Below are 46,846 nucleotides of genomic sequence, written 5' to 3'. Positions count from 1 at the left end.
GCAAGCTCCCTCGCCACAACGGCCCGCTCCCACAGGGGCTCTCCTAATAACAATAAATAATTCGCAGGTTCCCATGGACATCACCCGCCGCGACTTCCTCAACGGCGTCGCTATCACGATTGCCGCCGGTATGACCCCGCTGCAAATCCTCCAGGCCGCTCCCGATGGCCGCTACTACCCGCCCGCCCTCACCGGCTTGCGCGGCAGCCATGTCGGCTCATTCGAAGTTGCCCACCAGATGGGCTGGGAAAAGAAGGCCTTCGACACCGATAAACTGCCGATCACCGAAGACTACGACCTGGTGGTGGTCGGCGGTGGCTTGAGCGGTTTGTCGGCGGCGTGGTTCTACCGTGAGAAGCACCCGAAGGCGAAGATCCTGATCCTGGAGAACCACGACGACTTCGGCGGCCACGCCAAGCGCAATGAGTTCCAGGCCGGTGGCCGGCTGATCATCGGCTACGGCGGCAGCGAAGCGTTTCAGTCACCGAATCATCTTTACAGCAAGGAAGTAAACGGGCTGTTGAAAAAACTCGGGGTGAACATCAAGCGCTTCGAAACCGCCTTCGACCGCCAGTTCTACCCGGGCCTGGGTTTGTCCCGTGGGGTGTTCTTCGACAAGGAAAACTTTGGCGAAGACAAACTGGTGACCGGCGACCCGACGCCGATGGTCGCCGACGACATCGCCCCGGACCAGTTGCATGCGCGCTCCATCAGCGACTTCATCAATGATTTCCCGCTGCCGGAAACCGACCGTCAGGCGCTGATTGCCTTGCACGTCGCGCCCAAGGATTACCTGCCGGGCAAGACTGCCGAGGAAAAGGCCGAGTACCTCGCGACCACCAGCTACCGCGATTTCCTGCTCAAGAACGTAGGACTCTCGGAAGGCGCGGTGAAGTACTTCCAAAGCCGCACCAACGACTTCATGGCCTTGAGTATCGACGCGGTGGCGTCGGCTGATGCCTATAGCGTGGGTTTCCCTGGCTTCGGCGGAATGAACCTGGCACCGATCAGCGAAGAAGCCGCCGCAGAAATGGAAGAACCCTACATCTACCACTTCCCCGACGGCAACGCCTCGCTGGCACGCTTGCTGGTGCGCAGCCTGATTCCGGCAGTGGCACCGGGGCACACCATGGATGACATCGTGCTGGCGCCGTTTGACTACGCCAGGCTTGATCAGCCCAGGACGCCGGTGCGGGTGCGTTTGAACAGCACTGCGGTCAGTGTGCGTAACGTCGGTGACGGTGTGCACATCGGCTACAGTCGTGGCGGCCAACTCGCACAGGTCCGCGGCAAACGCTGCATCCTGGCCTGCTACAACATGATGATCCCGTACCTGCTGCGCGATCTGCCGGCAGAACAAGCCCAGGCCCTGAGCCAGAACGTGAAGTACCCGCTGGTCTACACCAAAGTGGTGGTACGCAACTGGACGTCGTTCCAGAAGCTGGGGGTGCACGAGATTTATGCAGCGACCCAGCCTTACAGCCGGATCAAGCTGGATTACCCGGTGAGCATGGGCGGCTACGAGCACCCGCGCGACCCGACGCAGCCAATTGGTTTGCACATGGTGTACGTGCCCACCAGCCCCAACAGCGGCATGAACGGCCGCGACCAGGCCCGCGCCGGGCGGGGCAAGTTGTATGGGCAGACATTTGAACAACTGGAAGCGCAACTGCGGGATCAGCTGCAGCGCATGCTCGGCCCGGGTGGCTTCAACCACCAGACCGACATTCTGGCGATCACTGTCAACCGTTGGTCACACGGCTATGCGACCTTCTCCAACAGCTTGTTTGACGATGCCGATGAAAGCGAAAAACTGAAGGACCTGGCGCGCCAGCCGGTGGGACATGTGAGCATCGCCAACTCGGATGCCGCGTGGAGCGCGTATGCCCATGCGGCGATTGATGAGGCATATCGAGCGGTAGGCGAAGTGGGCTGATCCCGGCGTTCCTGAAGAGGTTATTGTGGCGAGGGAGCTTGCTCCCGCTGGGCTGCGCAGCAGCCCCAAACCAGGCGATCGAGATATCCCTGAAGGATCTCGATCGTCTGGTTTGGGGTCGCTTCGCGCCCCAACGGGAGCAAGCTCCCTCGCCACACGGTTTCCACAGAAACGTCTTGTTTCATATGCAGCGCCATCAACCCGCCATCAATCATTTTTCCTTGCGCACCGAACCGCTTAAGCTATTTGGTATCTGTTTAATGTCCGTTGCGTTTGGCCGAAGGCATGTCCGAACCGTTTTCCTTGATCCAGCACGTGCCAGGAACGGCGCGGGATTGTTCACGACAGGTTGTATTTATGCACCGCAGGAATTTGCTCAAAGCGTCCATGGCCATCGCGGCTTACACCGGTCTGTCGGCCAGTGGCCTGCTGGCCGCCCAGGCCTGGGCGGGCAACCGCGCCGCTGATGGCGAGGCCCAGGCCTTCGATTTCGAGGCCCTGAAGATCCAGGCCAAGCAGTTGGCAAGCAATCGCTACCAGGACACCAAGCAGGTATTGCCGCCGACCCTGGCGACCATGACCCCGCAGAATTTCAACGCCATCGGCTACGACGGCAAGCATTCGCTGTGGAAAGAATTGAACGGCCAACTGGACGTGCAGTTCTTCCACGTCGGCATGGGCTTCAAGACGCCGGTGCGCATGTACAGCGTCGACCCGAAAACCCGCCAGGCCCGCGAGGTGCACTTCCGCCCTTCGCTGTTCAACTATGAAAAAACCACGGTAGACACCAAGCAGCTGACCGGTGACCTGGGTTTCTCCGGCTTCAAGCTGTTCAAGGCCCCGGAACTGGACCGCCACGACGTGCTGTCCTTCCTCGGCGCCAGCTACTTCCGTGCGGTGGATTCCACCGGCCAGTACGGCCTTTCTGCACGCGGCCTGGCCATCGACACCTACGCGAAAAAGCGCGAGGAATTCCCGGACTTCACCAAGTTCTGGTTCGAAACCCCGGACAAGGACAGCACCCGCTTCGTGGTCTACGCCCTGCTGGATTCGCCGAGCGCCACTGGTGCCTATCGCTTCGATATCGACTGCCAGGCCAACCAGGTGGTAATGGCCATCGACGCCCATATCAATGCGCGTACCGCCATCGAGCAACTGGGCATCGCACCGATGACCAGCATGTTCAGCTGCGGCACCGTTGAGCGGCGGATGTGCGACACCATTCACCCGCAAATCCACGACTCGGATCGCCTGGCCATGTGGCGCGGCAATGGCGAGTGGATCTGCCGCCCGCTGAACAACCCGGCTACCCTGCAATTCAACGCGTTTGCCGACACCGACCCGAAAGGCTTCGGCCTGGTGCAGACCGATCATGAGTTCGCCAGCTATCAGGACACGGTGGACTGGTACAGCAAACGCCCAAGCCTGTGGGTAGAACCTACAACCGCGTGGGGCGAAGGCTCTATCGATCTGCTGGAAATTCCTACAACCGGCGAGACCCTGGACAACATCGTGGCCTTCTGGACCCCGAAGAAGCCCGTCGCTGCCGGCGAATCCCTGAACTACGGCTACAAGCTCTACTGGAGCGCCCTGCCGCCGGTCAGCACGCCACTGGCGCAGGTCAATGCCACCCGTTCGGGCATGGGCGGTTTCACCGAAGGTTGGGCGCCGGGCGAGCACTACCCCGAAGTCTGGGCGCGGCGCTTTGCCGTGGACTTCAACGGCGGCGGGCTGGATCGTTTGCCTGAAGGCACCGGGATCGAGCCGGTGGTGACCTGCTCCCATGGTGAGGTCAAAGACTTCAGCGTGTTGGTACTGGATGCCATCAAGGGCTATCGAATTCTGTTTGACTGGTACCCGACCAGCGACAGCGTCGAGCCGGTTGAACTGCGGCTGTTCATCCGCACCCAGGACCGCACCTTGAGCGAAACCTGGCTGTACCAATACTTCCCACCTGCACCAGACAAGCGCAAGTACACCTGATACCGAACGTTCCCACGCTCGCGTGGGAACGCCCCTTCGGGATCTTCAGAACCGCGAAATACTCTTCATCGCCCCAATCAAGTACCGCATCGCCACCTGATCACTCTCGGTCAGGGCGCGGTACTGTTCCAGCAATTGCTCTTCGTCCGAACTCAGGCGCCGGCTGCGCAGCGACATCCTGCGGGCCAGAAAAGACGACAACACCCCCGCTACACCATAGGACTTGGCCATGGACTGTCTCCTCGTATCAATCAACTGCTCCTGGTTGCCCATAACCCCATCCCGCGATGCGACCTGCGAGGATCAACAAGCTGATTTCCTGGGCCAGAAATCATGCTTACCTTAAGCGTAGAAACTATCTTGCAGGGCGTGGGACTTTTTTAGAGTAATCACTTAAAAAAACGCTTGCAGGGCAATGACCTACAGCGTTATCCCACAAGCGGCCGGTACAGGTGGATGTCGTGCGGCTCCTGTTGAAACAGCTCGGGATCCGGCTGCTTGAGCAACCGGCAGCCGAGCCGCAGATAGAACTCCACCGTATTGCGCGATTCCGTGGCCGATACGTACAACGCCTCGGCCCCGGCTGCGCGGGCGTGTTCACAGGCCAGGGCAAACAGCTGGCCACCCAGGCCCAGGCCACGGGCCCCATGGCTCACATGCAGGAATTTGAGCTGGCGCATACGCAGGCCCTGGTTGAGGATAACCCGGTTGTCCAGCACCACGGCCGCCAGCAGCTTCTCATCGTCAAACACTCCGTGCAGCCACCCTCCGCGCTTCAGGCACGCCTGCAAGGCCACGGCATCCTGCTCGGCTTCGCCTTCGGGCCAGCCGCGCATGTCGTGGTGCTCGGGGTACAGCAGCAACTCCCCGTGCTCCACGCGATAGCACGCCTCGATCCGTTCGGTACGGTCAATCAGCGCCAGCAACGGCAGGTCCTTTTCGGTCAGGTCACGCTTGATCAACATGCTGTGCTTCCAAGGGTTGATGGTGAACAAGGTTGAAGCCTTCCGCAGGTGTCGGTGCTTCGAAATAGCCGGTGATCAAGTCGAACTGGGCGTCACTGGTTTCGAACGCGTGGGTACCCGCCGCGTTGCGCGCACGCAGGCGTGCCTTGCAGACCTCGTCCGGTACGTCCAGGTAATGCAATTGGTGGTCAGCGCCTGCGCCTTCGAACAGTGAGCGCATCCAGCGGCGACTGGCCAACGTGTTCGCCGGGAAATCCAGCACCACCGACAGGCCGGCCCCGAGCAACGCGATGATATGCGCCGTCAACGCATCACGCAGGTGGCCGGTGCAGCGCACGTAGTCGCCCACGGCGTGAATTTGTCCGGGATAGAGGCGTGACAGCCACTCATCCTCACTGATCAGGATCGCCTGGGAGCCCTGCGACAACTGTTGGGTCAGGGTCGATTTACCGGATGCGATTTTGCCGCAGATCAGGTGCAACATGAGCTTCTCCTTGTGTCGCAGGGCTTGGCCGGTGATCGGCGGGCAATAAAAAACCCGCCGGATCAAGGGCGGGTTTTTCATGCTTTTCCAGCACGCGTCAGCCCACCCTCTCCTGGAGGGTGGGAATAATCGAGGCGTTCAGTAATAGAGTCATAGTTTCGACATTAGCTTCAGGCGTTTTCCTACGCAAGGTTAATCCCGCAAGTCCGACTCATGAATCGGCTGGTCGCGATGCGTAGCCCGCTGATACTGGGCCGGCCAGGTGGCTTTGCGCCCGCCCAGGTCATCGTCGGCATGCAGTGGCCAGTACGGGTCACGCAACAGTTCACGGGCGAGGAAAATGATATCGGCCTGACAGGTACGCAAGATGTGCTCGGCCTGGGCGGGCTCGGTAATCATGCCCACGGTGCCGGTGGCGATTCCCGACTCTTTGCGCACACGCTCGGCAAAGCGGGTCTGGTAGCCGGGCCCGGTAGGAATTTCCGCATTGGCCGCGGTGCCACCCGAGGAGACGTCGATCAGGTCGACGCCCAGGTCTTTCAGGCGGCGCGCCAGTTCGACGGTTTCATCCGGGTTCCAGCCGTCCTCGACCCAATCGGTGGCCGAGACCCGTACAAACAGCGGCAGCTCTTGCGGCCAGGCCTCACGCACCGCCGTGGTCACTTGCAGCACCAGGCGGATGCGGTTTTCGAACGAGCCGCCGTACTGGTCCTGGCGCTGGTTGCTCAGGGGCGAAAGAAATTGATGCAACAGGTAGCCATGGGCGGCATGGATTTCCGCCACTTTGAAACCGGCGGTCAACGCGCGCTTGGCGGCAGCGACGAAGTCAGCGATCACTTGCTGGATCTGCCCTTCATCGAGTTGCTTGGGGGAAGTGTGCTGCGGATCGAAGGCAATCGGCGAGGGGCCCACCGGCACCCAGCCGCCATCTTCCGGCTTGACGCTGCCGTGCTTGCCGATCCATGGCCGGTGCGTGCTGGCTTTGCGCCCGGCGTGGGCCAGTTGAATGCCCGCCACCGCGCCCTGGGCATTGATAAAGCGCGTGATGCGTTGCAGCGGTTCGATCTGTTCGTCGTTCCACAGGCCCAGGTCCTGGGCGGTGATGCGGCCATCGGCAGTCACGGCGGTGGCTTCGGTAAAGATCAGCCCGGCGCCACCGACGGCACGGCTGCCGAGGTGCACCAGGTGCCAGTCATTGGCCAGGCCATCGACGCTGGAATACTGGCACATTGGTGACACGGCGATGCGGTTGAGCAGGGTCAGTTGGCGCAGGGTATAGGGTTCAAGCAGCAGACTCATGGGGCACCTCTTTTATGCAGTGGGCAGGCTCCAGGGTTCTGTTTGAAAGGTCGACGAAAAACCCGTCCCCGGCGGGCTGAAATAAGACAAGGTCACAAGACCGATCACACAGTGCTTAGAGACTAGTCGACAACAGAGGATTGCACAGGGTTCAGCGCGGCTCGATATGCGCGATCATCAGTTGCACGGTTTCCTGGCCACGGAACTCGTTCACGTCGAGCTTGTAGGCCAGTTCCACCCAGCGAATGGTGGGATTGGGCCAGATCTCGCGGTCGATGCCGAAAGCAATGCCATCGAGCTTCACCGATCCACACTCGCTCTTGAGCACCACCTTCAGATGGCGCTCGCCGACGACGCGCTGCTCCACCAGTTGGAACACCCCGTGAAACAACGGCTCTGGGAAATGCTGGCCCCACGGCCCGGCGTTGCGCAGGGCGCGGGCCAGTTCCAGGTGAAACTCTTCAACCGCCAGGGTGCCGTCGGACAGCAGCCGGCCCGTCAGGTCTTCTTCGCGCAGTTGCCGACGCACTTCGGCGTCAAAGGCCTCGGCGAACAGTGGGAAGTTGGCCTCGGGCAAGGTAAGACCCGCCGCCATGGCGTGGCCGCCGTACTTGGCGATCAGCGTTGGGTGCTGGCTGGCCACCACGGCCAGCGCGTCACGGATATGAAAACCCGGCACGGAGCGCCCGGAGCCCTTGAGCAGGCCGTCACCGGCGTCGGCAAAGGCGATGGTCGGGCGGAAGTAACGCTCTTTCATGCGCGAGGCAAGGATGCCGATCACGCCCTGGTGCCATTCCGGGTCGAACAGGCACAAGCCATACGGCATCGACTCCACCGGCAAGTCCTTGAGCTGGGCCAGGGCCTCGCGCTGCATGCCTTGTTCGATGGACTTGCGGTCCTGGTTCATGCCGTCCAGTTGCGCGGCCATTTCCCGGGCGGCGGCGAAATCCGAGGTGAGCAGGCACTCGATACCCAGGCTCATGTCATCCAGGCGCCCGGCGGCGTTCAGGCGCGGGCCGAGGATAAAACCAAGGTCGGTGGAGGTGATGCGGGCGTGATCGCGCTTGGCCACTTCGAGGATCGCCTTGATCCCCGGCCGGGCACGACCGGCGCGAATGCGTTCCAGGCCTTGGTAGACCAGGATGCGATTGTTGGCGTCCAGCGGGACCACGTCGGCCACGCTGCCCAGGGCCACCAGGTCCAGCAGTTCGCCGATATTCGGCTGCGGCTTGTTCTCGTACCAACCCAAGCTGCGCAAGCGCGCACGCAGGGCCATCAGCACGTAGAAGATCACGCCCACACCCGCCAGGGCCTTGCTGGGGAATTCACAGCCCGGCTGGTTCGGGTTGACGATGGCGTCGGCTGCGGGCAGTTCGTCGCCCGGCAAGTGGTGGTCGGTAACCAGCACCTTGAGCCCCGCCGCTTTTGCGGCCGCCACGCCTTCGACGCTGGAGATACCGTTGTCCACGGTGATCAGCAGCTGTGGCTGGCGCTGCAGGGCCACGGCGACGATTTCCGGGGTCAGGCCGTAGCCGTATTCGAAACGGTTGGGCACCAGGTAGTCGACATGGGCGGCGCCCAACAAGCGCAGGCCCAGGGTGCCCACGGTGCTGGCGGTGGCGCCGTCGGCGTCGAAGTCACCCACGATCAGGATCCGCTGGCGCTGCTCCAGGGCCGTCACCAGCAAGTCCACCGCGGCATCGATGCCCTTGAGCTGCTGATACGGGATCAGCCGCGCCAGGCTTTTATCCAGCTCGGCTTCCGATTGCACCCCGCGTGCGGCGTAGAGACGGGTCAACAACGGTGGCAATTCACCGAGGAATGGCAGGACGGCGGGCAACGGGCGAGGATCGATACGCATGGGGTGACGGAAACTTCTCTTTAATGTTGAAAATTAGCGGTGATCCCTTGTAGGAGCTGTCGAGCCCCAGCGAGGCTGCGATGGGATCACCTCGGTGTACCTGTCAGACCGCAGCGCCTGCATCGCAGCCTCGCTGAAGCTCGACAGCTCCCACACTCGACCAGCGTCCAATCAGTTATCGACGTTTCAGCCGCGCTCGCCAGCCAGCCATTCCAGCTGGACTTCGTGCTGGCCACGGTCGTCAGTCACGAAGATCGTGCCTTCGCTGATCATCACGTCCCACTTGATCACCCGGGGCATGTCCTTGGCCAGCACTTCCAGGATCTCCTGGGGGACGGCGGCGATGCTCACGTTTTTCAGGTTCTTCGCCACCGGCACCACTTTGCCTTCCCAGACGCGCAAGCTGCCGTAGGCCAGCAAGGTCGTGCGTTCGGTACGGCGGGAACACCAGGTCAGGCGGTCCGCGTCCGGCTGGCCGACTTCGATCCAGTGCAGGACGCGATCATCCAGGCTTTTTTCCCACAGCGCCGGCTCGTCTACATCTGACAGGCCACGACCGAAAGACAGCTGCTCGTTGTAGAAAAGCGCGTAGGCCAGCAAACGCACGGTCATGCGCTCTTCGGTTTCCGAAGGGTGGCGGGCGATGGTCTGCTTGACGCTCTCGTACACCGAACGGTCAAGGTCGGTGAGGTTGAGTTCAAACTTGTAGGTCGTGGACGGCTGGGCCATGAACGGACTTCTAGAGACAGGGAAAGGCGGCAAGTCTAACCGATGGCGAGGTGATTCAACGAATACTGCGCTGCATCATCCTTATCACTGCGCCACTCGCCTATGTTAAAAGGCTCACATCCCTGCCCTGCCCGAAAGGTTCCTCATGTCGTTTACCGCCAAACCACTTGCCGGCCTGAAAGTCATCGAACTCGGCACCTTGATCGCCGGCCCGTTTGCGTCGCGCATCTGCGCCGAGTTCGGCGCCGAGGTGATCAAGGTCGAATCCCCGGATGGCGGCGACCCGCTGCGCAAGTGGCGCAAGCTGTATGAAGGCACCTCGCTGTGGTGGTTTGTGCAGGCGCGCAACAAGAAATCCCTGACCCTGAACCTGAAACACCCGGACGGCCTGACAATCCTCAAGCAACTGTTGGCGGATGCCGACATTTTGATTGAGAACTTTCGCCCTGGCGTGCTGGAAAAGCTCGGCCTGAGCTGGGAAACCTTGCACGCCCTGAACCCGAAACTGGTGATGGTGCGCCTCTCGGGTTTTGGCCAGACCGGGCCGATGAAGGACCAGCCAGGGTTTGGCGCGGTGGGCGAATCCATGGGGGGCCTGCGTTACATCACCGGTTTCGAGGACCGCCCGCCGGTGCGCACCGGGATTTCCATCGGGGACTCGATCGCGGCGTTGTGGGCCGTGATCGGGGCGCTGATGGCCCTGCGTCATCGTGAAGTGAATGGCGGGCTCGGCCAGGTGGTGGATGTGGCGCTGTATGAGGCGATCTTCGCGATGATGGAGAGCATGATCCCGGAGTTCGACGTGTTCGGCTTTATCCGCGAGCGCACCGGCAACATCATGCCCGGCATCACGCCCTCCTCGATCCACACCAGCAAAGATGGCAAGCATGTGCAGATCGGCGCCAATGGCGACGCGATCTTCAAGCGCTTCATGTCGGCCATTGGTCGCGACGACCTGGCCAACGACCCGGCACTGGCCAGCAACGATGGCCGCGACAGCCGGCGCGATGAGTTGTACGGGGTGATTGATCGCTGGGTCAACTCGCTGCCGCTTGAGCAAGTGGTGGAACAGCTGAACAAGGCCGAAGTGCCCGCCAGCCGTATCTACAGCGCGCAAGACATGCTGGGAGACCCGCAATTTCTCGCCCGCGAGATGTTCCTCAAGGCGCAGCTCCCGGGCGGCAAGGACTTCAAGATGCCCGGCATCGTGCCCAAACTGTCGGACACACCGGGCAGCTGTGAGTGGGTCGGACCGCAGTTGGGCGAGCATAACAGCGTGGTGCTCGCTGAATTGGGCTACGACGCGGCCGCCGTTGCCCGCCTGCGTGAGAACGGCGCGATCTGATGGGCCGGCGCTTCATCATTCGACTCTGCCTCCTGGGTTCACTGCTCGGGACTTGGCCACTGTCGAGCCAGGCCCAGGAAACCTTGATCTGGCTGTTGCGTGACCTGCCGCCAGTGACGATTTTCGAAGGCCCGCAAAAAGGCCAGGGCGCCCTCGACCAACTGCTGCCGATACTCGCCGAACACATGCCGGAGTATCGACATCAGATCCTCCACGTGAACCGCGCGCGCGGCATGCAGATGCTCCGCGACCCCGGCACGCTTACCTGCGACCCGTCCCTGCTGTGGACGGCGGAGCGCGCTAAAACCATCGTGTTTTCCGCCCAGGCCTTCGCGGCCGTGAGCAACGGGGTGACGATCCGCCAGGGTCAGCGGGCGCTGCTGGCGCCGTTTGTGGTGGATGGACGGTTCGACCTGGAGGCATTTTTGAATGCACGGGATGCGCGCCTTGGCATCATCGCCGAACGCAGCTACGGCGCCATCATCGATGAAGCGCTGAAGCACACCAGTGCTCACAAACTGGCGCCACATTACGGCAATGACGCCCTCGGCAGCCTGCTGCAGATGCAACGAAAGGGGCGGCTGGAAGCGGTGCTGGGTTACTGGACAGAAGTGCGCTACCAGGCGCTGCAACAAGGCATTGATCCACAAGAGCTGATCTTCTACCCCATCAAAGGCACCCCGCCCTATCAACTGACCCGGATTGCCTGCACGGATAACGCCTCAGGCCGCACGGCTATCGAGCGGATCAATCAGGTGCTGCGCGAGATCCCGCAGGAGCAACTGCGACAGTCCTACGCCTCATGGCTCGACCCGGTCATGCGTGAGCAATACCTGCAAGACCACCCGACGTTTTTCCAGGATGCCCCGAGCCCATGACAAATCGCAGGCAAAAAGAAACCCCGAGCAGTGGGGAGACAACTCGGGGTTAATAAGGGCCTAAAAAGACCAGTAACAACGAGCCACAAGCACCGGAGCACAATGCTTGATCTCGCTGTTACAAAATCTGACTCACCTTGCCGTAGGAAGGTTCCCAACAAAAATAAATCTTCATGCGCAGGCGATCGGCCGAGTCAGGGCCGCATTGCGCAGGGCCGCCATGACCGAGGGTTCCAGGCGTCCTTCGGCAATCATCAAGTCGCGGTGCAAACAGTCCACCACATCCACCAATGCACGCTTGTCGGTCAATTGTGCCTGGTCGACTTCTCGTTCGACCACGATGGCACCGGCCGGATTCTTTACGGTCACCAGGCATTCGCCCTGCACACCCGAGGTGGTCAGCGTGACCTGATAAGGGCTCAGTGCTTCACCGAGCAATAGGCTGATACTTTCCATCTCGATCACCACTCAATAGTTCGGAAACAATCGTGTAAACGGGAGCTGCATCTATCCTAAGTGACTATTTGCGTCGTAGGAAAGTTCGCTTTTTCGTCTTTCAAGGGTTGCCGGGGGATGACGTGTCCAGCATGCGCTTGCAACATGACAAGCAAAAAACGGCAGCACATAACTGCTTACTCAATGAGTTGCCGTTTTGGCGCTGATGCCGAGGGTGAATCCTATACTCGGTGAGCGCTGATCATGCCGGCACATCGATAAACAGCGCATACCAAAAGGCCCCGTTGCGAAGGACGAAGACCATGCTGGAACACGAAAAAGAGCAGGCAATACTAGAGAAGATTCACGCCGACATATCCAGAATTTATGCCGAGCAACGCAAGCTAAACGCAGAGTCCCACAAGATAACCCGAGAGAATTTCTGGTATCCCGTTGGTATCGCCATCGGCTTCTTCACGGCTGTCGGAACCGTAATGGCAGTGGCGCAAAAACTACTCGCCTAAACGATCGCTCCGGCCGGGCCTGCCAGAAACGAAAAACGCCGCTGACCCACGGACGGGAACGCGGCGTTTTTTACACCTTTGTAAACCGCACCATCAGACCCTCTCCTGCGTTAACAGGCTAGAATCCCCGAATTACCCCGGGAGCCTGTATTGAACGAAACGTCTGACAAGCCATTGCGCATCGTCCTCGCCGACGACCACCCGATTTTCCTCATCGGTCTGCGGGCGGTCCTGGAACGTGACGAGAGGCTAACCATCGTCGGTGAAGCCAACTCACCCCAGGCCCTTGGCGAACTGCTGCAACGTTGTGCCTGCGACATTCTGGTGACCGACTTCATGATGCCCGCCGAGCCCCAGGCCGACGGCTTGCGCCTGATCGAACAACTGCGCCGGCATCACCCGGGCCTGCCCATCGTGGTGGTGACCATGCTGAACAACGCCGGCCTGTTCCACGCCATCCTGGAGTTGGGTGTCATGGGCCTGCTGAGCAAGGCCAGTCTCGCAGACGAATTGCCTGAAGCAATCCGTCAGGTGCGCCAGCAGCGACGTTATGTGGCCCAGACCATCAGTCAGTCACTGAACCTGGCAGGCGTCGAGCGTGTGCACTCCCAGGATCAACTCTCACCCCGTGAACTGGAAGTCATCCGCCTGCTGGCCGGCGGCCTGACGGTAGGCGAGATCGCCGCGAATCTTCATCGCAGCAAGCAAACCGTCAGTGCACAAAAGGTCAGCGCCATGCGCAAGCTGGGCCTGAGCAACGACGCCGCGCTGTTTATCTATGTGCAGGAACACGGGCTGGCCTAGCCTGAAACGCGATCCACTGCTTCAGCGCCTCGGCGTCCATGGGGCCGGCGATAAAGCAGCCTTGCAACCACGCAGCCCCCAGTTCACTTACCGCGTGATAGTCGGCGGCGCTTTCAACCCCGGTTACCACCACACCCACACCCAGTCGCCTCGCCATGCTCATGGCGCCGGCAACCACTGCCGCCTTGCGATCGTCCCTGGCCATGCCGCTGGCAAACGCCGGCGGGATCTTCAATTCGCTGAAGGGCAATTCCAGCAAGCGTTGCAGACTGGTGCCGCCCACGCCGAAATCACCGATGGACAGCTTGCACCCCATCATCCGCAAACGCAGCAAGCCGGTGACGTGGGCGCTGTCGGTGTTCAGGCGCGAGGTTTCCACCAGTTCCAGGGTCAGGCCACGGGCGGGCACGCCGTGAAGTTGCAGCAAGCCTTGCAGCACTTGGGGAAAGTGCGGACGCTCCAGCATCCGCCCCGGGATATTCACCGCCACCGGCAGCACCTGCCCGGTTTCGCGCATGACGTGTGCCGCCTGGCCCAGCGCTTGTTCCAGCACGTGCCAGGTAAACGCCTCTTCCATTCCGGCAAACTCCAGCACCGGCAGAAACGCGTCAGGCAACAGCAACTCGCCGTCAGGAAGCTGCCAGCGGGCCAGCGCTTCAACACCTTGCAACGCGCCCGCCTGGCTGACAATGGGCTGATACCAGACCGTGCCGCAGCGGGCTATAGCGGCCTGGCTCAGATCCGCCGAAGGCGGCAACTGCTCGGATTCGCTCAAGTCCAGCAACTGGCGCACCCGCTCCCAGGACACCACCGGCGGCCCGGGCCGCAAGCGCTCCCGGCACGCCTCGAGGACTTTCCCGATCAGCGTTGCCGACGCCGGCTTGGGCAGGCAGCCGAGCACGTTGAGCCCCAACTGTCGGGCCATGTGCGCCACGCCTTCCAGCACATCCGGCTCGGCGTTGCTCAGCAGGATCAACACCTGAGCCTGGCGGCGCTCGGCCATTTCCCGAATCAGCTCAAGGCCATCACCCTGCTCCAGGTACAGATCGCAAATCGCGATGTCCACCGCGCCCTTGCTCTCCAGTGACTGGCGAGCGGCGTCGACCGTTTCGGCCGTGCGTACATTGAATACGCCGTTGGCGTTGAGCATCTGATGCAGGGCCATCAGTTGGAACGGGTTATCTTCGAGGATCAGGACGTTGAGGGAGCGCATGAAAAACGTTACCGGGGAGAAGCGAGGGTGCACAGACTAATAAAAACCCCGCGCCTTCCCCATAGGACATGTCTTATTCGGACGGGTCCAGATAAGCCTCAAGCTCGACCTGGAATTCGATCAATGCTTCGCGCAGCGCTAACCAATGCATTTCAATCTCAGCGTTGCGCTGCTCCCGAATACACCCTTCCAGCGCCACACAGGCCTTGGCCAGCGGCAACGCATCCACCAGGCAGCATATGCCCTTCAGGCGGTGCAGCGAGGCGGCCAGCCGGACCTGGTCGTGGTCCGCCATGGCGGAGGCCATCAGGTTATGCTCCTGCTCAAGGCTCCTCGCCAACTCCTGCAGCATCCGCTGCAAAACCGGTCCGTCGGCCTGGGTCATGGTGCGCAGGGTCTGGATGCTGAAAGAGCGTGCAGGCACGACGCGGGCGAGCACACGCGTCCAGTGCTCAAGCGTCACGGGCTTGACCAGCAGTTCATCCATTCCCGCCTCCCGGCAGCGCTGCTGTTCATCATCCTGGGCATTCGCCGTGCACCCCACCAGCGCCAGGCGTGGCCGTTGCTCCTGGGCTTCAAGCCGGCGGATGGCCTCACTCAAGGCGTAGCCGGACATGCCCGGCATATTGCAATCGGTGACCATGACGTCAAACACCTCATGATGCCAACGCTGCAAGGCCGCTTCGGCCGAGTCGACGGCCACTACTTGATGACCCAGGAACTGCAACTGCTGAACCAGCACCAGCCGATTGGCCGGCAGGTCATCCACCACCAACACCGACAGGTTGCGGCCGGCGACCAGCAGCGGTACACCGGCAGATGCTGGCACGTCGTCACTGCTGACCCGATCCAGGTACAGGTCGATGCACACCACCGTGCCCTCTCCCACCACGCTGCTCAGGGTGATGCTGCCTCCCATCAATTCCACCAGTTGCTGGCAGATGCTCAAGCCCAGTCCCGTGCCGCCGTGCTCGGCAGCCGTCCGCGCGCTGACCTGGATAAACGGCTTGAACACTCGCGCCTGCTGCTCGACGCCAATGCCCGGCCCGCTGTCCTCCACACACAGGTGCAAATATTCGGCCCCCGCCGGGTCAAGCTTGCGCACAACACTGACCCGAACCTCGCCGCGCGAGGTGAACTTGAGCGCGTTGCCCAACAGGTTATGGATAACCTGACGCAGGCGCAGCGGGTCGAACCAGTAATACCCTTGCGCGCTCGGGTCGAATGCCAGGGTCAGGTGAAGGCCCTTTTTCTGCGCCATGGGTTCGAACAAGCGCTGTATGCCCTCGAAGAAACCTTTCAAGTCAGTGGCCTGCGGCGCCAGTTGCAGATGACCGGCTTCAATCTTGGCCAGGTCGAGGCTGTCACCCATCAGGGCAATCAACTCACGCGCCGAGCGATGGGCCACTCGCAGGGCTTCAGACACTGGCTTGCCTTCAGCCTGGGCACGCTCCTGCTCCAGCTCGAGCAGACCGATGATGGCGGTCATCGGCGTGCGAATCTCGTGGCTCAGGGTCGAGAGAAACGCGCTTTTTGCGTAGTTCGCTTCGTCAGCGGCCTGCCGCGCATCCATCAGCTGGAGCTCCAGGACCTTGCGCTCGTTGATATCGACCCAGCCACCGAGCAAACCCTGGAGCTGGCCCTTGGCGTCGAAGAACGGCACCGTCCACTGATACACATGAAACGCCCCGCCATTGAACTCCAGCTGCCGGTCGACGAACAGCGACTGCTGGCTCGCCAATTGCTCCATGTGGCCGGCATGCAGGCGCGCGGCCGTAGCGTCAGGCATCAGCCCGCTTTCCATCAGCGTCAGGCCCTGGATCTGCTCGCGCCGGGTGTTCAACTGTTGTTCATAGCTGGTGTTGCAGGTCACCAGGCGTCCTTCCAGATCACGCACAAATACCGGGTTGGGCATGCCGTCCAGCAGCGCGCGCTTGAACGCCAACTGGTCGTTGAGCCGCTGCTCGGCCTGGAGGCGCTGGCGAATCTGGCGCTTGAGCCGGCTGTTCCAGGCCAGGGACACCAGCACAAACAGCAGCGCCATGGCGACCGTCCAGTAGGCCCATGGCGGCACCCGCTGCCAGGCCGGCACCGGGACGGGTACGCTACCCAGCCAACGCAAACGCAGGGCGCTCAATTCCGCGACCGGCAGCGCTTCCAGCGCCTTGTTCAAAATGCTCAGCAGTTCCGGTTGATCCTTGCGCACCGACAGGCTGTTGGCCGACCACTTGCCCTCGACACTGCGGCCGATGCGCAACTCATCGGCCGGGTAACTCTGCACTTCCACTTCACTCTGGATAGTCGCCGCCGCGCGCCCCTGCGTTACCAGCTCCCGGGCCTGGACGTAGTTATCCACCGATTGCAGCTTGATCCCGGGGTGCTCGCGACGAATATATCCCTCCAGGACATGGCGTGCCGGCAGCGCCAGCACCTTGCCTGAAAGCTCGCTCAAACTGGCCACTGGCGGTGCGTCAGCGCGCTGGATAAACACCCAGCCTGAGCCCCCGAACCCATGGCTGAAATCGAGAAAGGCCTTGCGCTCCTGATTCTCGGCCAGGGTGGTGTTCATGTCCGCCCTGCCCGTTTCCAGCAACCCCAGGGTCTGTGCCGTGGAGGACACTTCCTCCATCACGAACTGCAGGCCGGTCATGCGTGAAATGCGGTTGAGCAAGTCCACATTCAGCCCCACCCACTGGCCGTCCTTGTCCTTGAATACATAGGGAGACAGTTGCTGGGACGCCACCACCACATGCGGATGCTGAAGTACCCAGGCCCGCTCCGGGGCCGACAAGGCGATGCGCTCGGCGGCAATGCCCACCCCCAGTCCGGTGGTCCAGCGCGCAAGGATCTCCCGCCGCACAGACTCATCAATACTCGCCAGCGCCCGGTCCATCAGCGTCCCCAACAGCGGGTCGGCCTCCCGCGTGGCAAAGGCAAAGCCGATGGGCGCCAGCCGGCTTTCCACCTTGATCTGCAAGCCCAGGTAGGGCCGTAGCGATTTATAGGCGCGCACGATCACTTCGTTGCCGATAAACGCATCGGCATCACCTTGCTTCAGCGCTTCGAGGCCACTGTAGAGATTCGGTGCCAGCATGATGTGGCTGCCGGGATACGCCTGATGGACGTTCTTGACGTTGGCGTAACCGTCCAGCAACACCAGCTTCTTGTCCTTGAGGTCCTCGTTCTGGGTGCTGTCATCCCGGCGCACGACCACCACCGAGCGGTCCGGCATGTAGTCTTCGGTAAAGCGCAACCCCGACACATCACGCTCGTAACCGTTGGCACTGGTGAGAATATCGATGGCGCCGCTCCGCAGGGCCTCCACCGCCTGCGCCCGCTCGGCAAAACCCAGGACTTGCATCGGTGCATGCAGACGCGCGCCGATCAGGCTCAGGTAATCGGCGCTGATGCCCTGGTAGCGATTGCGGTCGCGGGTGATATCGATCGGCTGATAGTCATCAATCGAAATGCCCACTCTCAGTGGCCGATGGGCCGCCAGCCATTGCTGCTCGCTGACCGTCAGGGGCATGGGCTTCAGGGCAATGAACGCCGGCACCAGCTTGAACGGCAGGCTGACAGCCGCGAGGCTTGCCGAACCATGGCCAAGCAGCAGCACACATGCCAGCCACGCGTGTGCTCGGGTCGATAAATACACCGGTTGGGTTTCCTTGATTATTCTTGTTGGTCGCCGCGCAAGTATGGCTCGCCAGAATGAAAAAGCCCGTCACGAAGACGGGCTTGATCCACCACGCAAAGCCGTTGGCTCAGAGTGGCTTGCCGCGATTGCCATGCTGGCTGACAAACGCCTGTACCGCTTTCAGGTCATTGGCCAATACCGTGCAACGCTCTTCACGCTCAAACAGGTCGGTGAGGTGCGGCGGCAATTCCAGCGCCTTGCCAACCCCGGCCTTCTCTACCGCTTCCGGGAATTTGACCGGGTGCGCGGTGCCGAGAATCACCATCGGGATGTCCAGGCTGCGGCGGCATTCGCGCGCGGCCTTGACGCCAATGGCGGTGTGCGGGTCCAGCAGCTCGCCGGTCTGGGCGTAGACTTCAGCGATGGTCTCGCAGGTTTCTGCGTCGTCCACCGCCAGGGAGTCGAACAGCTTGCGGGTTTCGGTCCAGCGCTCCTGCTCGACGCTGAAACCGCCACCTTGCTTGAAGCTGTCCATCAGGCCGGCCAGGGCAGCACCGTTGCGACCGTGCATGTCGAACAGCAGGCGTTCGAAGTTCGACGAGACCATGATGTCCATCGACGGCGACAGTGTGGCGTGCAGGGTTTCCTTGACGTACTGGTTGCCGCTCATGAAGCGGTGCAGGATGTCGTTGCGGTTGGTGGCGACGATCAGCTGGTTGATCGGCAGGCCCATGTTGCGTGCCAGGTAACCGGCGAAGATATCGCCGAAGTTGCCGGTTGGCACCGAGAACGACACCGAACGCGCCGGGCCGCCCAACTGCAGGGAAGCATGGAAGTAGTAGACGATCTGGGCCATGATCCGCGCCCAGTTGATCGAGTTCACCGCCACCAGGCGCGTGCCCTTGAGGAAGCTCTGGTCGGCGAAGCTGGCCTTGACCATTTCCTGGCAGTCATCGAAGTTGCCTTCGATGGCGATGTTGTGGATGTTCTCGCCGAAGATCGTGGTCATCTGCCGACGCTGCACTTCCGACACGCGGTTGTGCGGGTGCAGGATGAAGATGTCGACGTTTTCGCAGTGCTTGCAGCCTTCGATCGCCGCCGAGCCGGTATCACCGGAAGTAGCGCCGATGATCACCACGCGCTCACCGCGTTTTTCCAGCACGTAGTCCAGCAGGCGACCCAGCAGTTGCAGGGCGAAATCCTTGAACGCCAGGGTTGGGCCGTGGAACAGCTCCAGGACCCATTCGTTGCCGTTCAGTTGACGCAACGGGGCGATGGCGCTGTGGGAAAACACGCCGTAGGTTTCTTCCAGGATCTTCTTGAAATCCGCATCCGGGATGCTGCCGGTGACGAACGGGCGCATGACCCGGAACGCCAGCTCGTGGTACGGCAGGCCGGCCCACGAAGCGATTTCTTCCTGGGTGAAGCGTGGCAGGTTTTCCGGCACGTACAGGCCGCCGTCAGTGGCCAGACCGGCCAGCAGAACGTCTTCGAAATTCAGGGCCGGTGCCTGGCCGCGGGTGCTGATATAACGCATGACTGGCTCCTCTAGAGCATGCTTGAACAAGGGCCGCCGAACGCGTGGGGCCCTTGCCGCAAAACGATTAGTTCAGGTGTTCGACGCGAATCCGCACCACCGGCCCAACCACGCCCTGCAACGCTTCAAGCGCGGCGATGGCGTCGTTGATGTGCTGCTCCAGCACACGGTGGGTCAGCAGGATCATGGGCACCAGGCCGTCTTGTTCTTCGACTTCCTTCTGCATGATCGATTCAATGTTGATGCCGCGCTCCGACAGGATGCTGGCCACCTGAGCGAGCACGCCCGGATGATCCTTGGCCTGGATGCGCAGGTAGTAGGCACTTTCGCAGGCTTCGATCGGCAGGATCGGGTGGGCCGACAGCGAGTCCGGCTGGAAGGCCAGGTGCGGTACGCGGTTTTCCGGGTCGCTGGTCATGGCACGCACCACGTCCACCAGGTCGGCGATCACAGACGAAGCGGTCGGCTCCATGCCGGCGCCGGCGCCGTAGAACAGGGTGGAACCGGCAGCGTCACCGTTGACCATCACGGCGTTCATCACGCCATTGACGTTGGCGATCAGGCGGTCGGCCGGGATCAGTGTCGGGTGCACACGCAGCTCGATACCGGCCGGGGTGCTGCGCGCCACACCGAGGTGCTTGATGCGGTAGCCCAGGGCTTCGGCGTAGTTCACGTCGGCGGTGGTCAGCTTGGTGATGCCTTCGGTGTAGGCCTTGTCGAACTGCAGCGGGATACCAAAGGCGATGGACGCCAGGATGGTCAGCTTGTGGGCAGCGTCGATGCCTTCCACGTCGAAGGTCGGATCGGCTTCGGCGTAACCCAGGGCCTGGGCTTCGGCCAGCACGTCTTCGAAGGTACGGCCCTTCTCGCGCATTTCGGTGAGGATGAAGTTACCGGTGCCGTTGATGATGCCGGCCACCCAGTTGATACGGTTGGCGGACAGGCCTTCACGGATCGCCTTGATCACCGGGATACCACCGGCCACGGCGGCTTCGAATGCCACGATCACGCCCTTCTCGCGGGCCTTGGCGAAGATTTCGTTACCGTGCACGGCAATCAGCGCCTTGTTGGCAGTGACCACATGCTTGCCGTTTTCGATGGCCTTGAGCACCAGCTCGCGGGCCACGGTGTAGCCGCCTACCAGCTCGATGACGATATCGATTTCAGGGTTGGTGGCGACTTCGAAGACATCGTTGGTAATCGCAATACCGGTCGTTTGGAACTGAGGCTTTGGCGTACGCGTGGCAATTTGTGCCACTTCAATCCCACGCCCTGCACGGCGGGAAATTTCTTCAGCGTTACGCTGAAGTACGTTGAAGGTGCCGCCACCGACGGTCCCTAACCCACAGATGCCTACTTTGACCGGTTTCACTGAAGAACTCCCCATGAAACGGCCGACTCAAGGTCGGCCGTGAAAACAGCCGCACAACTGCGGCTCTCTATTAATGACCCGCCGAACTGTCGGCGGATCATGATCGTCAAGGCTCGACGATAATGCTTACTTTGCGTTCAGTGCCAGTTTGGCAACTTGCGGCGCAGGCTGGTAGCCCGGAATCACCTGGCCGTCAGCCAAAACGATGGCCGGCGTACCGTTCACACCAATCGACTGGCCGAGGGCGAACTGCTTGGAAACCGGGTTGGCGCACTTGGCGGCCTTGATTTCCTTGCCATCGACCATCTTGTCCATGGCCGCTTTCTTGTCGGCCGAACACCAGACGGCTTGCAACTGCTCGTCACCCGGCGAACCCAGGCCCTGGCGCGGGAACGCCACGTAGCGCACTTCAACGCCGAGCTTGTTCAGCTCAGGCACTTCGGCATGCAGCTTGTGGCAGTACGGGCAGGTGGTGTCGGTGAACACGGTGATGTGGGTCTTGGTTTCGCCGATGGCCGGGTAAACCACGGTTTCAGCCACCGGAATACCGTTGATCAGCTTGGACACGCCCAGGCGCTCGGCTTTCTCGGTGAGGTTCACGGGCTTGCCGTCTTTGAGCTGGAACAGGTAGCCCTGGACGATGTACTGGCCATCGGCACTGGCGTACAGCACGCGGCTGCCCTTGAGCTTGACTTCGTACAGGCCGGCCATCGGGCTGGCGTTGATGCTTTCAATCGGGGTGTCGAGCTGGAGGGCTTCCAGGCTCTTGCGGATTGTCTTCTCTGCGGCGTCGTCGGCGACGGCAAAGGTTGAGACCAACGCAATGGCTGCGATGGCAAAAATCTGGGTCAAGCGCATGGGAACTCCTGAAGGCAGATGCAGGGACGGGAGCAGGAACACCGATCTTCAAACACGGGTTTGGGCCGTCCCCTTTGCGAACCGGCAAAGCCTACCACAGTTGGGCCGCAGGGCAGCCAGTCGTGGGGAAATTGGGCTTTTTCCGAAGTGTTTTTCATCCACGGGGATGGTGCTTGGCGTGCATCTCCTGCAAACGTGCCCGCGCCACATGGGTGTATATCTGGGTGGTGGATAAGTCGCTGTGGCCCAGGAGCATTTGAACCACGCGCAAATCCGCGCCGTGGTTGAGCAAATGCGTGGCGAACGCGTGGCGCAGGGTGTGGGGCGACAGCGACTTGCCGATGCCGGCAACCTTGGCCTGGTGCTTGATGCGATGCCAGAAGGTCTGGCGGGTCATCTGTTCGCCGCGCTGGCTGGGAAACAGTACATCGCTGGGCCGACCGTTGAGCAACTCGGCTCGGGCGTCGCGCATGTAGCGTTCGATCCACACGATCGCCTCTTCGCCCATGGGCACCAGGCGCTCCTTGCTGCCCTTGCCCATTACGCGCAATACGCCCTGGCGCAGGTTGACCTGTTCCAGGGTCAGGCTGATCAGCTCGGTGACGCGCAGGCCGCAGGCATACAGCACTTCCAGCATGGCACGGTCGCGCTGGCCGATGGCTTCACTCAGGTCGGGGGCTGCGAGCAGGGCTTCGACGTCGGCTTCCGACAGGGATTTGGGCAGTGGCCGGCCCAGCTGCGGCATGTCGATTTGCAGGGTTGGGTCGATGGCGATCAGCTTTTCCCGCAGCAGGTAGCGATAGAAGCCACGCACGCCTGAGAGAAAACGCGCAGTAGAGCGAGGCTTGTAGTTTTGCTCCAGGCGCCAGGCCAGGTGGTCGAGAATCAGCTCGCGACCGGCGTCGAGCAGCTCGAGGTTTTTCTCCTGCAGCCAGCCATTGAACAACGCGAGGTCGCTGCGGTAAGCCTGGCGGGTGTTGTCCGACAGGCCTTTTTCCAGCCAGAGGGCGTCGAGGAAGCGGTCTATCTGCGGGTGGTCGATGGCGGACATGAGGGCTCAAGCAGGGAAAATGGCGGTATCGGGTAGATCCTATCGCAGCACGGGCCGCTACACATCAATGAAAGCGGGCAAATAATCTGTGGCAAGGGAGCTTGCTCCCGCTGGGGCGCGAAGCGGCCCTGATTGACCATTGAGGTCCAACAGAGAGACTTCTATTGCCGGTTTCAGGGCCGCTGCGCAGCCCAACGGGAGCAAGCTCCCTCGCCACAAAAGCGGAAAACGGCTTTAAGGTCAGTGCGACGCTGAATTTCTTCGAGGCGGGGAGTCATGAATAGATACCGGGGAAATGGACAAATTTCAGGCAACAAAAAAGCAGCCCGTAGGCTGCTTTTTTCTGCATCGGGAAGCTGGACTTAAGCCAGTTTTTCCTTGATGCGAGCTGCTTTACCGGACAGGTCACGCAGGTAGTACAGCTTGGCTTTACGTACGTCACCGCGACGTTTAACGGCCATGCTGTCGATTTGCGGGCTGTAGGTCTGGAAAGTACGCTCTACGCCAACACCGTTGGAGATTTTACGAACAGTGAAAGCACTGTTCACACCACGGTTACGCTTGGCAATTACCACGCCTTCGAACGCTTGCAGACGCGAACGGTCGCCTTCCTTCACTTTCACCTGAACGACAATGGTGTCGCCCGGGGCAAAGGTAGGGATCTCTTTGGTCATCTGCTCTGCTTCGAGTGCAAGGATGATTTTGTTAGTCATGCTGTGCTCCTAAGGTAAGTCGTCGGACCTACCATCGATACGTTGTTAACTATCGTCCCGCCCGAGGATGTATTCCTCGAGCAGCTTCTTCTCTTCTCCAGAAAGCGAGCGGCTTTCCAGAAGATCGGCGCGTCGTTCATAGGTCCGCCCGAGGGACTGCTGTAAACGCCAACGCCGGATGTGTGCGTGATTGCCACTTAGCAATACGTCGGGAACACGCTGATCCGCATACACCTCCGGTCGGGTGTAGTGCGGGCAATCCAGCAAACCATCCGTGAAGGAATCTTCCTCCGCGGAGTCCGCATGCCCTAAAGCTCCAGGCAGCAGTCGTGTAACCGCATCTATCAGGACCATCGCCGGCAGCTCGCCGCCAGACAGGACATAGTCCCCAATCGACCACTCTTCATCGACATGAGCATCAATAAAACGCTCGTCAATGCCTTCATAGCGACCGGCAATCAGGATTAATGCTTCCAGATTCGCCAACTCGCGTACCGCCGACTGATTCAGCTGACGGCCTTGAGGGGACAGGTAAATTACCTTCGCCTTCTCCCCGGCGGCTGCCTTGGCCTGAACCAACGCATCTTCCAGGGGCTTGATCTTCATCACCATGCCCGGGCCACCGCCAAATGGGCGATCGTCCACAGTGTGATGTCGATCCGTCGTGTAGTCTCGCGGGTTCCAACAGGTGAGCTGCAAGAGCCCCTGTTTCACCGCCCGACTGGTGATGCCGTACTCGCTGATGGCGGAAAACATCTCGGGAAACAAACTGATCACTTCAACGCGCAGGTTAGCCACGTTAGAAGTCCGCGTCCCATTCCACCTTCATCTCGCCCGCTGCCAGGTCGACGGCCAACACGCATTGCTCGGTATAGGGCAACAGGCGTTCGCGATCATCCAGGCTGCCAGCGCAAGGCTTGACCACCATTACATCATTGGCGCCGGTTTCCAGAAGATGATCGATTTTCCCGAGCAATTGCCCGAGTTGATCAATAACCTTCAGACCTTCCAGCTGGTACCAGTAGTACTCGCCGTCGGTCAATTCAGGGAACAGGTTGCGCGGCACGCAGATCTCATAACCGGCCAGAAGACGAGCTTCTTCACGATCATCAAGACCCTTGAGCTTTGCGACCAGGAACTTGTCGCTCCCGCGTCCACTGACCAGCTCTACCTGTTTCACACTACCTTCGCGCTTGAGCGTCCAGGTCTTGTACTGCAACAGGTTTTCAGTCGGATCAGTAAAGGAATACACCTTCACTTCGCCGCGAACGCCATGAACAGAATAAATCTTGCCGATAACGATCAAATCATCAGCTACCGCTGGCGTCGCGTTCATATTGCTCAGGCCGCAGCCTTAGATGCATCCTTCAACAACTGAGCAACGCGCTCAGAAGGTTGTGCACCAACGCTCAGCCAGTAGGCTACGCGCTCTTGGTTCACGGACAGACGGACTTCTTGACCACGAGCGATCGGGTTGAAGAAGCCAACTTGTTCCTTGTGAGAGCCGTCACGTGGGTTGCGGCTGTCAGTTACGGTCAAGTGGTAAAACGGGCGCTTTTTGGAGCCGCCAAGGGCAAGACGGATTGTTAGCATGTGAACATCGTTCCTGTAGTCGGTGCTGCAAATCTAAATGCACAGCGGGCATAGGTGCCCGAAAGGCCGCATATTCTAAGGAATATCCGGACTTTTGCAAATGTCTTTTTCTGGCGCCTATCAGCGTGCCATTCAGATCTGCTATAGAGCCGTCGGTTAAAACGGCAAGTCAGCTCCCGCCAATGGCGGGTTTGCTGGAGATCCCGCATCCCTGCGGGTCGGAGCAGAAGCGAACTTCTGCTCGAATTCTTTACATTTTCGGCATGCCGCCGCCGGGCAACATACCGCCCATGCCGCGCATCATCTTGGCCATCCCGCCTTTTGCGGAGAATTTCTTCATCATCTTCTGCATCTGCTTGTGCTGCTTGATCAAGCGACCGATGTCCTGCACCTGGGTGCCGGAACCCATGGCGATCCGACGTTTGCGCGAACCGCTGATCAGCTCAGGGTCGCGGCGCTCGGCCGGGGTCATGGAATTGATGATGGCTTCCATCTGCTTGAATTGCTTCTCTGCCGCGCCCTGGGCATTGCCCATTTGCGCCAGGTTCACGCCGCCGATGTTCGGCAGCTTGTCCATCAGGCCGCCGAGGCCGCCCATGTTCTTCATCTGTTGCAGCTGGTCACGGAAGTCTTCGAGGTCGAAGCCCTTGCCCTTCTTCAGCTTTTTAGCCAGCTTGTCGGCCTTGTCCTTGTCGAGGGTCGCTTCCGCTTGCTCGATCAGGCTGAGCACGTCGCCCATGCCGAGGATACGCGAGGCGATCCGCTCAGGGTGGAACGGCTCGAGCGCTTCGCTCTTCTCGCCCATACCGATGAACTTGATCGGCTTGCCGGTAATGGCGCGTACCGACAAGGCGGCACCGCCACGAGCATCGCCGTCGACCTTGGTCAGGATCACACCGGTCAGCGGCAGCGCATCACCAAAGGCCTTGGCGGTATTGGCCGCATCCTGGCCGGTCATGGCATCGACCACGAACAGGGTTTCTACCGGGTTGATCGCGGCATGCAGCGCCTTGATCTCGCCCATCATCTCTTCGTCGATGTGCAGGCGACCGGCGGTATCGACGATGACCACGTCGATGAATTTCAGCTTGGCTTCTTTAATAGCCGCCTGGGCGATATCGACCGGCTTCTGGCTCAGGTCGGACGGGAAGAAGGTCACGCCCACTTCGCCCGCGAGCATTTCCAGCTGTTTAATAGCCGCCGGGCGGTAAACGTCGGCAGACACCACCATCACCGACTTCTTCTTGCGCTCTTTAAGGAAGCGCGCCAGTTTGCCGGCGGTGGTGGTCTTGCCCGCACCTTGCAGACCGGCCATCAGCACAACGGCTGGCGGCACGGCGCTGAGGTTCAAATCTTCGTTGGCCGCGCCCATCAGGCTTTCGAGTTCGGCCTGGACGATCTTCACAAAGGCCTGGCCCGGCGTCAGGCTGCGGGACACTTCGGTGCCGACCGCGCGCTCTTTGACCGAGTTGACGAAGTCCTTCACCACCGGCAAGGCGACGTCGGCTTCCAGCAACGCCATGCGCACTTCACGCAGGGTGTCTTTAATATTGTCCTCGGTCAGCTTGGCCTTGCCGGTGACATGGCGCAGCGTCTGCGAGAGACGGTCAGTCAGATTTTCAAACATGCGCGATCCTTTCAGGCCCTATTCATCGAAATGCATTGTTAGACCGAGGTAATGGCGGCCCAGGCTGTGGTAAATCGCTATTAAAAACAGCGCTCGGCGAGCCTGCGGCGTGGGCAGGTCGCGGATTATAGCGAAGACTGTCGCCATGCACACCCGCTGTCTGGCCTGAGAGTCTTTCGTGTTACGCAGGTGTATGCCAAACTCAGCGCCTTTCGGGCCTGCTTAACAGGATTTATGCTCCCTTTGTCACCCAGTTTGCTACCCAGCCTCGCCGCCGCCATCTTGTATGCCGCTGCGACCCTCTATCAGGGCACTCGTCTGGCCCAAGGCGCCAAGGCCGACAAACGCCTGCTGGTAGGCCTTGGCGTCCTCGCCCTGCTGGCTCACGCCGCCAGCCTGTTCACGCACTTGATGACGCCGGTCGGCCTGGGCCTGGATTTCTTCAGCGCTGCCAGCCTGATTGCCGCCGCGGTGATCGCGCTGACCCTGATGGCCTGCTACCGGATCCCGGTGGAGAACCTGCTGGTGCTGTTGTTCCCGCTCGGGATGCTGACGGTGCTGCTGGCGCAATTCACACCGACCGGCACCGTGCAGGTCATTGATGAAGAGCCGGGCATCCTCGCCCACATCCTGCTGTCGATCCTCGCCTACGGCATGTTCACCATCGCGGTGTTCCAGGCCTTGCTGCTGCTGTTGCAAGACCACCAGCTCAAGCACAAGCACCCGTCGGGGCTGATCAAGAACTTCCCGCCACTGCAAACCATGGAAAGCCTGCTGTTCGGCTTCCTCTGGGCCGGCTGGACGCTGCTGTCGCTGTCGCTGATCTCCGGCTGGCTGTTCGTCGAGAACCTGTTTGCCCAGCACCTTGTGCATAAAACCCTGCTGGCGTGCCTGGCCTGGGTGGTGTTCAGCGTGCTGCTGTGGGGCCGCAACCGTCTCGGCTGGCGCGGGCACAAGGCGATCCGCTGGACCCTGGCCGGTTTCTGCCTGCTGATGCTGGCCTATTTCGGCAGCAAGCTGGTTCGCGAATACATCCTGCATATCTGACGGGCAGCCGACATGGACAACTTGCCCTTGGGGCCGATGCTTGCGGTAGTAGCCTTGCTGGTTTTATGGTCGGCGCTGTTTACCGCCATCGAAGCCGCCCAGCAACATTTGCTGGCCCTGCGCCCCGGCACCCGCCAGGGTGACAAAGCCGCCGCCCGCCTGAACTTCCCGCGCAACAGCCTGATCCTCTGCAACACCCTGTGCCGCGCCGTGGTGGTGATTCTCTGCACCCTGCTGGCGATCTACGCCTGGGCGCAAAACGGCCCGTGGCTCGGCTGGGTGATCTCCAGCGCGGTGCTGCTGGTGCTGGCCGACTATCTGCCGCGTGCCCTGGCCACTCGCCACCCGCAAACCATCCTTGGCTTCGGCAATACCTTGCTGAGCGTGCCGCTGAAAATCCTTTATCCGCTGGCCTGGCTGCTCAACGGTGTCAGCCTGTTGCTGCTGCGCCCGTTCACCCGCAAGCCCGGGCTGGTCAAGAAGAGCGACGAGCCGCAGCCGGACCAGGACGACGAGCCGGAAGCCGAAATCCCCAACACCCGCGCGCCGGGCATGCTGGGCATCCACGCCCTGGACAACATCACCGTCAACGACATCCTGGTGCCCCGCAGCGAAGTGGACGGCATCAACCTGGATGACCCGGTAGAGGAAATCATCGAGCAACTGCGGGTTTCCACCCGAACCCGGCTGCCGGTGTTCCACAGCGACATCAACCAGGTCGAGGCGGTGCTCAACACCCGGCAGATCCGCCACCTGCTGCCGGACGCCAGCCTGACCAAGGAAGCCCTGCTGGCCGCCTGCCACGAGCCCTACTTCGTCCCGGAAAGCACGCCGCTGCAACTGCAACTGCTGAATTTCCACAAGCAACAGCGCCGCCTCGGCATGGTGGTGGATGAATACGGCGAAGTGCTGGGCATCGTGACCCTGGAAGATATTCTTGAAGAAATCGTCGGTGAGTTCGAAAACGAGCAGCACCTCGACAACCCGCACATCCAGCCCCAACTGGATGGCCGCTACGTGATCGACGGCGCCGCCTCGATCCGTGACTTGAACAAAACCCTCGGCTGGCACCTGCCCAGTGACGGCCCCAAGACCCTCAACGGCCTGGTGACCGAAGCACTGGAGACCATTCCGGATTGCGCCGTGTGCCTGAAAATCGGCCGCTATCGCCTGGAAATCCTCGAGACCGAGGACAACCGCGTCGCCAAGGTGCTGATCTGGCACACCAGCACGGTGCCGGTTGCCGCTTAAGCCCCTTGTTGGATCCGCAAACCCCTTCCTATAATCGGGCGGCTTACCCAAGCCCCGCCCGACCGCGTGCTACCCGCACTGAGCGCGTCCAGGCAGCGTTTTACCGTGTCTGACCGGTGTTTGCTCCCATCCCGAGCCGCCCCGCGCACAACCCTGATCCATGGGTGTTCGACCAATAATAATCCGCGTCCAAACGCGCAATGACCGTCAGGGATACCTCAATGAGCACCACCTATAACGAGACGGCGACCGCCGCCCCGACCAACTCGACGGCCCGGGTCGCCACCGCGAGCATCATCGGCACCGCCATCGAGTTCTACGACTTCTATATCTACGCAACTGCCGCCGCGCTGGTGATCGGCCCGGTGTTCTTCCCGCAAACCTCCGGCACGGCGCAGATGCTCGCCTCGTTCCTGACCTTCGGTATCGCGTTTATCGCGCGGCCACTGGGCTCGGCGCTGTTCGGCCACTTTGGTGACCGGATTGGCCGCAAGTCGACACTGGTGGCTTCCCTGCTGCTGATGGGCGTGTGCACCACGCTGATCGGCTTGCTGCCCGGATATGACAGCATCGGCGCCTGGGCACCGATCCTGCTCTGCGTACTGCGCTTCGGCCAGGGCCTCGGGCTTGGCGGCGAATGGGGCGGCGCGGCGTTGCTGGCCACCGAGAACGCCCCGAAGGGCAAACGCGCCTGGTTCGGCATGTTCCCGCAGTTGGGCCCGTCGATTGGCTTTCTGGCGGCCAACGGGCTGTTCCTGATCCTGGCCATGAGCCTGAGCGACGAGCAGTTCCGCAGCTGGGGCTGGCGCATTCCGTTCATTCTCAGCGCGGCGCTGGTGATGGTGGGGCTGTATGCGCGGCTCAAACTGCATGAAACGCCGGTGTTCGCGAACGCCGTGGCCAGGGAAGCGCCGGTGAAGGTGCCGCTGGTGGAACTGTTCAGCCAGCATTGGCTGCCGGTCCTGCTGGGTGCGGCCTCGATGGTGGTGTGTTATGCGCTGTTCTATATCACCACCGCGTTTTCCTTGAGCTATGGCGTGTCTACGCTGGGCTACAGCCGTGAAACGTTCCTGGGTTTGCTGTGCTTCGCGGTGCTGTTCATGGGCGCGGCAACGCCGCTGGCGGCGTGGGCCAGCGACCGTTACGGGCGTAAGCCGGTGCTGATTGTGGGGGCGATTCTGACCATCCTCTCCGGCTTCACCATGGAACCGTTGCTGACCCACGGTTCAACCTGGGCCGTGGCACTGTTCCTGGCGCTGGAGCTGTTCCTGATGGGCGTGACGTTTGCCCCGATGGGCGCGATGTTGCCGGAACTGTTCCCGACCCGCGTGCGTTATACCGGTGCTTCGGCGGCGTATAACCTGGGTGGGATCGTGGGTGCGTCGGCGGCACCGTTCTTCGCGACCAAGCTGGTGGCGATGGGCGGTTTGAGTTATGTCGGCGGGTATGTGTCGGCGGCAGCGGTGATCAGCTTGATTGCTGTGTTGTGCCTGAAAGAGACGCGCAATAACGATTTGAACAAGGTCGCCTAATGATGATCATTCCCACGCTCTGCGTGGGAATGCATCCGGTGACGCTCTGCGTCACGCCCTTAAGAGCGGACGCGGAGCGTCCAGCGCGGCATTCCCACGCGGAGCGTGGGAACGATCGGCGGGGGGTTACAGCTCGACAACAACCGCTTTCGAAGCACGGGTCGCTTTAGCCCGCGCTGCCTCAATCGACTCATCCCGCGCCAACGCCACGCCCATACGACGCTGGCCATTCACTTCCGGCTTGCCGAACAGACGCAACGCCGTATCCGGCTCGCTCAAGGCTGCACCCAGGTTGGAAAACGCCGTCTGGTTCGACTTGCCTTCCACCAGGATCACTGCCGAAGCCGAAGGCCCGAACTGACGGATCAACGGGATCGGCAGGCCGAGAATTGCCCGCGCATGCAGGGCGAACTGAGACAAGTCCTGGGAAATCAGGGTCACCAGGCCAGTGTCATGGGGGCGCGGCGACACTTCGCTGAACCACACCTGATCGCCTTTGATAAACAGCTCGACGCCAAACAGACCACGACCACCCAACGCTTCGGTTACCGCCTTGGCAACGCGCTCGGATTCCGCCAGTGCAATCGGGCTCATGGCCTGTGGCTGCCAGGATTCCTGATAGTCGCCCTTCTCCTGACGGTGACCGACAGGCGCACAGAAGGTAGTGCCGCCAATGTGGCGCACGGTCAGCAGGGTGATTTCGTAGTCGAAGTCGATAAAGCCTTCGATGATCACGCGGCCCTTGCCGGCACGCCCGCCTTCCTGGGCGTAATCCCAGGCTTTCTGCACGTCATCGGCGCTGCGCAGCAGGCTCTGGCCCTTGCCCGACGAACTCATCACCGGCTTGACCACACACGGGAAGCCCAGGTCGGTGACGGCCTTGCTGTAGTCCTCGAAGGTGTCGGCGAAGTGGTACGGCGAGGTCGGCAGGTCCAGCTCTTCGGCGGCCAGGCGACGGATACCTTCGCGGTTCATGGTCAGCAACGTCGCGCGGGCGGTCGGGATCACGGTGAAGCCTTCGGCTTCCAGCTCAACCAGGGTGGAGGTGGCGATCGCTTCGATTTCCGGCACGATGAAGTGCGGCTTTTCGGCTTCGATCACGGCACGCAGGGCGGCGCCATCGAGCATGTTGATCACATGGCTGCGGTGGGCAACCTGCATGGCCGGCGCGTTGGCGTAGCGATCCACGGCAATCACTTCAACGCCCAGGCGTTGCAGTTCGATTACCACTTCCTTGCCCAGCTCACCGCAGCCACACAGCATTACGCGGGTCGCGGTTGGCGACAATGGAGTTCCGATTCGGGTCATCTCAGGTCCTCAGGGGAGCGGATCGTGGGGAGAAAGGCCGGCATTTTACATGAACTGTAAAGATTGGCTTCAGTTGGCGACGCGCTGCCGGCGCAAACGCCAGGCCATGGCCAGCCACACCACGGTAACGCCGGCGAATTTCGACACCAGGGCAGTGCCGGCGACCGCGGGCGTCAAGGCGCCGATCAGGCCGAAAAAGATGAAGGTATCGAGGGGGATACTCAGCGCCGAACTTATCCACAGGCGGTCGTGGAGTGGGCGCTTGGTGATGCTGAACACCAGCCAGTCAATGCATTCGGACACCGCGAACGCCGTGGCGCTGGCCAGGGCGATGGACGGATCGGAGGTGATATAGGACAGCACCAGCGCCGCCAGCATGGCGATGATCGCGCCATGGCCGAAACGGGTTTGCACCATGTCCCGCAGGACAAATACCAGGCCGCCCCAGGCAGACCAGATGACATCCAGGTGCGGAGCGGTGGAAAAGGCGAAGTTGATCAGCACGACGCTGCTGATGTAGGCAATCAGGAAGAACATGGGGCGAGGGACCTGTGAACAAGGGGCACAGGGTACTTCACATTTGGAAATATGTCGTCTGGGCAGGCCCTTTCGCGAGCAAGCCCGCTCCCACATTTTGAACGCATTCCTCCAAGATAAACGCAATCAAATGTGGGAGCGGGCTTGCTCGCGAAAGCGGTCTATCAGGCGCCGGACTTCCCCGGAATCATCCACACCAGCCCACTCGCCTTCGCCCGCTCATGGCACAACCCCAGCACTACCCGGCGCTCGGTATTGTCCATGCGACTCCAGCGGGTAATCTCTTCCACCGTGCGCTGGCATCCCGTGCAGATATCATCGTCATCCAGCGCACAAATGCTCACGCACGGCGAGGCGACGGGTCGTTCTACCGGGTTCATTCTTCCTGCTCAACCAGATCACGGGCATACCGCTGGGAGTTATGCACATAGTGCGCAGCGCTGGCCTCGAGCATTTTCTTCTGCACGTCGGTCAGCTCCCGCACCACCTTGCCCGGCGAGCCCATCACCAACGAACCATCGGGAATTTCCTTGCCCTCGCCGATCAGCGAATTGGCGCCGATGATGCAGTGCTTGCCGATCTTCGCCCCGTTAAGAATCACCGCATTGATGCCAATCAGGCTGTAATCGTCGACGGTGCAGCCATGCAACATGGCGTTATGGCCGATGGTCACGCCGGTGCCGAGGGTCAGCGGGTAACCCATGTCGGTGTGCATCACGCTGCCGTCCTGCACGTTGCTGTTCTTGCCGATCAGGATCAGCTCGTTGTCGCCGCGCAACACCGCGTTGAACCAGACGTTGGCGCCCTCCTCCAGCTTGACCTTGCCCACCAGCGTGGCATTGGGGGCCACCCAGCTGTTGGGATGGGTTTCGACTCGGGCGTCGCCCAGGCGGTATTTCATAGGTGGATCCTCACGGCAGGAACGATGGCCATCTGGCTCTTAGGTATTGATGAAGCTTTTCGGCGGTCGATGCAGGCTGATGTCGGCATCGTCATAGAGCAGATTGATCAGCTCGACAATCATGATCGCCGTCAGGCCCCAGATCTTGTATTCGCCAAACCGATAACTGGGCACATACCAACTGCGGCCCTGGTAATCGATACGGTGGGTATGTTCGCGCGGGTCCTGGCGAAAAAACTCCAGGGGCACGCTGAAAACAGCGGCGATCTCGGCGTCATTGGCCAGGTATTCGACGTAATCGGGGATAACGCCTACATAAGGCGTGACACGGATACCGTGCAGGGAAATCAGCGGGCTCAACGGGCCGATGACTTCCACTAGGCCCGGCGGCAGGCCGATTTCTTCTTCGGCTTCGCGCAGCGCGGTGAAGATCAGGTCCGGGTCTTCCGGGTCGCGGCGCCCGCCAGGGAATGCCACTTCGCCGCCATGGGTGGATAACCCGCTGGCGCGCAAGGTCAGGATCAGCTCGGGTTCGTCACTGCGGGTGATCGGCACCAGTACCGCCGCTTCCGGGAAACGACCGTCGGTCTCCAGCGTGCGTGGCGTATGATTGCTTACCCGGCGAAGTAGCTCGTCCAGCATGAGTCATCTCGGTCTGTTGGCTACCTTGCATCATGCACCAAACCTTGCGCACGCCCAACCCCAAAACCCTGGCCATGTCGCTAAACGACAACTTGCAGCCCATACCCGGTCACGCCAAGATAGGCGCACTCTCCAGGAACCCCAGCATGAACTTCTGCAGCCAGTGCGGTAAACCGGTCACCCAGCGCATTCCCGAAGGCGACGCACGCTTGCGTTATGTCTGCGATCACTGTCAGACCATTCACTACCAGAACCCCAATATCGTCGCGGGCACCGTACCGGTGTGGGGCGACCAGGTGCTGCTGTGCCGGCGCGCCATCGAGCCGCGCCTGGGTTTCTGGACCTTGCCCGCCGGCTTTATGGAGAACGGCGAGACCGTCGAGCAGGCCGCGATGCGCGAAACCCTGGAAGAAGCCTGCGCCCGGGTGCGCAACCTGAGCATCTACACCCTGATCGACGTGCCGCACATCAGCCAGGTGCACATCTTCTACCGGGCCGAACTGATCGACCTGGATTTTGCCGCCGGCCCCGAAAGCCTTGAAGTGCGCTTATTCGATGAAGCCGACATCCCTTGGTCCGAGCTGGCTTTCCGCACGGTCGGGCGTACCTTAGAATGCTTTTTTGCTGACCGCCGGCAACAGTCGTATCCGGTGCGCAGCGAATCGGTGCCGCCGCTGACCCAGTTGGCCAAATAACAATCCAGGCGGCACGTAGTCTTTTCAGGGGATACCGTTTCAATGCGTTGGTTGCTTGCTCTGATCTGCCTGTCGTTTGCCACGCTGTCGCCAGCCTCCACCCAAGTGATCCTGGGGGGCAAACCCGTCGAGAAAATCCTGGTGCTCAAGTCTGCCCATCAGTTGCAACTGATCAATGACGGCAAGCCCCTCAGGACCTACCGCATTTCCCTGGGCAAGAACCCCAAGGGCACCAAGCTGATGGAAGGCGACCGCCGCACCCCGGAAGGTTTCTACTGGATCGACTGGCGCAAGACCAGCGACCGCTTCAACCTGGCCATGCACATCTCCTACCCCAATATCAGCGATTCCGCGCGCGCCCGCCGCGAAGGGGTCAAGCCCGGCAGCATGATCATGATCCACGGCACCCCCGACGCCGAGGACTACCCCGAAGAGCTGTTCCACACCCTGGACTGGACCGACGGCTGCATCGGCATGCGCAATGTCGACATGCGCGAAGTCTGGAACCTGGTGAAAGACGGCACGATGATCGAGATTCGTCCGTAATTTCCTGCCCCTCGTAAAATAATTCAAAAAAAATTCCCGCCCCATGGGTGGCCTGCCGGTGAATACCAGTTCACCTCGGCAAGCTGCGCGCTTCTGCCTGAAATAAAGACCTCTCTAATACCACTTGAACTGGCGCACTATTAAGACGCCCGCAAACGCTCGCCTGCACTGTTTTCGCTGCATTGACATGGTATTTAAGTGGTATTAGCTTGCGATCACTACCGGGCGACAACACTCCAATAACCGCATCGGAAACCGACACGATGAACCCCATCCTGGCCCTGCGCCCCGACGATAAACAATCGACGCCGCTGTACCTGCAACTGGCCCGCAACCTCGAAGCCGCGATTCATGCCGGCCAGTGGAAATCCGAGCAGGCTTTGCCGTCGGAACGTGCCCTCAGCGAGCAACTGAGCATTTCCCGGGTGACCGCCCGCAAGGCGCTGGAAGTGCTGTTCGAACAAGGCCTGATCCGTCGCAGCCAAGGCTCCGGAACCTTCATCACGCCACGCCTGGAACAACCGCTGTCGCGCCTCTCGGGCTTCAGCGAAATGCTCCGGCTCAAGGGCTTTGTGCCGACGTCCCAATGGCTCGAGCGCGACATCACCCCGCCGACCCATGAAGAATTGATCCGCCTGGGCCTGTCACCCAGCGACAAAGTCGCGCGGCTCAAGCGTTTGCGTAAGGCCGACGACACGGTGATGGCGATTGAAATGACCGCCATGCCCGCCTCCGTCCTCCCCCACCCGCAGGCCATCGGCAATTCGCTGTACGAATACCTGGAAAGCATCGGCAAACCCATCGTGCGCGCCCTGCAACACATCCAGGCGATCAACGCCTCGGACGAGTTCGCAGCCCTGGTGGGCATCGCCCCCGGCACCGCCATGCTGCTGATGACCCGGGTGGGCTACACCGCCGACAACACCCCGATTGAAATCACCGACACCTACTGCCGCAACGACTACTACGACTTCGTCGCAGAACTGCGCCGCCACGACTATTCCGCTGAACTGCGAATTTAGAGAACTGCCCATGTCCGAAGACAATATCCTCACGCCACACGGCTGGATTCGTGGCCGCCTGGTGCACCAGCACGGCAAGGTCACTGCCGTAGAAGGCAGCCCGTGCAACCCGGCTGACAACGACCTGCCGTACCTGCTGCCAGGCTTTATCGACCTGCACGTACACGGCGGTGGCGGCAAAGACATTATGGAAGGCACCGACGCCTTCCACACCATCACCCGCACCCACGTGCGGTTTGGCACCACCTCGCTGCTGGCCACCACCATGACCGCGCCAGTGGATGAGATTTCCCGCGTGCTCGGCGAAATCGGCACCTATTGCGAAAGCCGCCCGACCGGCACCGCTCGTGTCCTGGGCGTGCACCTGGAAGGCCCCTACATCAATCCGGGAAAACTCGGCGCACAACCGAACTTCGCCCACACCGCCTTGATGGCCGAAGTCGAAGAATACCTGCGCCTGGCGCCGATCCGGGTGATCACCATTGCTCCGGAAATCGCCGGCCATGACGGCCTGATCCGCGCCCTCAGCGAACGTGGCGTGCGCATGCAGATCGGCCACACCCTGGGCAGCTATGAAGAAGGTGTCGCCGCCCTCGCCGCCGGGGCCACCAGCTTTACCCACTTGTACAACGCCATGAGCCCGCTGCATCACCGCGAGCCCGGCATCGTCGGTGCGGCCCTGGCCCACGCCAAATACGCCGAGTTGATTCCCGACCTGCTGCACGTGCACCCCGGTGCCATGCGCGTGGCGCTGCGCTCGATCCCGTGCCTGTACTGCGTCACCGATTCCACCGCCGCCGCCGGCATGCCCGACGGCGAATACAAGCTGGGCAGCCACACCGTGACCAAGTGCCTGGGCGGCGTCCGCCTGGCCGATGGAACGCTGGCCGGCAGCACCCTGACCATGGACCAGGCGTTGCGCAACCTGGTGAAGATCGGCCTGCCGATCAGCGAAGCCTCACAACGCCTGTCGCAATTTCCTGCGGACTACCTGGGCCTCGAAGAACGCGGTCGCCTGCAACCCGGCAGCTTTGCCGACTGCGTGCGCCTGGACCGCTCCCTGCACCTCACCGACGTAATGGTCGAAGGAGAAACCATTGACTTCAAAAATGCTTGAAGAGGCCCTGGCCTCCTGTGAGGCCGTCGAGGCTCAACTGCAACGCCTGGACCCGCTGCTGGTGGAAGTCGCCGGCCGCCTGCGTCGCCAGCCACCGCAAGTGGCGATGACCATCGCCCGTGGCAGCTCGGACCACGCCGCCAGTTACTTCGCCTACCTGACCATGCAACACCTGGGGATTCCGGTGGCGTCGCTGCCGATGTCGGTGGTGACCATGCTGCAATCGCCGCTCAAGGTCAGCGGGCAAGTGGCGTTCGGTTTCTCCCAGTCGGGACAGAGCCCGGACCTGGTCAACAGCCTGCGCCTGTTGCGCAAGCGCGGCGCCTTGAGCATCTCGATGGTCAACGCCGAAGACTCGCCACTGGAAGCCGCCTGCGAATTCCATGTGCCGCTGTGCGCCGGGCCGGAACGCAGCGTCGCCGCCACCAAAAGCTTTATCGCGACCCTGAGCGCCAGCGCCCAGCTGATCGGCCACTGGAATCAGGAAGACGAGTTGCTGCAAGCCTGTAAGGCACTGCCCGAAGGTTTGCGTGAAGCCGCCAGGCAAGACTGGAGCCTGGCCATCGACGCCCTGCGCGACTGCCAGCAACTGATGGTGATCGGCCGTGGCGCCGGTTTTGCCATTGCCCAGGAAGCCGCGCTCAAGCTCAAGGAAACCTCGGCGATCCAGGCCGAAGCCTTCAGCAGCGCCGAAGTGCGCCATGGCCCGATGGCTCTGATCGATGACAACTACCCGCTGCTGGTCTTCGCCCCACGCGGCGCCGAACAAGCCGGCCTGCTGAGCCTGGCCGCCGATATGCGCCAGCGCGGTGCCCGCGTGCTGCTGGCCGCTCCCGATGACATCGCCGAGCGCGACCTGACTCTGAGCCGCGCCGAACACCCGGCCCTGGACCCGATCCTGGCGATCCAGAGTTTCTACGTGATGGCCGCCGGTTTGGCAGAGGCCCGGGGCATGGACCCGGACCAACCGCGTCACTTGAGCAAAGTGACCCGCACCCACTGAGTTGATTGCAGCGTTTTCCTGATGAGTACCGTGCCCATGTCCCACAATAATAAAGACCTCACCCTCAGCGCTCCCCTCAGTGGGCCGGTGCTGACCCTGGGCGACGTTCCCGACGAAGTGTTCGCCAGTGGCGCCATGGGCGACGGCATTGCCATCGACCCGCTCAACGATTGCCTGCACGCGCCGTGTGATGGCGTGATCATCCACGTCGCCCGCACCGGGCATGCGCTGACCATTCGCGCCGATAACGGCGCTGAATTGCTGATGCACGTGGGCATCGACACGGTGGAATTGAATGGCGAAGGCTTTGCGCTGCTGGTCAAGCAAGGTGCGCGCGTCAGCAAGGGCCAGGCACTGGTGCAGTTTGATCTGGACCTGATTGCGCGGCAGTGCAAAAGCCTGGTCAGCTTGATCATCCTGACCAACAGCGAGCTGTTTGAGCTACGGCCGATCACCTTGAAAACAGTGAAGGTCGGCGAGCCGCTGCTGCATGTGGTTGCACGGTTGGCCGGTGCAGCGAAAGTGATTGATGAGTCGGTCACCGAAGCCAGCGCGACTATTCGCATCACCCATCGTGGCGGCCTGCATGCGCGCCCCGCTGCCTTGATCCGCAAGACTGCACAGGCATTCAGCAGCCAGTCGCAGCTGCATTTCGCTGGCAAGTCGGCTTCGTGCGACAGCCTGATCGGCTTGATGGGCCTGGGGATTGGTGAGCAGGACGAGGTGCAGGTCACCTGTCGTGGCAAGGATTGTGAAGCGGCGCTGCAAGCACTGATCGCTGCGCTGTCGGTGGAAGTTGGCGAAGCGCATCACGCTCCAGTGGCCGTCGCCCCACGCCGCGCGAATACCGAAGCCGGAGTACTGCAAGGCGTGTGTGCCGCGCCGGGGTTGGTCTGCGGCCCGTTGTTCCGCCTGAACGGAATCGAGCTGCCGGTGGACCCGGGCAACAACGCCCCGGATGAACAGCTGCAGCACCTGGACAGTGCCCTGGAACAGGTGCGTAGCGAAATCCGCCACACCCTGGACCAGGCCCGTCAGCGCAAGGATGTGGAGGAAGAAGAGATCTTCGCCGCCCACCTGGCCCTGCTGGAAGACCCTACGTTGCTGGAGGCCGCCACCGCCGCCATCGAACAGGGCAGCGCCGCCACTCACGCCTGGCGCGATGCGATCCAGGCCCAATGCGCGGTGCTGCTGGCACTGGGTAAACCGTTGTTCGCCGAACGCGCCAACGACCTGCGCGACTTGCAGCAACGCGTGCTGCGGGCGTTGCTGGGCGAGGCCTGGAATTTTGATTTGCCGGCCGGCGCTATCGTCTCGGCCCATGAGCTGACCCCATCGGATCTGCTGCAACTGAGCAATCAACACGCCGCCGGTATCTGCATGGCCGAAGGCGGCGCGACGTCTCATGTGGCGATTCTGGCGCGGGGTAAAGGCTTGCCGTGCGTGGTTGCACTGGGCACTGAATTGCTTGATGTGCCCCAAGGCCAGCGCGTGGTGCTGGATGCCGCCAACGGCCGCCTGGAGCTGACGCCGGATGATGCGCGCCACGCCCAGGTTCACCAGTTGCGCGATGCACAGAAACTGCGGCGCCAACAGCAGCACGCGCAGGCTCAAGGCACCGCCAGCACTCAGGATGGCGTGCGTATTGAAGTGGCCGCGAATGTCGCCTCCAGCGTCGAAGCGCAACTGGCCTTCGAGAATGGCGCCGATGGCGTCGGCCTGCTGCGCACAGAATTTCTCTTCGTCGACCGCCGCACCGCGCCCGACGAGCAAGAGCAGCGCCAGGCCTACCAAGCCGTACTGGATGCCATGGGCGACAAATCAGTGATCATCCGCACCATCGACGTCGGCGGCGACAAGCAACTCGACTACCTGCCGCTGCCGTTCGAGACCAACCCGGTGCTGGGCCTGCGGGGCATTCGCATGGCGCAAGTGCGTCCGGAGGTGCTGGACCAGCAACTGCGTGCCCTTCTCCAGGTCAGCCCGCTGGAACGTTGCCGCATCCTGCTGCCAATGGTCAGCGAAGTCGACGAACTGCTGCACATTCGCCAGCGCCTCGATGAACTGTGCGCCGAACTGGAGCTGACCCAACGCCCGGAACTGGGGGTGATGATCGAAGTGCCCGCGGCGGCGCTGATGGCCGAACAACTGGCCGAGCACGCGGACTTTCTGTCCATCGGCACCAATGACCTATCGCAGTACACCCTCGCCATGGACCGCGACCACGCCGGCCTCGCCGCCCGGGTCGATGCCATGCACCCGGCGCTGCTGCGGCTGATCGCCCAGACGTGCATCGGCGCAGCCAAGCATGGGCGCTGGGTCGGTGTGTGCGGGGCGCTGGCGTCCGACCCGCTGGCCACGCCGGTGCTGATCGGTCTGGGCATCAGCGAGCTGTCCGTCAGCCCGCCGCAAATCGGAGAAATCAAGGACCGTGTCCGTCACCTGGACGCAGCCCAATGCCGGCAACTGAGCCAAAGCCTGCTTAACCTGAGCAGCGCCAAAGCCGTTCGCCAAGCCTGTCAACACCACTGGCCGCTGAGCTGAAAACAACAAGAATAGGGAGACACGCCGTGTACCAATATTTTATCGAAGGGCTGCAACGCCTGGGCCGTGCACTGATGCTGCCGATCGCGATTTTGCCGATCGCCGGCCTCCTGCTGCGACTGGGCGACACTGACCTGCTGAACATCGCGGTGATGCACGACGCCGGGCAGGCGATCTTCGCCAACCTGGCGCTGATCTTCGCCATCGGCATTGCCGTGGGTTTTGCCCGCGACAACAACGGCACGGCGGGCCTGGCAGGCGCCATCGGTTACCTGGTGATGGTCTCCACCCTCAAGGTGATGGACGCCAGCATCAACATGGGCATGCTCGCGGGCATCGCCAGCGGCTTGATGGCCGGTGCGCTGTATAACCGTTTCAAGGACATCAAGCTGCCGGAGTACCTCGCATTCTTTGGTGGGCGACGGTTTGTGCCGATCGTCACCGGGTTCTCCGCGGTGGCGCTGGGGGTGATCTTTGGTTTGATCTGGCCACCCGTGCAGCAAGGCATCAACAGCTTCGGCGTGTTGCTGATGGAAAGCGGCAGTTTTGGTGCGTTCGTGTTTGGCGTGTTCAACCGCCTGCTGATCGTCACCGGCTTGCACCATATCCTCAACAACATGGCGTGGTTTGTGTTCGGCACCTTCACCGACCCGACGACCGGCGCGGTAGTGACCGGCGACCTGACTCGCTATTTTGCCGGCGACCCGAAAGGTGGGCAGTTCATGACCGGCATGTTCCCGGTAATGCTGTTCGGACTGCCGGCGGCGTGCCTGGCGATGTACCGCAATGCACTGCCGGAGCGGCGCAAGATCATGGGCGGGATTTTCCTGTCGATGGCGCTGACCTCGTTCCTAACCGGGGTCACCGAGCCGATCGAATTCGCCTTCATGTTCCTCGCGCCGTTCCTGTACCTGGTGCATGCGCTGCTGACCGGGTTGTCGATGGCGATCACCAACATGCTCAACATTCACCTGGGCTTTACCTTCTCCGGTGGGTTTATCGACATGGTGCTGGGTTGGGGTAAATCCACCAACGGCTGGTTGGTATTCCCGGTTGGGCTGGCGTATGCGGTGATCTACTACAGCGTGTTCAACTACTGCATCCGTCGCTTCAATTTGAAGACGCCCGGGCGTGAGGATATTCAGGTGGTGCAGGCTGAGGCCATGACTGATAACCAGCGGGCCGGCGCTTACATTCGCGCGCTGGGTGGTGCGGAGAATCTACTGAGTGTGGGTGCTTGCACGACGCGTCTGCGGCTGGACATGGTGGATCGCAACAAGGCGGTGGATGCCGAGTTGAAGGCGCTGGGTGCGATGGCGGTGGTTCGACCGGGTAATGGCGGGAGTTTGCAGGTGGTGGTCGGGCCGATGGCGGACAGCATTGCCGATGAGATTCGGTTGGCGATGCCTTCGTATGTTGGAGTCACTCCGGTCGCTGCTGCACCGGTTGAGAAGAGCACGCCGGTGAACGTGCATGAGGCCGAGAAATGGCTGAGTGCGCTGGGCGGTCGGGCCAATGTTTTGCAATTGGATGCGGTGGCAATGACGCGGCTGCGGGTGGAGTTGGGGGATGGTTCGGTGTTGTCGGAATCTCAACTGACGGCGCTGGGTTGCCAGGGTGTGAGCCAGCTTGAGAGTGGGATTTGGCACTTGCTGATTGGTGACAAGGCTTCGGGGTTGGGTGAGGCGTTGGAGCGGTTGGTCAGTGGCCGTGAGGTTGGGGTAAAAGCCTGAATCTTTGCTGAGCATCAGGGCCTCTTCGCGAGCAAGCCCGCTCCCACATTTTGATCGGTGCCCGTCATGGCAACGCGGTCAAATGTGGGAGCGGGCTTGCTCGCGAATGGCCGTGACAGGCAACAAAAAACCCGCTGACCAAACTGGCCCAGCGGGTTTCTTGTTTTTCAACCAGCGAATCAAAAATCCGCCAACTGCCACACCTCATACGCCGGTGTCTCGTACGGATGGCTCAGTTTCAACGCAGCCACGACAGCCACGATCAACTCATCCGCCACCACCAGCTCAACCTTCCATTCTTCAACCACTTCAAGCTGCCCGACCTGCCCGATAAACGGCTGGCTGCCGTCCATCGCGCGGAATTGACCCTGGCCCAGTACCTGCCAGGCGCAGCTGTCGTAGTTGCCGATGCGCCCGCCGCCGGCTGCGAAGACGGCGGTTTTCACCGTCTCCACGTGGCTGTCGGGCACAAAGAAGCTGAGCTTGTACACCGACTTAGTTCACCCAGACGCGAGCGTTACGGAACATGCGCATCCACGCGCCGTCTTCGTTCCACTCTTCCGGGCGCCACGAGTTCTGCACGGCGCGGAACACACGCTCCGGGTGCGGCATCATGATGGTGACGCGACCGTCGCGGCTGGTCAGGCCGGTGATCCCGCGCGGCGAGCCGTTCGGGTTGGCCGGGTAGCCTTCGGTGACCTTGCCGTGGTTGTCGACGAAACGCAGGGCCACGGTACCGGACAGGTCGGCTTCCAGCAGTGCTTCTTCGCTGGCGAACTCGGCATGGCCTTCACCGTGGGCGATGGCGATCGGCATGCGCGAACCGGCCATGCCCTGCAGGAAGATCGAGTTGGATTCCTGCACCTGAACCATCGCAACCCGGGCTTCGAACTGCTCGGAACGGTTACGCACGAAGTGCGGCCAGAACTCGCTGCCCGGGATCAGTTCGCTGAGGTTGGACATCATCTGGCAACCGTTGCACACACCCAGGGTGAAGCTGTCGTTACGCTCGAAGAAACCCTGGAACGCGTCGCGGGCACGGCTGTTGAACAGGGCCGATTTGGCCCAGCCTTCACCGGCACCCAGTACGTCGCCGTAGGAGAAACCACCGCAGGCAACCAGGCCTTTGAACTCGTTGAGGTCAACGCGACCGGCGAGGATGTCGCTCATGTGCACGTCGATCGCATTGAAGCCGGCCCGGTCGAACGCTGCCGCCATTTCCACCTGGCCGTTGACGCCCTGCTCACGCAGTACGGCCACTTGTGGGCGGATGCCTTTCTTGATGTAAGGCGCGGCGATGTCCTGGTTGACGTCGAAGCTGAGCTTGGTGCTCAGGCCCGGATTGTCTTCTTCCAGGATCACGTCGAATTCCTGCTCGGCGCAGTCGGCGTTGTCGCGCAGGCGCTGGATCTGGTAGCTGGTCTCGGCCCACTGGCGTTGCAGCAGGCGACGCTGGCCTTCAAACACGGTTTCGCCGTTGAAGACGATGTTGATTTCACCGTTGTTGATCGGCTGGCCAATCACGGCCACGCAGTCGCCCAGGCCAGCGGCGCTGAACTGTGCGAGTACGTCTGGCGTTGCGTCCTGGCGAACCTGGATCACGGCGCCCAGCTCTTCGTTGAACAGGATTGCTGCGATGTCAGCGGAAGTTTCTGCCAGGCCATCGAGGTTCAGGCTCAGGCCGCAGTGACCGGCGAAGGCCATTTCCACGGCGCTGGTCAGCAAACCACCGTCGGAACGGTCGTGGTAAGCCAGCAGGTGGCCGTCGGCGTTCAGGCCCTGGATCACGGCGAAGAAAGCTTTCAGGTCTTCGGCGTCGTCGACGTCCGGGGCCTGCTTGCCGAGCTTGCCGTGCACCTGGGCAAGGATCGAGGCACCCATGCGGTTCTGACCGCGACCGAGGTCGATCAGGATCAGGTCGGTGGTGCCCTTGTCCATGCGCAGTTGCGGGGTCAGGGTCTGGCGAATGTCGGTGACTGGCGCAAAGCCGGTAACGATCAGCGACAGCGGCGAGGTGACGCTCTTGTCCACGCCTTCATCGTTCCAGCGGGTGGCCATGGACATGGAGTCCTTGCCCACCGGAATGGTGATGCCCAGCTCAGGGCACAGCTCCATGCCGACCGCTTTCACGGTGTCGTACAGGCGCGCATCTTCACCCGGGTGACCGGCAGCGGACATCCAGTTGGCCGACAGCTTGATGTCGGAGATCTTGGCAATACGCGACGCTGCGATGTTGGTCAGGGTTTCGCCGATGGCCATGCGGCCCGACGCCGGAGCGTCCAGCAGCGCCAGCGGAGTACGCTCGCCCATGGCCATGGCTTCACCGGTGTACACGTCGAAGCTGGTGGCGGTGACGGCAACGTCAGCCACCGGGACCTGCCACGGGCCGACCATTTGATCACGGGCAACCAGACCGGTGATGGTGCGGTCGCCGATGGTGATCAGGAAGCTTTTGCTGGCAACGGCCGGGTGGTGCAGGACGCGCTCCACGCAGTCGGCGATGGCCAGAGTCGATGGATCGAAATCGTCGCCCAGTTCGTTTTCACGCACGGCCGAACGGTGCATGCGCGGGGCTTTGCCCAGCAGCACTTCCAGCGGCATGTCCACCGGGCTGTTGCCGAAGTGGCTGTCGGTGACCGTCAGTTGCGGCTCGGCAGTGGCTTCGCCGACTACCGCAAACGGGCAGCGTTCGCGCTCGCAAATCGCCTGGAAGCGTTCGAAGTCTGCAGGACCTACCGCCAACACGTAGCGTTCCTGGGATTCGTTGCTCCAGATTTCGTGCGGGGCCATGCCCGGCTCGTCGTTTGGAATGTTGCGCAGTTCGAAACGGCCGCCACGATCGCCATCGTTGACCAGTTCCGGGAAGGCGTTGGACAAGCCACCTGCGCCGACGTCGTGGATGAAGCTGATGGGGTTCTTGTCACCCAGTTGCCAGCAACGGTCGATGACTTCCTGGCAACGGCGTTCCATCTCAGGGTTTTCACGCTGTACGGAAGCGAAGTCCAGGTCGGCCGAGCTGGTGCCGGTGGCCATGGAGGAAGCGGCGCCGCCACCCAGGCCGATCAGCATCGCCGGGCCACCGAGGACGATCAGCTTGGAGCCGACCAGAATCTCGCCTTTCTGTACGTGTTCGGCGCGGATGTTGCCCATGCCGCCGGCCAACATGATTGGCTTGTGGTAACCGCGCACTTCATCGCCACGGGGGGTGGTGATGGATTGCTCGAAAGTACGGAAGTAACCGGTCAGGGCCGGACGCCCGAATTCGTTGTTGAACGCGGCGCCGCCCAGCGGACCTTCGATCATGATGTCCAGCGCGGTGACGATGCGCTCAGGCTTGCCGTACGGCACTTCCCACGGCTGTTCGAAGCCCGGGATCTGCAGGTTGGACACGGTGAAGCCGGTGAGGCCAGCCTTTGGCTTGGCGCCACGACCGGTTGCACCTTCGTCGCGAATCTCGCCGCCGGAACCGGTGGCTGCGCCCGGGAACGGGGCAATCGCGGTCGGGTGGTTGTGGGTCTCGACTTTCATCAGGATATGCACCGGCTCCTGCACCGCGCCGTACTGGCGGGTTTCAGGGTCCGGGAAGAAACGGCCGGCGACAGAGCCGACGATGACCGAGGCATTGTCCTTATAAGCCGACAGAACGCCTTCGCTGTGCATCACGTAGGTGTTCTTGATCATGCCGAACAGGCTTTTTTCCTGGCTCTGGCCGTCGATGTCCCAACTGGCGTTGAAGATCTTGTGGCGGCAGTGCTCGGAGTTCGCCTGGGCGAACATCATCAGTTCGATGTCGTGGGGGTTGCGCTTCAGGCCGATGAAGGCGTTGACCAGGTAGTCAATTTCGTCTTCGGCCAGGGCCAGGCCCAGTTCGGTGTTGGCGGTTTCCAGGGCGGCGCGACCGCCACCGAGCACGTCAATCGCGGTCAGCGGCTTGGGCTCGGCGTGGCTGAACAGACCGGCGGCCTGTTCCAGCTGGCTGACGATGATCTGGGTCATGCGGTCGTGCAGGCTGCTGGCGATCAGCTCGGCCTCGGCCTCGCTGAACTGGCCTGCTACATAGAAGGCAATCCCGCGTTCCAGGCGCTGGATTTTTTCCAGGCCGCAGTTGCGGGCGATGTCGCTGG

Annotated in this window: 41 protein-coding genes (1 of these 41 running past the window's edge); 16 read left to right on the top strand and 25 right to left on the bottom strand. The window is 61.6% G+C overall.

Annotated elements, in window-relative coordinates; all coding sequences use genetic code 11:
- Positions 1-73 precede the first annotated feature (73 nt).
- Together HX839_RS21770 and HX839_RS21765 are read left to right on the top strand one after the other, a co-directional pair.
- Positions 74-1,936: an NAD(P)/FAD-dependent oxidoreductase gene (locus tag HX839_RS21770; protein ID WP_134325817.1), complete on the top strand. Its 1,863-nt coding sequence runs from the start codon at positions 74-76 to the stop codon at positions 1,934-1,936.
- Positions 1,937-2,293: 357 nt separating this feature from the next.
- The gene (locus tag HX839_RS21765) at positions 2,294-3,919 is read left to right on the top strand and encodes a glucan biosynthesis protein D (protein WP_102368202.1); all 1,626 of its coding nucleotides are present in this window, start codon (positions 2,294-2,296) and stop codon (positions 3,917-3,919) included.
- A gap of 45 nt (positions 3,920-3,964) precedes the next feature.
- On the opposite strand, the gene HX839_RS21760 is transcribed toward HX839_RS21765, so the two are convergent.
- From HX839_RS21760 to HX839_RS21735, 6 genes are all read right to left on the bottom strand, one after another.
- Positions 3,965-4,150 carry a hypothetical protein gene (locus tag HX839_RS21760; RefSeq protein WP_003209560.1) on the bottom strand — a complete coding sequence of 62 codons (186 nt, stop codon included), beginning with the start codon at positions 4,148-4,150 and terminating at the stop codon, positions 3,965-3,967.
- 197 nt (positions 4,151-4,347) lie between these two features.
- The gene (locus HX839_RS21755) at positions 4,348-4,884 is read right to left on the bottom strand and encodes a GNAT family N-acetyltransferase (protein ID WP_102368201.1); all 537 of its coding nucleotides are present in this window, start codon (positions 4,882-4,884) and stop codon (positions 4,348-4,350) included.
- Positions 4,868-5,368 carry an ATP-binding protein gene (locus HX839_RS21750; RefSeq protein ID WP_177067675.1) on the bottom strand — a complete coding sequence of 167 codons (501 nt, stop codon included), beginning with the start codon at positions 5,366-5,368 and terminating at the stop codon, positions 4,868-4,870. The genes HX839_RS21755 and HX839_RS21750 overlap by 17 nt, the downstream gene beginning before the upstream one ends.
- 192 nt (positions 5,369-5,560) lie before the next feature.
- Positions 5,561-6,667, bottom strand: coding sequence for an NADH:flavin oxidoreductase/NADH oxidase (locus HX839_RS21745; protein ID WP_003209564.1), 1,107 nt, complete (start codon positions 6,665-6,667; stop codon positions 5,561-5,563).
- A 151-nt stretch (positions 6,668-6,818) separates the two neighbouring features.
- On the bottom strand, positions 6,819-8,528 hold the full coding sequence (gene recJ / locus HX839_RS21740) for a single-stranded-DNA-specific exonuclease RecJ (protein ID WP_008438230.1): 1,710 nt from the start codon (positions 8,526-8,528) through the stop codon (positions 6,819-6,821).
- Between the two features lie 186 nt (positions 8,529-8,714).
- Positions 8,715-9,257 (bottom strand): YaeQ family protein, encoded by a 543-nt coding sequence (locus HX839_RS21735; RefSeq protein ID WP_003209567.1) that lies wholly within the window; start codon positions 9,255-9,257, stop codon positions 8,715-8,717.
- A 145-nt stretch (positions 9,258-9,402) separates the two neighbouring features.
- Between HX839_RS21735 and HX839_RS21730 the strand changes: the two genes are divergently transcribed.
- Complete coding sequence (locus HX839_RS21730) at positions 9,403-10,602, top strand: CaiB/BaiF CoA-transferase family protein (RefSeq protein ID WP_177067674.1); 1,200 nt, start codon at positions 9,403-9,405, stop codon at positions 10,600-10,602.
- A complete protein-coding gene (locus HX839_RS21725) occupies positions 10,602-11,480 on the top strand; it encodes a TIGR02285 family protein (protein WP_003209569.1) in 879 nt (292 codons plus the stop codon). The genes HX839_RS21730 and HX839_RS21725 overlap by 1 nt, the downstream gene beginning before the upstream one ends.
- A 171-nt stretch (positions 11,481-11,651) precedes the next feature.
- Here the strand turns inward: HX839_RS21725 and HX839_RS21720 are convergent, their stop codons facing one another.
- Positions 11,652-11,936, bottom strand: a complete 285-nt coding sequence (locus HX839_RS21720) for a DUF3509 domain-containing protein (protein WP_003209570.1) — start codon at positions 11,934-11,936, stop codon at positions 11,652-11,654.
- A gap of 302 nt (positions 11,937-12,238) precedes the next feature.
- Between HX839_RS21720 and HX839_RS21715 the strand changes: the two genes are divergently transcribed.
- Together HX839_RS21715 and HX839_RS21710 are read left to right on the top strand one after the other, a co-directional pair.
- Positions 12,239-12,439, top strand: coding sequence for a hypothetical protein (locus tag HX839_RS21715; protein ID WP_003209572.1), 201 nt, complete (start codon positions 12,239-12,241; stop codon positions 12,437-12,439).
- 150 nt (positions 12,440-12,589) lie between these two features.
- Entirely contained in the window at positions 12,590-13,243 is a 654-nt protein-coding gene (locus tag HX839_RS21710) for a response regulator transcription factor (RefSeq protein WP_003209573.1), read from the top strand.
- Here HX839_RS21710 and HX839_RS21705 read toward each other — a convergent pair.
- From HX839_RS21705 to ffh, 11 genes are all read right to left on the bottom strand, one after another.
- The gene (locus HX839_RS21705; protein ID WP_177067673.1) at positions 13,212-14,456 is read right to left on the bottom strand and encodes an EAL domain-containing protein; all 1,245 of its coding nucleotides are present in this window, start codon (positions 14,454-14,456) and stop codon (positions 13,212-13,214) included. The genes HX839_RS21710 and HX839_RS21705 overlap by 32 nt on opposite strands.
- A 73-nt stretch (positions 14,457-14,529) precedes the next feature.
- Entirely contained in the window at positions 14,530-18,111 is a 3,582-nt protein-coding gene (locus tag HX839_RS21700; protein WP_177067672.1) for a transporter substrate-binding domain-containing protein, read from the bottom strand.
- Positions 18,112-18,220: 109 nt separating this feature from the next.
- Positions 18,221-19,630 (bottom strand): threonine synthase, encoded by a 1,410-nt coding sequence (gene thrC / locus HX839_RS21695; RefSeq protein ID WP_003209579.1) that lies wholly within the window; start codon positions 19,628-19,630, stop codon positions 18,221-18,223.
- A gap of 67 nt (positions 19,631-19,697) precedes the next feature.
- The gene (locus HX839_RS21690) at positions 19,698-21,002 is read right to left on the bottom strand and encodes a homoserine dehydrogenase (protein WP_003209580.1); all 1,305 of its coding nucleotides are present in this window, start codon (positions 21,000-21,002) and stop codon (positions 19,698-19,700) included.
- Between the two features lie 126 nt (positions 21,003-21,128).
- Complete coding sequence (dsbC, locus tag HX839_RS21685; RefSeq protein ID WP_003209582.1) at positions 21,129-21,860, bottom strand: bifunctional protein-disulfide isomerase/oxidoreductase DsbC; 732 nt, start codon at positions 21,858-21,860, stop codon at positions 21,129-21,131.
- Between the two features lie 154 nt (positions 21,861-22,014).
- Positions 22,015-22,911 (bottom strand): site-specific tyrosine recombinase XerD, encoded by an 897-nt coding sequence (gene xerD / locus HX839_RS21680; protein WP_177067671.1) that lies wholly within the window; start codon positions 22,909-22,911, stop codon positions 22,015-22,017.
- 362 nt (positions 22,912-23,273) lie between these two features.
- The gene (gene rplS / locus HX839_RS21675; RefSeq protein WP_003175895.1) at positions 23,274-23,624 is read right to left on the bottom strand and encodes a 50S ribosomal protein L19; all 351 of its coding nucleotides are present in this window, start codon (positions 23,622-23,624) and stop codon (positions 23,274-23,276) included.
- Between the two features lie 45 nt (positions 23,625-23,669).
- Complete coding sequence (trmD, locus tag HX839_RS21670; RefSeq protein WP_236260845.1) at positions 23,670-24,380, bottom strand: tRNA (guanosine(37)-N1)-methyltransferase TrmD; 711 nt, start codon at positions 24,378-24,380, stop codon at positions 23,670-23,672.
- A gap of 43 nt (positions 24,381-24,423) precedes the next feature.
- Positions 24,424-24,960: a ribosome maturation factor RimM gene (gene rimM, locus HX839_RS21665; RefSeq protein ID WP_003175898.1), complete on the bottom strand. Its 537-nt coding sequence runs from the start codon at positions 24,958-24,960 to the stop codon at positions 24,424-24,426.
- A gap of 5 nt (positions 24,961-24,965) precedes the next feature.
- Entirely contained in the window at positions 24,966-25,217 is a 252-nt protein-coding gene (rpsP, locus tag HX839_RS21660; protein ID WP_003209587.1) for a 30S ribosomal protein S16, read from the bottom strand.
- Positions 25,218-25,467: 250 nt separating this feature from the next.
- The gene (gene ffh, locus HX839_RS21655) at positions 25,468-26,844 is read right to left on the bottom strand and encodes a signal recognition particle protein (RefSeq protein ID WP_003209589.1); all 1,377 of its coding nucleotides are present in this window, start codon (positions 26,842-26,844) and stop codon (positions 25,468-25,470) included.
- A 234-nt stretch (positions 26,845-27,078) separates the two neighbouring features.
- Here ffh and HX839_RS21650 point away from each other — a divergent pair, with 234 nt between their 5' ends.
- The 3 genes from HX839_RS21650 (at position 27,079) to HX839_RS21640 (ending at position 30,674) form a co-directional block, all read left to right on the top strand.
- Complete coding sequence (locus tag HX839_RS21650; RefSeq protein ID WP_010176828.1) at positions 27,079-27,891, top strand: inner membrane protein YpjD; 813 nt, start codon at positions 27,079-27,081, stop codon at positions 27,889-27,891.
- A 12-nt stretch (positions 27,892-27,903) separates the two neighbouring features.
- Entirely contained in the window at positions 27,904-29,142 is a 1,239-nt protein-coding gene (locus tag HX839_RS21645; RefSeq protein ID WP_177067670.1) for a transporter associated domain-containing protein, read from the top strand.
- Positions 29,143-29,363: 221 nt separating this feature from the next.
- Positions 29,364-30,674 carry an MFS transporter gene (locus HX839_RS21640; protein ID WP_177067669.1) on the top strand — a complete coding sequence of 437 codons (1,311 nt, stop codon included), beginning with the start codon at positions 29,364-29,366 and terminating at the stop codon, positions 30,672-30,674.
- A gap of 126 nt (positions 30,675-30,800) precedes the next feature.
- Here HX839_RS21640 and purT read toward each other — a convergent pair whose 3' ends face one another.
- The 5 genes from purT to HX839_RS21615 form a co-directional block, all read right to left on the bottom strand.
- Positions 30,801-31,982, bottom strand: a complete 1,182-nt coding sequence (gene purT, locus HX839_RS21635; protein WP_177067668.1) for a formate-dependent phosphoribosylglycinamide formyltransferase — start codon at positions 31,980-31,982, stop codon at positions 30,801-30,803.
- Between the two features lie 69 nt (positions 31,983-32,051).
- The gene (locus HX839_RS21630) at positions 32,052-32,519 is read right to left on the bottom strand and encodes a hypothetical protein (RefSeq protein ID WP_003209599.1); all 468 of its coding nucleotides are present in this window, start codon (positions 32,517-32,519) and stop codon (positions 32,052-32,054) included.
- A 164-nt stretch (positions 32,520-32,683) separates the two neighbouring features.
- Positions 32,684-32,899: a DUF1289 domain-containing protein gene (locus tag HX839_RS21625; RefSeq protein WP_003209601.1), complete on the bottom strand. Its 216-nt coding sequence runs from the start codon at positions 32,897-32,899 to the stop codon at positions 32,684-32,686.
- Positions 32,896-33,420 carry a gamma carbonic anhydrase family protein gene (locus HX839_RS21620; RefSeq protein WP_003209603.1) on the bottom strand — a complete coding sequence of 175 codons (525 nt, stop codon included), beginning with the start codon at positions 33,418-33,420 and terminating at the stop codon, positions 32,896-32,898. The genes HX839_RS21625 and HX839_RS21620 overlap by 4 nt, the downstream gene beginning before the upstream one ends.
- A 39-nt stretch (positions 33,421-33,459) precedes the next feature.
- Positions 33,460-34,062, bottom strand: a complete 603-nt coding sequence (locus HX839_RS21615; protein ID WP_076017515.1) for a CoA pyrophosphatase — start codon at positions 34,060-34,062, stop codon at positions 33,460-33,462.
- Positions 34,063-34,208: 146 nt separating this feature from the next.
- Here HX839_RS21615 and HX839_RS21610 point away from each other — a divergent pair, with 146 nt between their 5' ends.
- The 7 genes from HX839_RS21610 (at position 34,209) to nagE (ending at position 42,722) form a co-directional block, all read left to right on the top strand.
- The gene (locus HX839_RS21610; protein WP_003209606.1) at positions 34,209-34,757 is read left to right on the top strand and encodes an NUDIX hydrolase; all 549 of its coding nucleotides are present in this window, start codon (positions 34,209-34,211) and stop codon (positions 34,755-34,757) included.
- Positions 34,758-34,799: 42 nt separating this feature from the next.
- Positions 34,800-35,303 carry a murein L,D-transpeptidase family protein gene (locus HX839_RS21605; protein WP_003209608.1) on the top strand — a complete coding sequence of 168 codons (504 nt, stop codon included), beginning with the start codon at positions 34,800-34,802 and terminating at the stop codon, positions 35,301-35,303.
- 263 nt (positions 35,304-35,566) lie between these two features.
- Positions 35,567-36,325 carry a GntR family transcriptional regulator gene (locus HX839_RS21600; protein WP_003209609.1) on the top strand — a complete coding sequence of 253 codons (759 nt, stop codon included), beginning with the start codon at positions 35,567-35,569 and terminating at the stop codon, positions 36,323-36,325.
- A 10-nt stretch (positions 36,326-36,335) separates the two neighbouring features.
- A complete protein-coding gene (gene nagA / locus HX839_RS21595; protein ID WP_087695120.1) occupies positions 36,336-37,442 on the top strand; it encodes an N-acetylglucosamine-6-phosphate deacetylase in 1,107 nt (368 codons plus the stop codon).
- A complete protein-coding gene (locus HX839_RS21590) occupies positions 37,423-38,445 on the top strand; it encodes an SIS domain-containing protein (protein WP_023659131.1) in 1,023 nt (340 codons plus the stop codon). Before nagA ends, HX839_RS21590 begins: the two co-directional genes overlap by 20 nt.
- A gap of 36 nt (positions 38,446-38,481) precedes the next feature.
- Positions 38,482-40,989 (top strand): phosphoenolpyruvate--protein phosphotransferase, encoded by a 2,508-nt coding sequence (gene ptsP, locus HX839_RS21585; protein WP_177067667.1) that lies wholly within the window; start codon positions 38,482-38,484, stop codon positions 40,987-40,989.
- A 74-nt stretch (positions 40,990-41,063) separates the two neighbouring features.
- Positions 41,064-42,722 (top strand): N-acetylglucosamine-specific PTS transporter subunit IIBC, encoded by a 1,659-nt coding sequence (gene nagE, locus HX839_RS21580; RefSeq protein ID WP_218167297.1) that lies wholly within the window; start codon positions 41,064-41,066, stop codon positions 42,720-42,722.
- Between the two features lie 179 nt (positions 42,723-42,901).
- Here nagE and HX839_RS21575 read toward each other — a convergent pair whose 3' ends face one another.
- The gene (locus HX839_RS21575) at positions 42,902-43,213 is read right to left on the bottom strand and encodes a YqfO family protein (protein ID WP_177067665.1); all 312 of its coding nucleotides are present in this window, start codon (positions 43,211-43,213) and stop codon (positions 42,902-42,904) included.
- A 4-nt stretch (positions 43,214-43,217) separates the two neighbouring features.
- Positions 43,218-46,846: the 3' portion of a phosphoribosylformylglycinamidine synthase gene (gene purL, locus HX839_RS21570; protein ID WP_177021406.1), read on the bottom strand. It continues 268 nt past the right edge of the window; only the last 3,629 of its 3,897 coding nucleotides appear in the window; the start codon falls outside the window, past its right edge — the gene reads right to left on this strand; the stop codon is at positions 43,218-43,220.

The sequence above is a fragment of the Pseudomonas sp. I8001 genome (genome assembly GCF_013385345.1).
Lineage (GTDB): Bacteria > Pseudomonadota > Gammaproteobacteria > Pseudomonadales > Pseudomonadaceae > Aquipseudomonas.
This window is presented reverse-complemented; position numbering and strand designations above follow the sequence as displayed.

Coding starts and splice junctions, on each gene's coding strand:
- HX839_RS21765 (WP_102368202.1), top strand. CDS start 2,294: ATGCACCGCAGGAATTTGCTCAAAGCGTCCATGGCCATCGCGGCTTAC.
- rplS (WP_003175895.1), bottom strand. CDS start 23,624: ATGACTAACAAAATCATCCTTGCACTCGAAGCAGAGCAGATGACCAAA.
- thrC (WP_003209579.1), bottom strand. CDS start 19,630: ATGCGTTATATCAGCACCCGCGGCCAGGCACCGGCCCTGAATTTCGAA.
- rpsP (WP_003209587.1), bottom strand. CDS start 25,217: ATGCTAACAATCCGTCTTGCCCTTGGCGGCTCCAAAAAGCGCCCGTTT.
- HX839_RS21770 (WP_134325817.1), top strand. CDS start 74: ATGGACATCACCCGCCGCGACTTCCTCAACGGCGTCGCTATCACGATT.
- HX839_RS21630 (WP_003209599.1), bottom strand. CDS start 32,519: ATGTTCTTCCTGATTGCCTACATCAGCAGCGTCGTGCTGATCAACTTC.
- trmD (WP_236260845.1), bottom strand. CDS start 24,380: ATGTTTTCCGCCATCAGCGAGTACGGCATCACCAGTCGGGCGGTGAAA.
- HX839_RS21650 (WP_010176828.1), top strand. CDS start 27,079: ATGCTCCCTTTGTCACCCAGTTTGCTACCCAGCCTCGCCGCCGCCATC.
- HX839_RS21620 (WP_003209603.1), bottom strand. CDS start 33,420: ATGAAATACCGCCTGGGCGACGCCCGAGTCGAAACCCATCCCAACAGC.
- HX839_RS21720 (WP_003209570.1), bottom strand. CDS start 11,936: ATGGAAAGTATCAGCCTATTGCTCGGTGAAGCACTGAGCCCTTATCAG.
- HX839_RS21600 (WP_003209609.1), top strand. CDS start 35,567: ATGAACCCCATCCTGGCCCTGCGCCCCGACGATAAACAATCGACGCCG.
- ffh (WP_003209589.1), bottom strand. CDS start 26,844: ATGTTTGAAAATCTGACTGACCGTCTCTCGCAGACGCTGCGCCATGTC.
- HX839_RS21750 (WP_177067675.1), bottom strand. CDS start 5,368: ATGTTGCACCTGATCTGCGGCAAAATCGCATCCGGTAAATCGACCCTG.
- HX839_RS21610 (WP_003209606.1), top strand. CDS start 34,209: ATGAACTTCTGCAGCCAGTGCGGTAAACCGGTCACCCAGCGCATTCCC.
- HX839_RS21725 (WP_003209569.1), top strand. CDS start 10,602: ATGGGCCGGCGCTTCATCATTCGACTCTGCCTCCTGGGTTCACTGCTC.
- HX839_RS21615 (WP_076017515.1), bottom strand. CDS start 34,062: ATGCTGGACGAGCTACTTCGCCGGGTAAGCAATCATACGCCACGCACG.
- HX839_RS21715 (WP_003209572.1), top strand. CDS start 12,239: ATGCTGGAACACGAAAAAGAGCAGGCAATACTAGAGAAGATTCACGCC.
- HX839_RS21605 (WP_003209608.1), top strand. CDS start 34,800: ATGCGTTGGTTGCTTGCTCTGATCTGCCTGTCGTTTGCCACGCTGTCG.
- ptsP (WP_177067667.1), top strand. CDS start 38,482: ATGTCCCACAATAATAAAGACCTCACCCTCAGCGCTCCCCTCAGTGGG.
- HX839_RS21640 (WP_177067669.1), top strand. CDS start 29,364: ATGAGCACCACCTATAACGAGACGGCGACCGCCGCCCCGACCAACTCG.
- HX839_RS21745 (WP_003209564.1), bottom strand. CDS start 6,667: ATGAGTCTGCTGCTTGAACCCTATACCCTGCGCCAACTGACCCTGCTC.
- HX839_RS21760 (WP_003209560.1), bottom strand. CDS start 4,150: ATGGCCAAGTCCTATGGTGTAGCGGGGGTGTTGTCGTCTTTTCTGGCC.
- nagE (WP_218167297.1), top strand. CDS start 41,064: ATGCTGCCGATCGCGATTTTGCCGATCGCCGGCCTCCTGCTGCGACTG.
- recJ (WP_008438230.1), bottom strand. CDS start 8,528: ATGCGTATCGATCCTCGCCCGTTGCCCGCCGTCCTGCCATTCCTCGGT.
- nagA (WP_087695120.1), top strand. CDS start 36,336: ATGTCCGAAGACAATATCCTCACGCCACACGGCTGGATTCGTGGCCGC.
- HX839_RS21755 (WP_102368201.1), bottom strand. CDS start 4,884: ATGTTGATCAAGCGTGACCTGACCGAAAAGGACCTGCCGTTGCTGGCG.
- purT (WP_177067668.1), bottom strand. CDS start 31,982: ATGACCCGAATCGGAACTCCATTGTCGCCAACCGCGACCCGCGTAATG.
- HX839_RS21735 (WP_003209567.1), bottom strand. CDS start 9,257: ATGGCCCAGCCGTCCACGACCTACAAGTTTGAACTCAACCTCACCGAC.
- HX839_RS21645 (WP_177067670.1), top strand. CDS start 27,904: ATGGACAACTTGCCCTTGGGGCCGATGCTTGCGGTAGTAGCCTTGCTG.
- HX839_RS21705 (WP_177067673.1), bottom strand. CDS start 14,456: ATGCGCTCCCTCAACGTCCTGATCCTCGAAGATAACCCGTTCCAACTG.
- xerD (WP_177067671.1), bottom strand. CDS start 22,911: ATGTCCGCCATCGACCACCCGCAGATAGACCGCTTCCTCGACGCCCTC.
- rimM (WP_003175898.1), bottom strand. CDS start 24,960: ATGAACGCGACGCCAGCGGTAGCTGATGATTTGATCGTTATCGGCAAG.
- HX839_RS21730 (WP_177067674.1), top strand. CDS start 9,403: ATGTCGTTTACCGCCAAACCACTTGCCGGCCTGAAAGTCATCGAACTC.
- dsbC (WP_003209582.1), bottom strand. CDS start 21,860: ATGCGCTTGACCCAGATTTTTGCCATCGCAGCCATTGCGTTGGTCTCA.
- HX839_RS21625 (WP_003209601.1), bottom strand. CDS start 32,899: ATGAACCCGGTAGAACGACCCGTCGCCTCGCCGTGCGTGAGCATTTGT.